This window comes from Pseudomonas sp. NPDC087185 (genome assembly GCF_044744955.1).
Classification (GTDB): domain Bacteria; phylum Pseudomonadota; class Gammaproteobacteria; order Pseudomonadales; family Pseudomonadaceae; genus Aquipseudomonas.
Genome location: NZ_JBIUZK010000001.1, coordinates 1 through 57,671, shown reverse-complemented (window position 1 = coordinate 57,671; position 57,671 = coordinate 1). Strand labels below are relative to the sequence as shown.

The 57,671-nt window shown below is 65.9% G+C and carries 41 protein-coding genes (1 of these 41 running past the window's edge); 17 read left to right on the top strand and 24 right to left on the bottom strand.

Annotated features, from left to right (window positions below; genetic code table 11):
- From dnaX to recR, 3 genes are all read left to right on the top strand, one after another.
- Positions 1-370, top strand: the end of a protein-coding gene (dnaX, locus tag ACIPIJ_RS00205; protein ID WP_401071617.1) for a DNA polymerase III subunit gamma/tau. 1,715 nt of this gene lie to the left of the window's left edge; only the last 370 of its 2,085 coding nucleotides appear in the window; the start codon falls outside the window, past its left edge; the stop codon is at positions 368-370.
- Between the two features lie 65 nt (positions 371-435).
- On the top strand, positions 436-771 hold the full coding sequence (locus tag ACIPIJ_RS00200; RefSeq protein WP_008093501.1) for a YbaB/EbfC family nucleoid-associated protein: 336 nt from the start codon (positions 436-438) through the stop codon (positions 769-771).
- An 88-nt stretch (positions 772-859) separates the two neighbouring features.
- A complete protein-coding gene (gene recR / locus ACIPIJ_RS00195; protein ID WP_401071615.1) occupies positions 860-1,462 on the top strand; it encodes a recombination mediator RecR in 603 nt (200 codons plus the stop codon).
- Between the two features lie 76 nt (positions 1,463-1,538).
- Here the strand turns inward: recR and ACIPIJ_RS00190 are convergent, their stop codons facing one another.
- The 16 genes from ACIPIJ_RS00190 to ccoN (ACIPIJ_RS00115) form a co-directional block, all read right to left on the bottom strand.
- On the bottom strand, positions 1,539-2,087 hold the full coding sequence (locus ACIPIJ_RS00190) for an adenine phosphoribosyltransferase (RefSeq protein ID WP_003254303.1): 549 nt from the start codon (positions 2,085-2,087) through the stop codon (positions 1,539-1,541).
- A gap of 56 nt (positions 2,088-2,143) precedes the next feature.
- Complete coding sequence (fnrA, locus tag ACIPIJ_RS00185; protein ID WP_054884113.1) at positions 2,144-2,878, bottom strand: Crp/Fnr family transcriptional regulator FnrA; 735 nt, start codon at positions 2,876-2,878, stop codon at positions 2,144-2,146.
- A gap of 185 nt (positions 2,879-3,063) precedes the next feature.
- On the bottom strand, positions 3,064-4,446 hold the full coding sequence (gene hemN, locus ACIPIJ_RS00180; protein ID WP_401071612.1) for an oxygen-independent coproporphyrinogen III oxidase: 1,383 nt from the start codon (positions 4,444-4,446) through the stop codon (positions 3,064-3,066).
- Positions 4,447-4,550: 104 nt separating this feature from the next.
- Entirely contained in the window at positions 4,551-5,234 is a 684-nt protein-coding gene (locus tag ACIPIJ_RS00175; protein WP_401071610.1) for a sulfite exporter TauE/SafE family protein, read from the bottom strand.
- Positions 5,227-5,439, bottom strand: a complete 213-nt coding sequence (gene ccoS, locus ACIPIJ_RS00170) for a cbb3-type cytochrome oxidase assembly protein CcoS (protein WP_401071609.1) — start codon at positions 5,437-5,439, stop codon at positions 5,227-5,229. Before ccoS ends, ACIPIJ_RS00175 begins: the two co-directional genes overlap by 8 nt.
- Positions 5,440-5,452: 13 nt before the next feature.
- The gene (locus ACIPIJ_RS00165; protein ID WP_401071607.1) at positions 5,453-7,897 is read right to left on the bottom strand and encodes a heavy metal translocating P-type ATPase; all 2,445 of its coding nucleotides are present in this window, start codon (positions 7,895-7,897) and stop codon (positions 5,453-5,455) included.
- 87 nt (positions 7,898-7,984) lie between these two features.
- The gene (locus ACIPIJ_RS00160; protein WP_401071605.1) at positions 7,985-8,515 is read right to left on the bottom strand and encodes a FixH family protein; all 531 of its coding nucleotides are present in this window, start codon (positions 8,513-8,515) and stop codon (positions 7,985-7,987) included.
- A gap of 15 nt (positions 8,516-8,530) precedes the next feature.
- Positions 8,531-9,946 (bottom strand): cytochrome c oxidase accessory protein CcoG, encoded by a 1,416-nt coding sequence (gene ccoG, locus ACIPIJ_RS00155; RefSeq protein WP_401071603.1) that lies wholly within the window; start codon positions 9,944-9,946, stop codon positions 8,531-8,533.
- A 311-nt stretch (positions 9,947-10,257) separates the two neighbouring features.
- Positions 10,258-11,238, bottom strand: a complete 981-nt coding sequence (gene ccoP / locus ACIPIJ_RS00150; protein WP_401071601.1) for a cytochrome-c oxidase, cbb3-type subunit III — start codon at positions 11,236-11,238, stop codon at positions 10,258-10,260.
- Positions 11,235-11,432: a cbb3-type cytochrome oxidase subunit 3 gene (locus ACIPIJ_RS00145; protein ID WP_401071599.1), complete on the bottom strand. Its 198-nt coding sequence runs from the start codon at positions 11,430-11,432 to the stop codon at positions 11,235-11,237. The genes ccoP (ACIPIJ_RS00150) and ACIPIJ_RS00145 overlap by 4 nt, the downstream gene beginning before the upstream one ends.
- A 5-nt stretch (positions 11,433-11,437) precedes the next feature.
- Positions 11,438-12,046, bottom strand: coding sequence for a cytochrome-c oxidase, cbb3-type subunit II (ccoO, locus tag ACIPIJ_RS00140; protein ID WP_401071597.1), 609 nt, complete (start codon positions 12,044-12,046; stop codon positions 11,438-11,440).
- Positions 12,046-13,488 carry a cytochrome-c oxidase, cbb3-type subunit I gene (gene ccoN / locus ACIPIJ_RS00135; protein WP_401071595.1) on the bottom strand — a complete coding sequence of 481 codons (1,443 nt, stop codon included), beginning with the start codon at positions 13,486-13,488 and terminating at the stop codon, positions 12,046-12,048. Before ccoN (ACIPIJ_RS00135) ends, ccoO (ACIPIJ_RS00140) begins: the two co-directional genes overlap by 1 nt.
- A 364-nt stretch (positions 13,489-13,852) precedes the next feature.
- On the bottom strand, positions 13,853-14,794 hold the full coding sequence (ccoP, locus tag ACIPIJ_RS00130) for a cytochrome-c oxidase, cbb3-type subunit III (RefSeq protein ID WP_401071593.1): 942 nt from the start codon (positions 14,792-14,794) through the stop codon (positions 13,853-13,855).
- The gene (locus ACIPIJ_RS00125; RefSeq protein ID WP_401071591.1) at positions 14,791-14,982 is read right to left on the bottom strand and encodes a cbb3-type cytochrome oxidase subunit 3; all 192 of its coding nucleotides are present in this window, start codon (positions 14,980-14,982) and stop codon (positions 14,791-14,793) included. The genes ccoP (ACIPIJ_RS00130) and ACIPIJ_RS00125 overlap by 4 nt, the downstream gene beginning before the upstream one ends.
- A 5-nt stretch (positions 14,983-14,987) precedes the next feature.
- A complete protein-coding gene (gene ccoO / locus ACIPIJ_RS00120; RefSeq protein WP_401071589.1) occupies positions 14,988-15,596 on the bottom strand; it encodes a cytochrome-c oxidase, cbb3-type subunit II in 609 nt (202 codons plus the stop codon).
- 13 nt (positions 15,597-15,609) lie between these two features.
- The gene (gene ccoN / locus ACIPIJ_RS00115) at positions 15,610-17,034 is read right to left on the bottom strand and encodes a cytochrome-c oxidase, cbb3-type subunit I (protein ID WP_401071587.1); all 1,425 of its coding nucleotides are present in this window, start codon (positions 17,032-17,034) and stop codon (positions 15,610-15,612) included.
- A 49-nt stretch (positions 17,035-17,083) separates the two neighbouring features.
- Here ccoN (ACIPIJ_RS00115) and ACIPIJ_RS00110 point away from each other — a divergent pair, with 49 nt between their 5' ends.
- Positions 17,084-17,776: an alpha/beta family hydrolase gene (locus ACIPIJ_RS00110; RefSeq protein WP_401071585.1), complete on the top strand. Its 693-nt coding sequence runs from the start codon at positions 17,084-17,086 to the stop codon at positions 17,774-17,776.
- A 52-nt stretch (positions 17,777-17,828) separates the two neighbouring features.
- Here ACIPIJ_RS00110 and ACIPIJ_RS00105 read toward each other — a convergent pair whose 3' ends face one another.
- Positions 17,829-18,113 carry a pyrimidine/purine nucleoside phosphorylase gene (locus tag ACIPIJ_RS00105; protein WP_401071583.1) on the bottom strand — a complete coding sequence of 95 codons (285 nt, stop codon included), beginning with the start codon at positions 18,111-18,113 and terminating at the stop codon, positions 17,829-17,831.
- A gap of 75 nt (positions 18,114-18,188) precedes the next feature.
- Entirely contained in the window at positions 18,189-18,740 is a 552-nt protein-coding gene (locus tag ACIPIJ_RS00100) for an exonuclease domain-containing protein (protein ID WP_401071581.1), read from the bottom strand.
- A gap of 164 nt (positions 18,741-18,904) precedes the next feature.
- Here ACIPIJ_RS00100 and ACIPIJ_RS00095 point away from each other — a divergent pair, with 164 nt between their 5' ends.
- Together ACIPIJ_RS00095 and ACIPIJ_RS00090 are read left to right on the top strand one after the other, a co-directional pair.
- Entirely contained in the window at positions 18,905-19,705 is an 801-nt protein-coding gene (locus ACIPIJ_RS00095) for a substrate-binding periplasmic protein (protein ID WP_401071579.1), read from the top strand.
- Between the two features lie 64 nt (positions 19,706-19,769).
- Positions 19,770-20,783 (top strand): GNAT family N-acetyltransferase, encoded by a 1,014-nt coding sequence (locus ACIPIJ_RS00090; protein WP_401071577.1) that lies wholly within the window; start codon positions 19,770-19,772, stop codon positions 20,781-20,783.
- A gap of 52 nt (positions 20,784-20,835) precedes the next feature.
- Here the strand turns inward: ACIPIJ_RS00090 and ACIPIJ_RS00085 are convergent, their stop codons facing one another.
- A complete protein-coding gene (locus ACIPIJ_RS00085) occupies positions 20,836-21,366 on the bottom strand; it encodes an RNA polymerase factor sigma-70 (protein ID WP_401071575.1) in 531 nt (176 codons plus the stop codon).
- Between the two features lie 306 nt (positions 21,367-21,672).
- Here ACIPIJ_RS00085 and ACIPIJ_RS00080 point away from each other — a divergent pair, with 306 nt between their 5' ends.
- Together ACIPIJ_RS00080 and ACIPIJ_RS00075 are read left to right on the top strand one after the other, a co-directional pair.
- Entirely contained in the window at positions 21,673-34,626 is a 12,954-nt protein-coding gene (locus ACIPIJ_RS00080) for a non-ribosomal peptide synthetase (RefSeq protein WP_401071573.1), read from the top strand.
- A gap of 178 nt (positions 34,627-34,804) precedes the next feature.
- Complete coding sequence (locus tag ACIPIJ_RS00075) at positions 34,805-36,766, top strand: hypothetical protein (RefSeq protein WP_401071571.1); 1,962 nt, start codon at positions 34,805-34,807, stop codon at positions 36,764-36,766.
- Positions 36,767-36,808: 42 nt separating this feature from the next.
- Here ACIPIJ_RS00075 and dsbG read toward each other — a convergent pair whose 3' ends face one another.
- From dsbG to dsbD, 3 genes are read right to left on the bottom strand one after another with little or no spacing between them, the layout of a single operon-like run.
- On the bottom strand, positions 36,809-37,567 hold the full coding sequence (gene dsbG, locus ACIPIJ_RS00070; RefSeq protein ID WP_401071569.1) for a thiol:disulfide interchange protein DsbG: 759 nt from the start codon (positions 37,565-37,567) through the stop codon (positions 36,809-36,811).
- A 1-nt stretch (position 37,568) separates the two neighbouring features.
- The gene (locus ACIPIJ_RS00065) at positions 37,569-38,405 is read right to left on the bottom strand and encodes a prolipoprotein diacylglyceryl transferase family protein (protein ID WP_401071567.1); all 837 of its coding nucleotides are present in this window, start codon (positions 38,403-38,405) and stop codon (positions 37,569-37,571) included.
- Positions 38,405-40,120, bottom strand: coding sequence for a protein-disulfide reductase DsbD (dsbD, locus tag ACIPIJ_RS00060; protein ID WP_401071565.1), 1,716 nt, complete (start codon positions 40,118-40,120; stop codon positions 38,405-38,407). The genes ACIPIJ_RS00065 and dsbD overlap by 1 nt, the downstream gene beginning before the upstream one ends.
- Before the next feature lie 281 nt (positions 40,121-40,401).
- Here dsbD and ACIPIJ_RS00055 point away from each other — a divergent pair, with 281 nt between their 5' ends.
- The 8 genes from ACIPIJ_RS00055 to ACIPIJ_RS00020 all read left to right on the top strand — a co-directional run bounded on the left by ACIPIJ_RS00055 (position 40,402) and on the right by ACIPIJ_RS00020 (position 50,186).
- Positions 40,402-43,233 (top strand): xanthine dehydrogenase family protein molybdopterin-binding subunit, encoded by a 2,832-nt coding sequence (locus ACIPIJ_RS00055; RefSeq protein WP_401071563.1) that lies wholly within the window; start codon positions 40,402-40,404, stop codon positions 43,231-43,233.
- The gene (locus tag ACIPIJ_RS00050; RefSeq protein WP_401071561.1) at positions 43,226-43,762 is read left to right on the top strand and encodes a (2Fe-2S)-binding protein; all 537 of its coding nucleotides are present in this window, start codon (positions 43,226-43,228) and stop codon (positions 43,760-43,762) included. The genes ACIPIJ_RS00055 and ACIPIJ_RS00050 overlap by 8 nt, the downstream gene beginning before the upstream one ends.
- A gap of 2 nt (positions 43,763-43,764) precedes the next feature.
- Complete coding sequence (locus ACIPIJ_RS00045; protein WP_401071559.1) at positions 43,765-44,976, top strand: cytochrome c; 1,212 nt, start codon at positions 43,765-43,767, stop codon at positions 44,974-44,976.
- A gap of 3 nt (positions 44,977-44,979) precedes the next feature.
- Positions 44,980-45,951 (top strand): XdhC family protein, encoded by a 972-nt coding sequence (locus ACIPIJ_RS00040; protein ID WP_401071557.1) that lies wholly within the window; start codon positions 44,980-44,982, stop codon positions 45,949-45,951.
- Positions 45,948-46,514 carry an NTP transferase domain-containing protein gene (locus ACIPIJ_RS00035; protein ID WP_401071555.1) on the top strand — a complete coding sequence of 189 codons (567 nt, stop codon included), beginning with the start codon at positions 45,948-45,950 and terminating at the stop codon, positions 46,512-46,514. Before ACIPIJ_RS00040 ends, ACIPIJ_RS00035 begins: the two co-directional genes overlap by 4 nt.
- 125 nt (positions 46,515-46,639) lie before the next feature.
- A complete protein-coding gene (locus ACIPIJ_RS00030; RefSeq protein ID WP_401071553.1) occupies positions 46,640-47,323 on the top strand; it encodes a response regulator in 684 nt (227 codons plus the stop codon).
- A complete protein-coding gene (locus tag ACIPIJ_RS00025) occupies positions 47,320-48,642 on the top strand; it encodes an ATP-binding protein (protein WP_401071551.1) in 1,323 nt (440 codons plus the stop codon). Before ACIPIJ_RS00030 ends, ACIPIJ_RS00025 begins: the two co-directional genes overlap by 4 nt.
- 152 nt (positions 48,643-48,794) lie before the next feature.
- On the top strand, positions 48,795-50,186 hold the full coding sequence (locus tag ACIPIJ_RS00020) for an aspartate aminotransferase family protein (protein WP_401071549.1): 1,392 nt from the start codon (positions 48,795-48,797) through the stop codon (positions 50,184-50,186).
- A gap of 42 nt (positions 50,187-50,228) precedes the next feature.
- On the opposite strand, the gene ACIPIJ_RS00015 is transcribed toward ACIPIJ_RS00020, so the two are convergent.
- Positions 50,229-51,197, bottom strand: coding sequence for a siderophore-interacting protein (locus ACIPIJ_RS00015; RefSeq protein WP_401071547.1), 969 nt, complete (start codon positions 51,195-51,197; stop codon positions 50,229-50,231).
- 72 nt (positions 51,198-51,269) lie between these two features.
- Positions 51,270-52,391: a cupin-like domain-containing protein gene (locus ACIPIJ_RS00010; RefSeq protein WP_401071545.1), complete on the bottom strand. Its 1,122-nt coding sequence runs from the start codon at positions 52,389-52,391 to the stop codon at positions 51,270-51,272.
- A 187-nt stretch (positions 52,392-52,578) separates the two neighbouring features.
- On the opposite strand from ACIPIJ_RS00010, the gene ACIPIJ_RS00005 reads away from it, so the two are divergent.
- Positions 52,579-57,671 (top strand): amino acid adenylation domain-containing protein (locus ACIPIJ_RS00005; protein WP_401071543.1); only part of this gene is annotated, 5,093 nt, incomplete at its 3' end.

The following is a 57,671-nucleotide window of genomic DNA, read 5'->3' as shown; positions in this document are numbered from 1 at the left end:
GTTGCCTGTGTCCGGGATGACAGGCAACATCGCCGCAAACTGTACGCTGATTGCTGCAGACGGTGACGACTGGCTGCTGCACCTGGACCCGGGCCAGGGGGCGCTGTTCAACGCCACCCAGCAACGCCGCCTGAACGACGCGCTCAACCAGCACCTGGGGCGCACGCTCAACCTGCGTATCGAGCTGATCCTGCCCGAGCAGGAAACCCCGGCCCAGGCGGGCGCGCGCAAGCGGGCCGAGCGCCAGCAGGATGCCGTGACCTCGATCGAGCAGGACCCGCTCATCCAGCAGATGATCAAGCAGTTCGGTGCCAAGGTGCGACAGGATACTATTGAGCCTGTAGAGGCCCTGGTCAGCCAGGGCCAGTAACGGATTAACATGCGGCCGGCTTTGAGCCAGGCCGCAACACATGACCCAAATCGAGGTATACCCCCATGATGAAAGGTGGCATGGCCGGCCTGATGAAGCAGGCCCAGCAGATGCAGGAAAAAATGGCCAAGATGCAGGAAGAACTGGCCAACGCCGAAGTGACCGGCCAATCCGGTGGCGGCCTGGTGAGCGTGGTGATGACCGGTCGTCATGACGTCAAGCGCGTCAGCATCGATCAGAGCCTGATGTCGACCGACGAAGACGACAAGGAAGTGCTCGAAGACCTGATCGCCGCCGCCCTGAACGACGCCGTGCGCAAGGTCGAGCAGAGCAGTCAGGAAAAAATGGGTGGCATGACCGCAGGCATGCAACTGCCGCCGGGCTTCAAGATGCCGTTCTGATCGCTTTCTGCTTCAAAATGGGGAGTAACGGCCATGCGGTCGTTGCTCCCTTGTTCATTCTGTTTCCTGAATTGGCAGGCCCGCATACATGAGCTTCAGCCCCCTGATCCGCCAACTGATCGATGCCCTGCGCATCTTGCCCGGCGTCGGCCAGAAAACCGCCCAGCGCATGGCCCTGCAGCTGCTGGAGCGCGACCGCAGCGGCGGCACGCGCCTGGCCCAGGCCCTGACCCAGGCCATGGACGGCGTTGGCCATTGCCGCCAGTGCCGCACCCTCACCGAGCAGGCGCTATGCCCGCAGTGCGCCGATCCGCGCCGTGACGACACCCAGCTGTGCGTGGTGGAAGGGCCGATGGACGTGTATGCGGTGGAGCAGACCGGCTATCGCGGCCGCTATTTCGTGCTCAAGGGGCACCTGTCGCCGCTGGATGGCCTGGGGCCTGAGGCGATCGGTGTGCCCCAGCTGATGGCGCGGATCGAAGAGCAGGGCACCTTTACCGAAGTGATCCTGGCGACCAACCCGACCGTGGAAGGGGAGGCGACAGCGCATTACATCGCTCAATTGCTGGCCGAGAAAGGGCTGGTGGCTTCGCGGATCGCCCATGGCGTGCCATTGGGCGGCGAACTGGAGCTGGTCGATGGCGGGACGCTGGCGCATGCCTTTGCGGGGCGCAGGCCGATCTCCCTTTGATTGAATTGGGGTCGCTATGCGACCCATTCGCGGGGCAAGCCCGCAAATGGGCGGCACAGCCGCCCTCAAAGACGACTCAGTATTCGCTCAGCGAAAACTCGGTCAGGCAGAAGGTCGGCACACCCGCCGCCTGCAGCCGGCGCGAACCGTCCAGCTCGGGCAAATCAATGATCGCCGCCGCCTCGAACACTTGCGCACCGGTGCGGCGCACCAGGTTGGCCGCAGCCAGCAGGGTACCGCCCGTGGCAATCAGGTCGTCGAAGATCAGCACCGAATCGCCTTCGCACAGGCTGTCGGCGTGCACTTCCAGAAAGGCTTCACCATATTCGGTCTGGTAACCCTCCGACAATACGTCGGCCGGCAGCTTGCCTTGCTTGCGGAACAGGATCAGTGGTTTGTTCAGCTGGTGGGCGATGATCGAGCCGATCAGAAAGCCCCGCGCGTCCATGGCGCCGATGTGGCTGAACTCAGCCTCCACGTAACGCTCGATGAACTGGTCGGCGACATAGCGCAGCCCGCGCGGCGACTGGAACAGCGGGGTGATGTCGCGAAAGATCACGCCCGGTTTGGGGAAGTCCACTACCGGGCGGATCAGGGCTTTGAGGTCGAAGGCTTCGCTGTGCATTGTTGCGGGTATCCTGGAAAAACGAATGCGCCAGTATACCTTTTTCAGCCAGGCTTTCAGGCCTCCATTGCGCCACCGGCCAGCGCGCACAGCTGGATCGGGTCGAGGATGTGCACTTCCTTGCCTTCGGCGCGGATCAGGCCGTTCTGCTGGAAGCGGGTGAACACCCGCGACACGGTTTCCACCGCCAGGCCCAGGTAGTTGCCGATCTCGTTGCGCGACATGCTCAAGCGGAACTGGTTGGCCGAATAGCCGCGGGCGCGGAAGCGCGCGGAGAGGTTGACCAGGAAGGTGGCAATGCGCTCGTCGGCGGTTTTTTTCGACAGCAGCAGCATCATCTGCTGGTCGTCGCGGATTTCGCGGCTCATCACCCGCATCAACTGGCGGCGCAGCTGTGGCAATTGCACCGAGAGCTCGTCAAGGCGCTCGAAGGGGATCTCGCACACCGAGGTGGTTTCCTGGGCCTGGGCTGAGACCGGGTAGGCTTCGGTATCCATGCCGGACAGCCCGACCAGCTCGCTGGGCAGGTGGAAGCCGGTGATCTGTTCTTCGCCGCTGTCGCTCAGGCTGAACGTCTTGAGGGCACCGGAGCGTACCGCGTAGACCGAGCCGAAATTGTCACCCTGGCGGAACAGGAACTCGCCTTTTTTCAGCGGTCGCCCGCGTTTGACGATTTCATCCAGTGCGTCCATGTCTTCCAGGTTGAGCGAAAGAGGCAGGCACAGGGGGGCCAGGCTGCAATCCTTGCAATGGGCCTGGTTGTGGGCGCGCAGTTTGACTGGCTCGGACATTTGAATCGATCCTTGTGGGAAAGCACACATAAGTCGTAAGGGTAACCTACGGCATAGGGTGTAGGCCAGTGTGCGCGATTGTGGTGCGCCCTGGCCGAACCCCAGCTGCATGATGCCGGGGGTCCGTTCGTGCCCATAGTGTGCCTGGCCTGGAGGCTTGTCCATGCGGTCAATCGACTCGCGTGCTAGATCACGCGCGAGAAGCGCTGGCGGTTGTGCATCGCCAGGTAGGCGTCGAACACCATGCACACCGAGCGGGCCAGCAGGCGCCCGGCCGGCAGGATGCGCAGGCCTTTGTCGTCCAGGCGGATCAGGCCGTCGCGTTGCATGGTCAGCAGCGCCGGCCACAGGTCGTTGAAGTAACCGCGAAAATCGATGGTGAAGGCCTCTTCGATCGGTTCGAAATCCAGCTCGAAATGGCAGATCAACTGTTGGATCACGGCCCGGCGCAAGCGGTCGTCGTGGTTGCACAGCAGCCCGCGCTGGGTGGCCAGCTGGGCGGTGGAGAGGGTGTCCTGGTAGGTGTTGAGGTCGCTGCTGTTCTGGCAGTACAGGTCGCCGATCTGGCTGATCGCCGACACCCCCAGGCCGATCAGGTCGCAGTGGCCGTGGGTGGTGTAGCCCTGGAAGTTGCGCTGCAGGGTGCCTTCTTCCTGGGCGACGGCCAGCTCGTCGTCGGGCAGGGCGAAGTGGTCCATGCCGATGTAGCGGTAACCGGCATCGGTGAGTTGTTCGATGGTGGCGTGGAGCATTTCCAGCTTGGCCGCCGGGGCCGGCAGGTCGTTGCTGTCGATGCGCCGTTGCGGCATGAAGCGCTCGGGCAGGTGGGCGTAGTTGAACACCGACAGGCGGTCGGGCTGCAGGCGGATCACCTCTTCGACGGTGCGCGCGAAGCCCTCCGGGGTCTGCTTGGGCAGGCCGTAGATGAGGTCCAGGTTGACCGAGCGGAACTGCAGGGTGCGCGCCGCCTCGATCAGGGTGCGGGTCTGCTCCAGGCTCTGCAGGCGGTTGACCGCACGCTGCACGGCCGGGTCCAGGTCCTGCACGCCGAGGCTGACACGGTTGAATCCCAGTTCGCGCAGCAGGCCCATGGTCGACCAGTCGGCTTCGCGTGGGTCGAGCTCGATGCCGTAATCGCCGGAATCGTCGTCCAGCAGGTTGAAATGCTGGCGCAAGGTGGCCATCAGCTGGCGCAGCTCTACATGGCTGAGGAAGGTCGGCGTGCCGCCGCCAAAATGCAGCTGTTCAACACGTTGCTTAGGGGCCAGGTGGCAGGCGATCAGCTGGATCTCCTGCTCCAGGCGCTGCAGGTAAGGCGCGGCGCGGCCCCGGTCCTTGGTGATGACCTTGTTGCAGGCGCAGTAGTAGCAGATGTTGGCGCAGAACGGCACGTGCACGTACAGCGACAGCGGGCGCACCGCTCGGCGGCTTTCGCGCAGGGCGTGGAGCAGGTCGAACGAGCCCACTTCGCTGTGCAGTTGCACGGCGGTGGGGTAGGAGGTGTAGCGCGGGCCGGCCAGATCGTAGCGGCGGATCAGGTCGGCATCCCAGCGTAGATCTTCGAGCATGTGGGCGGTCCCCGGAATGAGCAGCAGTGCCCCGGAGTCTAGGGTCGTCTGTAGGAATCTGTGTTGATTTGTATCAAGAGCTATTGGGCTGCGCTGCGCCGCTGTCAGTGCCCCATCAACCAGTGCTGATGCGGCCCAGGCAAGGTCCAGATGCCAAACAGGATCACCAGCAGGCCGCCCGCCATTCGCACGCTGCGTCGGCGCAACAGGCTGTTCACCCGCTCTGCTGCGAGCCCGGTGGCCAGCAGCACCGGCCATGTTCCCAGCCCGAACGCCAGCATTAGCGCCGCGCTATACCCCGCATTGCCCTGGCTGGCCGCCCACAGCAAGGTGCTGTACACCAGACCGCACGGCAGCCATCCCCACAGCGCCCCCAGTAACAGAGCCCGGGGCAGGCTGGAGACGGGCAGTAAGCGCGATGCCACAGGCTGGATATGCCGCCACAGCCCTCTGCCCAGCGCTTCGATCCGCGTCAGCCCACTCCACCAGCCAGCCAGGTACAGCCCCATGGCGATCAGCAGCAGTGCGGCCACCACGCGCAGCGCCAGGGCCGCCGGGCTGCTCGCCACGGCCCAGCCAGCCAGGCCCAGCAACAGGCCTGCGCAGGCGTAACTGAGGATGCGCCCAAGGTTGTACGCCAGCAGCAGGCGTGCACGCCTGCCGCGTTGTTCGGGTGGGATGGCCAGGGTCAGCGCGCCCATCAGGCCACCGCACATGCCCAGGCAGTGGCCGCCGCCCAGCAAGCCGAGCACCAGCGCCGAACCGAGCAGGGGGAGCAGGTCAGGCACGGGGCGGTTGGTCCTTGTCGTGCGGTTGCGTGTCTTCGGGCTTCACGGCCGCCTGGTGGCGTGGGTCCTGGTCATCGAACAGGATGCTGTGGGCGGGGCCGTCAAGGTCGTCGTACTGGCCGCTGTCCACGGCCCAGAAGAAGATGTACACGGCGACGCCGACGAGCAGCAGGGCGGCCGGGATCATGACATAAAGGGCTGGCATGGGCGGCTCCTGATCAGGCAATGGCAGGGTGTGCGGGGTTGCTGGCGGCCGGTACGCTCGGCAGTCGGGTCAGGCGCAGGGCGTTGAGGACCACGATCAGCGAGCTGACCGACATGCCGACGGCGGCCCACACCGGGGTGATCCAGCCGAGCGCGGCAAACGGCAACATGAGGCCATTATACAGGGTCGCCCAGAACAGGTTCTCGAGGATATTGCGGCGGGTGCGGCGTGCCAGGTCGAAGGCCTGCACCAGGGCCTGCAGGCGATTGCTCAGCAGCACCGCATCGGCGCTGGTTTTCGCAAGGTCGGTGGCGCTGCCCATGGCGATGCTGATGTCGGCAGCGGCCAGTACCGGCACATCGTTGACCCCGTCGCCGAGCATCAGCACCTTGCGCCCGGACGTCTGCAGTGCCTTCAGCCGGTCCAGCTTGTCATCCGGGCGCAGGCCGCCGATGGCCTGGTCGATGCCCAACTGGGCGGCCACTTCGGCGACCATCGGCGAGCTGTCGCCCGACAGCAGCAGGGTGCGCCAGCCACGTGCCTTGCAGGCTGCCAGCAGGGCTGGGGCATCGTCGCGCAGGCGGTCGTCCAGGCCGAACCAGGCCAGCGGGCCGTGGCGATCACCCAGCAACAGCCACTGGCCGCGAGGCTCTGGTACGGCGGGAATTTCGGTGCCGCTGAGGGCACAGACGAAGGTGGCCTGGCCGATGCGTAGGCGCTGGCCGTGCACCAGGCCCTCCAGGCCCAGGCCGGGCACCGTTTGCACGTCGTCAGCAGGCGCGGCATTGCGGCCGAAGGCCCGGGCGATGGGGTGTTCCGAGCGGTTTTCCAGGGCGGCGGCCAAGGCCAGGCAGCGGTCGGCGGCCGTTTTACCCAGTGGGCGGATGCTGCGCAGGGCCAGGCGGCCTTCGGTGAGTGTGCCGGTCTTGTCGAAAATGACCGTGTCGATCTGGTTCAGGCCTTCCAGCACGTGGCCGCGGGTGACCAGCAAGCCGAGTTTGTGCAGGGTGCCGGTGGCGGCCGTCAGGGCAGTGGGCGTGGCCAGCGACAGCGCGCACGGGCAGGTTGCTACCAGCATGGCCAGGACGATCCAGAAGGCCCGTGTCGGGTCCAGGTGCCACCACCACAGGCCGATCACGACGGCGGCCAGCAGGGTGAACAGCAGGAACCACTGCGAGGCGCGGTCGGCGATCTCGGCCAGGCGTGGTTTTTCGGTTTGCGCGCGTTCCAGCAAACGCACGATGGCCGACAGCCGTGAGTCGTGGCCGAGGGCTTCGACTTCGACGTTCAAGGTGCTCTCGACATTCAGGGTGCCGCCGGTGACCCGTTCGCCAACGCGCCGGGGTTGCGGCAGGTATTCACCGGTCAGCAGCGACTCGTCGACACTGGAGCGCCCTTCGATGATGCGACCATCTGCCGGGATCACCGCGCCGGGTAACACTTGCACGGTGTCGCCGCGCTGCAGTTCGCTGAGCAGGATGCGCTCGGCTCGGCCGATCGGGTCCAGGCGCAGGCACGACGCTGGCAACAAGTTGACCAGCTGTGCGGTGGCCGCTGCCGTGCGCTCGCGAGCACGGCGCTCCAGGTAGCGGCCAGTGAGCAGAAACAGCGCGAACATGCCCACGGTGTCGAAATACAGCTCGCCACTGCCGGTAATGGCGGTCCAGATCCCGGCGCCGAAGGCCAGCGCAATGGCCAGTGATACCGAAACGTCCATGGTCAGGTGGCGGGTACGCAGGTCGCGTGCAGCGCCCTTGAAGAACGGTGCGCAGCTGTAGAACACGATGGGAATGGTCAGAAACAGCGCCACCCAGCGCAGGATGGTGTGCAGCTGCGGAGATAGATCGATGTTGAATTCGGGCCAGGTGGCCATGGTCGCCATCATCGCCTGGAACCACAGCAGCCCGGCCACGCCCAGCCGGCGCAGGGCGCTGCGGTTTTCCCGGGCCAGCTGTTCGGCGGCCTGGTCGGGTTGGTATGGGTGCGCGGCATAGCCGATCTGGCGCAGCTCGGCCAGCAGCCGGGAGAGTGGCAATTGATGGTCTTGCCAGCTGAGCAGCAGGCGGTGGTTTGACAGGTTGAGCCGTGCCTCAATCACGCCGGGCACATTGCGCAGGTGTTTTTCGATCAGCCAGCCGCAGGCGGCGCAGCTGATGCCCTCGACCAGCAAGGTGGCTTCGGCCAGCTCGCCGGCGTGGTGGACGAAGCGTTGCTGCACGTCGCTGCGGTCGAACAGGGCCAGCTCGTCTGGCACTTGTTTGGGCAGGGCTTCGGGGTTGGCGCTGCTGTCGCTGCGGTGCTGGTAATAGTGCTCCAGGCCGCCGGCGACGATGGCTTCGGCCACCGCCTGGCAGCCAGGGCAGCAGAATTGTCGTGGCTCACCGAGCACCACGGCAGTGAAGCGGCTACCGGCAGGGACGGGCAGGGCGCAGTGGTAGCAGGGGGTGGGTTGGGTCATCGCGTTGTTGCCTTACACAAATGGCCGGCAGTAAACGGTACCTGTGGGGGCGGGCAAGCCCGCTCCCACAGGAAAATGTTCGAGTTTCTACTGGTGATGTTCAGCCCCTTGCAGCGCTTCATCGCCCAGCTGCAAGGTCACACCATGCTCGACCTTCTCTTCCTCGAACAACCGCCACACGTGCGCATCCTGGCTGCCCAGCAGCTCGACGAAGCGCCGACCGTCGACCTTGTCATCCAATTGGCCGACATAACGCCCTGGTTCGGCACGGCTCAGCAGCACCTTGCGGTCCTTGTCCGGCTGGGTCGGCGAGATCAGGTTCAGCTCCAGGCTTTGTGGGCCGCTGTTGCCGGTCAGGCGCACGTCCACTTCGCCGGTCAGTTCGTCGAGGTGTACGCTGGCCTTGAGGTTCAGGGTCTGCGCCAGCAGTTCACGGTCCAGCGAGCGGTTGATGCCCTTGCCGGCTTCGTAGTAGTTGTCGTTGACCAGGTTGTCCGGGTTGCGCACGGCGATGCTGACCATGGTCAGGCTCAGGCACACCGAGGTGGTCAGGATGGCGATGATGATCCAGGGCCAGAGGTGCTTGTACCAGGGGCTGATGGCGGTGGCGGCAGGCATTGTGCAAAGTCTCTCTCAGCGGATCTGTGGGCCGATGAAGCGGCTCTTGGCTTCGACCTCGGCAGCGCTGTCGTCAGCACTCTTGAGGATGAAGGTGATTTCGTTGGTGGTCGAGGGCAGTTTCTCAGGGGCGACCGACAATTGCACCGGCAGGCTGACGATGTCGCCGGCGGCCACGCGGATCTCGCGCTGGCCTTCCAGGCGCAGGTCCGGCAGGCCGGCGGCGTCGAGCACATACACGTGGTCGCGCTGGTCCTTGTTCATGACCTTGAGGCTGTACACGTTTTCGATCCGGCCCTGGGCGTTCTCGCGGTACAGCACGCGGTCCTTGCTGACGTCGAAGCCGACCAGCGAGCGGGTGGCGAAGGCGGTGGCCAGGGCGCCGATCATCACCAGCAGCACCAGCGCGTAACCGATCAGCCGTGGGCGCAGCATGTGGGTCTTCTGCCCCGACAGGTTGTGCTCGGTGGTGTAGCTGATCAGGCCTTTGGGGTAGTTCATCTTTTCCATGATGCTGTCGCAGGCGTCGATGCAGGCGGCGCAGCCGATGCACTCGATCTGCAGCCCATCGCGGATGTCGATGCCGGTGGGGCAGACCTGCACGCACATGGTGCAGTCGATGCAGTCGCCCAGGCCCTGGGCCTTGTAGTCCGTGTCCTTTTTACGCGGGCCACGGGTTTCGCCGCGGCGCGGGTCGTAGGAAACGATCAGGGTGTCCTTGTCGAACATCACGCTCTGGAAGCGCGCATAAGGGCACATGTACACGCACACCTGCTCGCGCAGCCAGCCGGCGTTGCCGTAGGTGGCGAGGGTGAAGAAGCCGACCCAGAAGTAGGCCCAGCCATCGGCCTGGCCTGTGAAGAATTCGATGGCCAGTTCGCGGATCGGCGAGAAGTAACCGACGAAAGTCATGCCGGTGACGAAGCCGATCAGCAGCCACAGGCTGTGCTTGGCGAACTTGCGCAGGAACTTGTTGCCGCTCATGGGCGCCCGGTCAAGCTTCATGCGCTGGTTGCGGTCACCCTCGGTGACTTTTTCGCACCACATGAAAATCCATGTCCACACGCTTTGCGGGCAGGTGTAGCCGCACCAGACGCGGCCGGCGTACACGGTGACGAAGAACAGGCCGAAGGCGGCGACGATGAGGATGCCCGAGAGCAGGATGAAGTCTTGTGGCCAGATAGTGGCGCCGAAGATGTAGAACTTGCGCTCCGGCAGGTTCCACCACACGGCCTGGTGGCCGCTCCAGTTCAGCCACACGGTGCCGAAGTACAGCAGGAACAATACCGCCCCGCCGACCATCCGCAGCCGGCGGAAGATGCCGGTGAAGGCGCGGGTGTAGATTTTTTCGCGAGAGGCGTAGAGGTCGACGGAATCCTTCCCTTTGCTGGCAGGCGGGGTGACATCATGTACCGGAATTTGCTTGCTCATCATCAAGTCCCACGGCAGTGGAAAAACGCCGCGGCCAGTGCATGCCGGCTGCGGTCTCGCGCATTCTGCTAGCGCTCTGCGGCCCATGATACGCCGGTGATAGCACTCTGGGGGCGCGCTGCGACCTTTAGTCGCGTTGGGTTCGTGGTGTGAATCGTGATATGGCGGGTGTCAATTGATCCAGGTCAGCAGGTGGTGCATTTGCCGGCCTCTTCGCGGGACAAGCCCGCTCCCACAAGTACTGCACAGGCCCTGAGGCAGAAGGAGAACCTGTGGGAGCGGGCTTGTCCCGCGAAGAGGGCTGGCCTGCCTTACTCGGCCTTTTCAGGCTCCTGCTCCTGATGCGACAGGCTGTACACATAAGCTGCCAGCAAGTGCACCTTGTCATTACCCTGCAGCTGCTCCTGCGCCGGCATCTGCCCTTGGCGACCGTAGCGGATGGTCTGCTGCAGCTGGGCAAAGCTCGACCCATAGATGAACGCCTGCGGGTGGGTCAGGTTTGGCGCACCCATGGCCGGCGTGCCCTTGCCCTCAGGGCCATGGCAGGCCACACAGTTGGCAGCGAAGATCTTCTGCCCGTTCTCGGCATCGGCCTTCACGCCTTCCGGCAGGGTGCGGCCATCAAGCTTGCTGACCACGAAGGCTGCTACATCGGCGACGCCTTGCTCGCCGATCACTTCCGACCAGGCCGGCATCACGCCATGGCGGCCGCCCATGATGGTGGTCTTGATGGTTTCCGGCTCGCCGCCCCAGCGCCAGTCGTTGTCGGTCAGGTTGGGGAAGCCGTAGGCGCCTTTGGCGTCGGAGCCGTGGCACACCGAGCAGTTGGAGGCGAACAGCCGTGCGCCCATCTTCAGCGCTTGCGGCTGCTTGGCCACCTCTTCGATGGGCATGGCCGCGTACTTGGCGAAGATCGGCCCGAAGCGGGCGTCGGCCTTGGCCATTTCCTTTTCCCACTCGTGCACCCCGGTCCAGCCCGGCTGGCCGTTGCTGAACTCGGTCTGCTTCTCGTTATCCAGGTACGAATAACCCGGCAGCACGCCTTTCCAGTTGCCCAGGCCCGGGTACAGCACCAGGTAGCCCAGGGCGAAGATGATGGTGCCGACGAACAGCCAGAACCACCACTTGGGCAGTGGGTTGTCGTATTCCTCGATGCCATCGAAGGCATGCCCGACGGTTTCGTCGGTGACCTCTTCGCGCTGGCCCTTGCGGGTGGACAGCAGCAGCCAGGTCAACGAGAAGATGGTGCCCAGGGTCAGGACGGTGACGTACAGACTCCAGAAGGTTGTCATTGTTGTTTGCTCCCAGAAGCTTTTGCTTGCGCTTGCTCGACGTGCGTTTTGGCCTCGGGGTCATCGGCGAACGGCAGTTGGGTCGCCTCGTCGAACGCCTGCTTGCGCCGTGGGCTGAACACCCACAGCGCCAGGCCCACGAAGGCCACCATCACCACCACGGTGCCCAGGCCGCGAATCATCCCGATATCCATCAGCGTCACCGTTTACTTTTGATGAGGGTGCCAAGACCTTGCAGGTACGCGACCAGGGCGTCCATTTCGGTCTTGCCCTTGACCGCGTCGCGGGCACCGGCGATGTCGGCGTCGGTGTACGGCGTGCCCAGGGTACGCAGCACTTCGAGCTTCTTCGCGGTGTCCTTGCCGTCGAGTTTGTTCTCGACCAACCACGGGTAGGACGGCATCTTCGACTCCGGCACCACGTTGCGCGGGTTGTACAGGTGCGCACGGTGCCAGTCGTCCGAGTAGCGCCCACCCACGCGGGCCAGGTCCGGGCCGGTACGCTTGGAACCCCACAGGAACGGGTGGTCCCACACGCTTTCACCGGCCACCGAGTAGTGGCCGTAGCGCTCGGTCTCGGCGCGGAACGGGCGGATCATCTGCGAGTGACAGCCCACGCAGCCTTCGCGGATGTAGATGTCGCGGCCTTCGACTTCCAGCGCGGTGCGCGGCTTCATGCCTTCGACGGGTTTGTTGGTGACGTCCTGGAAAAACAGCGGGACGATCTGGGTGAGGCCACCGACGCTCACGGCGATGACCATGAAGAAGGCCAGCAGGCCTATGTTCTTCTCGACAGCTTCATGCTTCATCAGTGCGCTCCCACGACGACGATCTTGGCCGCTTCATCCGCTTCTACCGGGTTGGCCGCGCGGACGGTGCGCAACACGTTGTACGCCATCAGCAGCATGCCGGAGGCGAAGAACGCACCGCCCAGTGCCCGCACGATGTAGCCCGGGTGGCTGGCCTGCAAGGCTTCGACGAAGGAGTAGGTGAGCGTGCCGTCATCGTTGATGGCGCGCCACATCAGGCCCTGGGTGATGCCGTTGACCCACATCGAGGCGATGTACAGCACGGTGCCGATGGTCGCCAGCCAGAAGTGCGCGTTGATCAGGCCGACGCTGTGCATCTGGGCCCGCCCATACAGCTTGGGAATCATGTGGTACACCGCGCCGATCGAGATCATCGCCACCCAGCCGAGCGCGCCGGCATGGACGTGGCCGATGGTCCAGTCGGTGTAGTGCGACAGCGAGTTCACCGTCTTGATGGCCATCATCGGGCCTTCGAAGGTGGACATGCCGTAGAACGCCAAGGACACGACCAGGAAGCGCAGGATCGGGTCGGTGCGCAGTTTGTGCCAAGCACCGGACAGGGTCATCATGCCGTTGATCATGCCGCCCCAGCTCGGTGCCAGGAGGATGATCGACATCACCATGCCCAGCGACTGCGCCCAGTCCGGCAGGGCGGTGTAGTGCAGGTGGTGGGGGCCGGCCCAGATGTACAGGGTGATCAGTGCCCAGAAGTGCACGATCGACAGGCGATACGAGTAGATCGGCCGCTCGGCCTGCTTGGGCACGAAGTAGTACATCATTCCCAGGAAGCCCGTGGTGAGGAAAAAGCCCACCGCGTTGTGGCCGTACCACCACTGGATCATCGCGTCGGTGGCACCGGCGTAGGCCGAGTACGACTTGAACAGGCTCACCGGCAGCGAGATGTGGTTGACGATGTGCAGCATCGCGGTGACCACGATGAAGGCGCCGTAGAACCAGTTGCCGACGTAGATGTGCTTGGTCTTGCGCTTGACGATGGTGCCGAAGAACACCAGCCCGTAAGTGACCCAGACGATGGCCAGGAGGATCGCCAGCGGCCATTCGAGCTCGGCGTATTCCTTGGTGGTGGTGTAGCCCATCGGCAAGGTGATCAGCGCGCCGACGATCACCGCCTGCCAACCCCAGAAGGTGAAGGCGGCCATGCTGTCGGAGATCAGCCGGGTCTGGCAGGTCCGCTGCACCACGTAGTAGCTGGTGCCGAACAGCGCACAGCCGCCAAAGGCGAAGATGACCAGGTTGGTGTGCAGCGGGCGCAGGCGGCCGAAACTGGTCCAGGGCAGGTCCAGGTTCAGTTGCGGCCACACCAGCTGCGAGGCGATGAAGACGCCGAGGCCCATGCCAAGGATCCCCCAGACCACCGTCATGATGGCGAACTGGCGGACGACCTTATAGTTATAAGCAGTCGGACTGATTGCTGTGCTCATTCTAAGGTTCCACGGTTTTGGTGTTCTTGTTGGTTGAAAAATCGGCGCCAGTATCGATAACCACCAGGGTTATGGCAACGCAAGGCGACCTGCGCCGACCCGTGTCCGGGCCCGTTTGCCGGTGTCCCGCGGCAATTGGGCTTGGGCGATTGTACACAAATAAATATTTGTAATGTGTACCGTTTTTCGCCTTTTTCTGATCGATCGGTCAAGCTTTTTTTGAGGGCGGCGTCAGGCGATGCGCCGCGTCTGCTCCGCTGGATTGGCAGCGAAGCCCACTGTGGCAACAAGCTTAGTTCCGTTCGGAGGGGGTGCAAGGGGAGGGGGGTGGTGAAGAGAGGGGCCGCAAAGCGGCCCCAGGGTATTACTTGGCAGTAACGGTTTCAGCTACATCACCCTGCGACAGGCTATACACATAAGCCGCCAGCAGGTGCACCTTGTCATTCCCTTGAATATCCACCTGGGCCGGCATCTGCCCCTGGCGGCCATAGCGAATGGTCTGTTGCAACTGGGCAAAGCTGGACCCATAGATGAACGCCTGCGGGTGGTTCAGGTTCGGCGCGCCCATGGCCGGTGTGCCATTGCCCTCAGGGCCGTGGCAGGCCACGCAGTTGGCCGCGAAGATTTCCTTGCCCTTGGCCACGTCGGCCGTAGCGCCTTCCGGCAGGCTGCGGCCATCGAGGTTGGTCAGCACGTAGGCGGCCACATCCGCCACGCCCTGTTCGCCGATTACTTCAGCCCAGGCCGGCATCACGCCGTGGCGGCCGTTCATGATCGAGGCCTTGATGGTCTCGGGCTCGCCGCCCCAGCGCCAGTCCTTGTCGGTCAGGTTGGGGAAACCATAGGCGCCCTTGGCATCCGAGCCGTGGCACACCGAGCAGTTGGAGGCGAACAGGCGGCCGCCCATTTTCAGCGCCTGCGGGTCCTTGGCCACTTCCTCGACGGGCATGGCGGCGTACTTGGCGAAGATGGGCCCGAACTTGGCGTCGGCCTTGTCCATTTCCTTCTGCCATTCGTTGACGCCGGTCCAGCCGTCCTGGTAGCCGGGCAGGATGCCTTTCCAGTTGCCCAGGCCCGGGTAGAGGATCAGGTAGCCTACCGCGAACACCAGGGTGCCGACGAACAGCCAGAACCACCACTTGGGCAATGGGTTGTCGTACTCCTCGATGCCGTCGAAGCTGTGGCCCATGGTCTGGTCGGTGGTGTTGCTGCTCTGGCCCTTGCGGGTCGACAGCAGCAGCCAGGTCAGGCCGATCAGGCTGCCGATGGTCAGTACGCAGATGTACGTACTCCAGAAGGTCGTCATTGGGGAGTACTCCTCATGGCTGTGTCCTGCCCGGCAGGGGGCAGGCGGTCGTCGACGAAGGGCAGCAGGCGTGCTTCGGCGAAATCACGGTCGCGGCGGCGGTTGAACACCCACAGCGAGAGGCCGATGAAGGCGATCATCACCACCAGGGTGCCCAGGCCGCGGATCATGCCAATGTCCATTTCCATCGCTGTCACCTCTTGTTCTTGATCGCAGTGCCGAGCACCTGCAGGTAGGCGACCAGGGCGTCCATCTCGGTCTTGCCCTTGACCGCATCACGCGCACCGGCGATGTCCGCGTCGGTGTAGGGCACGCCGAGGGTGCGCAAGGTGCGCATCTTGGTGTCGGTGTGGCTGTTGTCGACCTGCTCGGCGACCAGCCACGGGTAGGACGGCATCTTCGACTCCGGCACCACGTTGCGCGGGTTGTACAGGTGCGCACGGTGCCAGTCGTCCGAGTAGCGCCCACCCACGCGGGCCAGGTCCGGGCCGGTACGCTTGGAACCCCACAGGAACGGGTGGTCCCACACGCTTTCACCGGCCACCGAGTAGTGGCCGTAGCGCTCGGTCTCGGCGCGGAACGGGCGGATCATCTGCGAGTGGCAGCCCACGCAGCCTTCGCGGATGTAGATGTCGCGGCCTTCCAGCTGCAGCGCGGTATAAGGTTTCATGCCTTCGACCGGCTTGTTGGTGACGTCCTGGAAGAACAGCGGGACGATCTGGGTCAGCCCGCCGATGCTGACGGCGAACACCATCAGCAAGGCCATCAGGCCGACGTTTTTCTCGATCACTTCATGTTTCATCAGGCAGATCTCCTCAGGCCAGCTGGGCGTTGGCAGGGGCGGCCTCGGTGGCCGGTGCACGCACGGTGCGCCAGGTGTTCCAGGCCATCAGGAACATGCCACTGAGGAAGATCGCGCCACCGACGAAGCGCACGATGAAGCCCGGGTGGCTGGCCACCAGGGTTTCCACGAACGAGTAGGTGAGCGTGCCGTCGCTGTTGACCGCGCGCCACATCAGGCCCTGGGCGATGCCGTTGACCCACATCGAGGCGATGTACAGCACGGTGCCGATGGTCGCCAGCCAGAAGTGCGCGTTGATCAGGCCCAGGCTGTACATGCGCGGTTTGCCGAACACTTGCGGAATGGTGTGGTACAGCGCGCCGATCGAGATCATCGCCACCCAGCCGAGGGCGCCGGCATGCACGTGGCCGATGGTCCAGTCGGTGTAGTGGGACAGGGCGTTGACGGTCTTGATGGCCATCATCGGGCCTTCGAAGGTGGACATGCCGTAGAAGGCCAGCGACACGACCAGGAAGCGCAGGATGGGGTCGCTGCGCAATTTGTGCCAGGCACCCGATAGGGTCATCATGCCGTTGATCATGCCGCCCCAGCTTGGCGCCAGCAGGATCAGCGACATCACCATGCCCAGCGACTGCGCCCAGTCGGGCAGCGCGGTGTAGTGCAGGTGGTGGGGACCTGCCCAGATGTACAGGGTGATCAGCGCCCAGAAGTGGACGATCGACAGGCGATAGGAATACACCGGGCGTTCGGCCTGCTTGGGCACGTAGTAGTACATCATCCCGAGGAAGCCCGCGGTGAGGAAGAAGCCCACGGCGTTATGCCCGTACCACCACTGCACCATGGCATCGGTGGCACCGGCGTAGACCGAGTACGACTTGGTCAGGCTGACCGGCAGCTCCAGGTTGTTGACGATGTGCAGCAACGCCACGGTGAGGATGAAGGCACCGAAGAACCAGTTGCCCACGTAGATGTGCTTGGTGGTGCGCTTCATCAGCGTGCCGAAGAACACGATGGCGTAGCAGACCCAGACGATGGTGATCAGGATGTCGATCGGCCATTCCAGTTCGGCGTATTCCTTGGAGCTGGTGTAGCCCAGCGGCAGGCTGATGGCCGCGAGCAGGATCACCAGTTGCCAGCCCCAGAAGGTGAACGCGGCCAGCTTTGGCGAGAACAGGGTGGTCTGGCAGGTGCGTTGCACCGAATAATAGGAGGTGGCGAACAGTGCACAGCCGCCGAACGCGAAGATCACCGCATTGGTATGCAGTGGGCGCAGGCGGCCGAAGCTGGTCCAGGGGAGGTCGAAGTTGAGGGAAGGCCAGGCGAGCTGGGCGGCGATGAAGACGCCGAGCCCCATCCCGACGATTCCCCACACCACCGTCATGATGGCGAATTGGCGGACCACCTTGTAGTTATAGGCGGTACTGCTGGTTGTGTTCATGTATGGGTTCCCATCCACGGTTATTGGCAGGCTTTACAGCGAGGCAAGCATGAGTAATGGGCAAAGTGCCGGTATTGACGGGGATCAATGGGCGAAGATCGGAAATGTCCCAGGCTTGCGCTGCGATCCTCCACGGAATCAGGCAGATAGCCGCCCTGCGGCCTGCCTGATCCTGGCTCATGGCGCCGGCGCGCCGATGGACAGCGGGTTCATGGGCGACATGGCGCAAAGGCTGGCGGCGCTTGGGGTCGGCGTGGTCCGCTTCGAGTTCCCCTATATGGCCGAGCGCAGGGCCGGGGGTGGCAAGCGCCCGCCCAATCCGCAGAAGGTGCTGCTGGAATGCTGGCGCGAGGTGTACCGGCAGGTGCGACCTTTGGTCACGGGCAGGCTGGCGATGGGTGGCAAGTCGATGGGCGGGCGCATGGCCAGCCTGCTGGCGGACGAACTGGGGGCGGATGCGCTGGTGTGCCTGGGGTATCCGTTCTATGCGGTGGGCAAGCCGGAAAAACCACGGGTGGAGCATTTGGCCGGGTTGCACACGCCGACATTGATCGTGCAGGGCGAGCGCGATGCGCTGGGCAATAGTGAGGCAGTGGCGGGGTATGCGCTGTCACCGTCGATCGAGGTGAGCTGGCTGGTGGCGGGGGATCATGACCTGAAACCGCTGAAGGCTTCGGGGTTCAGCCATGATCAGCATCTGCAGGCAGCGGCTGAGAAGGTGGCGGGGTTTCTGTTGAGATAGTGCGGGATTCTTCGCGGGGCAAGCCCGCGAAGAGGCCGGGGCAGGCTACCGCTTAGTCGCGGTACTCGCACAGGTAAGCGGAATCCACTGCCACCTTCAACTGGAACTTGCTGTCGGCGGCCACATTGAACTTGTCACCGGCGTTGAACGTTTCCCAGTTGTCGCTACCCGGCAGCTTGACGGTCAGCGCACCCGACACCACGTGCATGATTTCGCGCTTGGCGGTACCGAACTCGTATTCGCCCGGTGCCATGACGCCGACGGTAGCCGGGCCTTCAGTGCCTTCGAAGGCGATCGACTTGACGGTACCATCGAAGTATTCGTTGACCTTGAACATGGGGCGACTCCTGAAAAAGGGGGATGAAAAAGGGCTGGCCAGTATGCCCAAGCCCATCCGCCTCGTCATCTGCTTTCAGGGGCCATTGGCGGGCAGGCTCAAGGGCAGCAGCCGTGCGGTATTGCGGGCATCTTCCAGCGCCCGGTGCTGCTGCCCGCAAAAGTGCATGCCGGCCAGCTGCAAGGCGCCGTTCAGCCCGGCCGGCCGCTGCAGGTGGCGGGCCTTGGCGAAACGCTGCTTGAGGTTGATGTGCGGCAGGTTGCGCAACAGGCTGTCGAGCTGATGCTGCTGCCATTCCTGCTGCAGCTGCTGGCGGTCGTAGTCGCCCCAACTGACCCACGCCTGCAACTGCCCGCGGTGGTGCCCCAGCCAGCGCTCGAAGCGCGCCCACACCTCCGGGAACGCCGCGGCGCTGTCGACATTGGCCTGGCTGATGTGCGTCAGCTCGCGGCAGAACGGCGTCAGCTGCGGCCGCCGCCGGGGGCGCACAAAGCGCTGGAAGTGGTCCACTTCGCGGCCGTCACGGGTCACCAGGCTGGCGCCGATCTCTATGATTTCCATCTCCGTCACCGGCCAGCCACCATCATCGGTGGTGGCTTCCAGGTCGATCACCAACCAGTGGCCCATACCAGGCTCCCTCGCCATACATGCTAGAGCAGCGTAGCCAATGTGCGGCCACACGGCATCCCCTGGCAAAATGCCGTCACTTTGGCATAACCAGCGGTTGTGCCAGGCCGGGAAAACGCCTAGCTTAAGGCGCATCCAGGTATGAACCGTGATGAGTGTCCGTCTTGACTCCAGCGCCCGGCCTGAAGGCTTTGTCCACCTTGTTGATGCTGGCTTCAGTAGTGCTGGCGGTGCCGGCCTGGGCAGCCGACGCCATCGATGTGAAGATCGGCGCCGCGCACTTTCCGCCTTACACCGTGCGCCCGGAGCAGGGGGCTGACACCGGCCTGCTGCCGCAACTGGTCGAGGCGTTGAATCACCTGCAGCAGGAGTACCGCTTCGTGCTGGTACCTACCTCGATCCAGCGGCGCTTTGGCGACTTCCAGCAGGGCCGCACCGACATGGCCATCTTCGAAAACCCTGAGTGGGGGTGGCAGCAGATCCCTCATCAGGCGGTGGACATGGGTCTGGAAGACGCCGAAGTGTTCGTTGCCAAGAAGCTCGACGGCCGTGACCAGCACTACTTCGACGACCTCGCCGGCAAGCGCCTGGCGCTGTTCAATGGTTACCACTATGCGTTCGCCGCTTTCAATTCCGCCCCCAACTACCTGCGCAAGACCTACAACGCCACGCTGACCTATTCCCACGACAGCAACCTGCTGATGGTCCAGGCCGGTCGCGCCGACATCGCCTTGGTGACCCGTTCCTACCTCAGCGATTTCCTGGTGCGCAACCCGGCCAGCCTCAGCCAGCTGATCCCGTCCACGCGCATCGACCAGGTCTACCACCACTACGCCCTGCTGCGCCCCGATGCCCGGATCAGTGCCCAGCAGTTCGCCGCGCTGTTGCGCCAGTTGCGCGAAGCCGGCGAGCTGACCCGCATCTTCCAGCCCTACCGGATCACCGTCGAAGCCCCTCGCGACTAAATTCCCGGCGTGCAGCCACGTTTTCAGCAGTGAGCCTTCCTTTCATTTTCTGTGAGCCCTGCCCATGCCGTTCGATGCCGCTTCGCAGCCCTTGTCACCCCCACGCTGGCGCAGCCTGAGTGCCGACGAGGGTGATTGCTGGTTGAGCCTGACCCTTGAGGGCCGGCCGTTGATCCAGGTGCGCCTGCAGCCTGGCGATAGCCTCGCGGTGCACCTCGAAAGCCTTTGCCCCGAGCGCCCGCAGCAAGCCCTTTGGGCGGCCTGCTACTGGCTGCTGTCGCGCGACCCGGCCCGCCAACGGCTGGCTTGGCACCTGCCGGAGGCGCTGCCCGAAGCGCTTGCCAGTGGCCTGTTGCTGGTCACCGAGCAGGCGGGCGTGTACGTGTGCGAACGCACCCTGTTCTGGCAGTTGCCCCAGCCCTGGCTCGGCCAGCCGGTTGGCGGCATTTACCCGCAACAGATGCAGATGAGCAACGGCAAGCGTCACCCGCGCCGTGCGCCCAAACCCCGTGGCGAGGTGTACCGGCGCTTCGACGCGCGCCTGGGCAGCTGGGTATCGCTGCGCACCCTGGAAATCGACCAGGACCTGGAGCGTTTCAACCGTTGGCAGAACAACCCGCGGGTGGAGCAGTTCTGGCAGGAGGGTGGGTCGCTGGAGCAGCACCGTGAGTACCTGGCCAAGCTCGAAGCCGACCCGCACACCGTGACCCTGATCGGCTGTTTTGACGATCAGCCGTTTGCCTACTTCGAAGCGTACTGGGCCAAGGAAGACCGCATCGCACCGTTCTACCAGGCCGACGACTATGATCGCGGCATACACATGCTGGTCGGCGAGGAGGCGCATCGCGGCCCGCACAAAGTCGCCAGCTGGCTGTCGGCGCTGGTGCACTACCTGTTCCTGGATGACCCGCGCACCCAGCGGGTGGTGGCCGAACCGCGTGCCGACAATGGCAAGATGATCGGCTACATGCACGACCAGTGCTTCCACTGCGACAAAGCGTTCGATTTCCCGCACAAGCGCGCGGCGCTGATGATCCTGGGGCGGGAGCGGTTCTTCGACCGCTGCAAGCTAGCCTGATACCGCGCCGCCTGTTTCGCGGGCTTGCCCGCGAAAAGGCCGGCGCGAACGGTCAGACCTGCCGGCTGGCGGTCTTGCGGCAATGCACCAGCGCATCGCGAATCATGAAGTTGACCAGTGTCGGCGACACCCCCAGTTCCTTGGCGATGTCCTTCTGTGGCACGCCGTGCAGGCGGTACATCTCGAAGGCGTAACGGGTGCGCTGGGGCAGCTCGTTGAGCGCCTCGGCAATGTGCTCGAGCGCCGCCAGGTTGATGTGCGTGGCTTCCGGCGAGGCATTAGGGATGACCACGTTCATGCCTTCCTCTTCAGTGCCCGAATACTTCAGCTCCATCGCCTGCTTGCGGTAATGGTCGATGGCCAGATTGCGTACGATCTGGAACAGGTAGCTGAGCTGGGCCTTGAAGGAGGAGGTGATCTGCGGGGCGGCGCTGAGCCGGAAGAAGGCGTCCTGGACCACGTCTTCGGCGCGCGAGCGGCAGCCGGTGATGCGGGCTGCGATCTTGACCAGGATGCTGCGGTTGTCAACGAATGCTTGGAGTAATGGTGAATCGCACTTACTTGTGGATAGTTGTTCCGCCATGGAAATCACCTTGTCTCGAAGGGGAATAGGAGCACCCCGGACAGGGAAGCCACCTACGACGTGCGACAAGCTATTCAGAATGATAATGATTGTCAAATACGAAAGTTAATGAGTATCCATTAGTTTCAGTTCTAAGCAAGTGCGCGTGACGCGGTTCACCTTTTGCGGGCTTCATGGCTGCGTCGTCCCGGTAATTTCTTCCCGTGCCCATCCGTTCCCCTCTGTACATCCGGCCGCCGAACGCTGCCCGCCACCCTCGCGCGGGGCAGCCGGCCCGACTTACCCAGACACTGGCAGGAACACCCCATGACGGACGCCTTCGAACTCCCGCTCTCGCTGGTCCAGGCCCTGGCGCAACGCGCTGCGCAGACCCCGGACCGCATCGCCCTGCGCTTTTTGGCCGATGCCCCCGGCGAGCAGGCCGTGCTCAGCTATCGCGACCTCGACCTGCGCGCGCGTACCATCGCCGCTGCCTTGCAGGCGCGTGCCGGGTTCGGTGACCGTGCCGTGCTGCTGTTCCCCAGCGGCCCGGACTACGTGGCGGCGTTCTTCGGCTGCCTCTATGCCGGTGTCATCGCCGTACCGGCCTATCCACCGGAGTCCTCGCGCCAGCATCACCAGCAGCGGTTGCTGTCGATCATTGATGACGCCGAGCCGCGCCTGCTGCTGACCGTGGCAGCGCTGCACGACAACCTCCAGGGCCTGGCAGCCCTGAGTGGCGAGAACGCCCCCGCACTGCTGGCGGTGGATGGCCTGGACCCGGCGCTGGCCAGCGCCTGGCAAGCACCTGCACTGGCCAGCGATGACATCGCCTTCCTCCAGTACACCTCGGGTTCCACCGCGTTGCCCAAAGGCGTGCAGGTCAGCCATGGCAACCTGGTGGCCAACGAGCAACTGATCCGTCACGGTTTCGGCATCGACCTCAACCCGGATGATGTAATCGTCAGCTGGCTGCCGCTGTACCACGACATGGGCCTGATCGGCGGGTTGCTACAGCCGATTTTCAGTGGCGTGCCTTGCGTGTTGATGTCGCCGGGCTATTTCCTTGCCCGGCCGCACCGCTGGCTGCAGGCAATCAGCGAGTACGGCGGCACCATCAGCGGCGGGCCTGACTTTGCCTACCGCCTGTGCAGCGAACGGGTGAGCGAAGCAGCCCTGGCCGGCCTCGACCTGAGCCGCTGGCGCGTGGCCTATTCCGGTTCCGAACCCATCCGCCAGGACAGCCTGGGCACCTTCGCCGAGAAGTTCGCCGCCTGCGGTTTCACGCCCAGCAGCTTCTTCGCCAGTTATGGCCTGGCCGAGGCGACCTTGTTCGTCAGCGGCAGCCGCCGTGGCCAGGGCATCGGGGCGCTGGAGCTGGATGCCGAGGCGTTCGCCGCCAACCGCGCCGAAGCCGGCAAGGGCAGTGTGGTGATGAGCTGCGGCTACCCACAGCCAGGCCACGCGGTGCGTATCGTCGAGCCACAGCGCCTGGAGCGGCTGGCGGATAACCAGGTCGGCGAGATCTGGGCAGGCGGCCCGAGTATCGCCCTGGGCTACTGGCGCAACCCTGAGGCCAGCGCGCGCACCTTTGTCGAAATGGACGGCCAGACCTGGCTGCGCACCGGTGACCTGGGCTTCATGCGTGAGGGCGAAGTGTTCGTCACCGGGCGCCTGAAGGACATGCTGATAGTGCGGGGCCAGAACCTGTACCCGCAGGACTTGGAAAAAACCCTCGAACGTGAAGTCGAGGGGCTGCGCAAAGGCCGTGTGGCGGTGTTCGCGGTCGACGATCAGGGTGAGGAGGGGATCGGCGTGGCGGTGGAAATCAGCCGCAACGTGCAGAAGGCCGTAGCGCCCGAAGCGCTGATCAAGGCCTTGCGTCAGGTCATCGCCGATGCCTGCCGCCAAGCGCCTGCCGTGGTCCTGCTGCTGAACCCCGGCGCACTGCCCAAGACCTCCAGCGGCAAGCTGCAACGTTCGGCGTGCCGCCTGCGCATGAACGATGGCAGCCTGGATTGCTATGCGCGCTTCCCGACGGTTGTCACCGTGCCCGAGGGCGCCGCAGCCGGCGAGGGCCTGCAGGCGCGCATCGCCGCGATCTGGCGTGAGATCCTCAAGGCCGATTCGGTCGCCGCCGACGACCACTTCCTGCTGCTGGGCGGCAACTCCATCGCCGCCACCCAGGCTACCGCGCGGCTGGCCGATGAGCTGGGTATCCAGCTGAGCCTGCGCACCTTGTTCGAAGCGCCGACCCTGGCCGAGTACAGCACCGCCGTGGCGCACATCATTGCCGAAGGCGGTTGCGAAACGGCGGCTATCGCGAGCCTGGGCCGTGGCCAGGCCCTGCCGCAGTCGTTGGCGCAAAACCGCCTGTGGTTGCTGTGGCAACTGCAGCCGCAATCGGCGGCCTACAACATTCCGGCTGGCCTGCAGTTGCGCGGCGAGCTGGACGACATTGCGCTGCAGGCCGCGTTCCAGGCGCTGGTGGCACGCCACGAAGCGCTGCGTACGGTGTTCAGCGAAGAAGACGGCCAGGCCCTGCAGCGCATCCTGCCCGAGCAGCCGTTCAACCTGCTTCGCCTCGACCTGCAAGGGCTGACTGACGCCGAAGTGGCCGAGCGCCGCGAAGCAGAAGCGCAGGAACCGTTCGACCTGATCCAGGGGCCGCTGCTTCGCGTGACCCTCGCTCAACTGGATGACGAAGACCATCAGCTGTGGGTGACCTTGCACCACATCGTCGCCGATGGCTGGTCGCTGAACATCCTGCTCGACGAGTTCGCCAAGCTTTATGCCGCCCGCTGCCAAGGCCAGGAGGCCTCGCTTGCGCCGCTGTCGCTGGGTTATGCCGACTATGGCAACTGGCAGCGCCGGTCGCTGGCCGAAGGCGAAAGCGCGCGCCAGCTGGAATACTGGAAGGCCCGCTTGGGTGACGCGCTGCCGGTGCTCGACCTGCACCCGGACCAACCCCGTTCCAGCCAGCACCACCACCGCGCTGCACGCTTGAACCTCAAAGTGCCCGCCAAGCTGACCGAAGCGCTCAAAGGCCTGGCCCGCGAGCAGCAGGCCAGCCTGTTCATGGTCTTGCTGGCGGCCTGGCAAGGCCTGCTGCACCGCTACACCGGCCAGGCCGACATCCGCGTCGGCGTGCCCAACGCCAACCGCCCTCGCCAGGAAACCCAAGGCATGGTCGGCTTCTTCATCAACACCCAGGTGCTGCGTGCGCAACTGGATGGCCGCCTGCCGTTCGCGCAGCTGCTGGCACAGGTGCGCCAGGCCACCCTCGACGCCCAGGCCCACCAGGACCTGCCCTTCGAACAACTGCTCGAAGCGCTGCCCGAGGCCCGTGAGCAAGGCCTGTTCCAGGTCATGTTCAACCATCAGCAACGCGACCTCTCGGCCTTGCGCCGCCTGCCGGGCCTACTCGCCGAAGAGCTGCCGTGGCACAGCCGCGAAGCCAAGTTCGACCTGCAATTGCACAGCGAAGAAGACCACCAGGGCCGCCTGAGCCTGGCCTTCGACTATGCCGCCGAGCTGTTCGCCGGCAGTACCGTCAAGCGCCTGTCCCAGCACTTGCTGGCGCTGCTCGAGCAGGTGTGCGCGCAACCGCAACTGGCTTTGGGCGATGTCGATTTGCTGGATGAGCAAGGCCGCCAGCAACTGCTGGCCTGGGGGCAGGCACTCGCGCCGGCACCGCAGCGTCTGGTGGTGGAGCAACTCAACGAACAGGCTCGCCAGACACCGGAGCGCACCGCTCTGGCCTGGGACGGCGGCAGCCTCGACTACGCCGAGCTGCACCAGCAGGCCAACCGCCTGGCGCATTACCTGCGCGACAAAGGCGTTGGCCCCGACACGTGCGTGGCCATCGCCGTCGAGCGCTCGCCGCAACTGCTGGTTGGCCTGCTGGCCATCCTCAAGGCGGGCGGCGCCTATGTGCCGCTGGACGTCGACTACCCGGCCGAGCGCCTGGCCTACATGCTGCGCGATTGCCAGGCCAGCCTGCTGCTGAGCAACAGTGGCATGCTCGCGCGCTTGCCCCAGGTCGACGGCGTCAGCGCCATCGCCCTCGACCAGCTGCACCTGGATAGCTGGCCAAGCCACGCGCCGGGCCTGCACCTGCACGGCGACAACCTGGCCTACGTGATCTACACCTCCGGTTCTACCGGCCAACCCAAAGGCGTGGGCAACACCCACGCAGCGTTGGCCGAGCGCCTGCAATGGATGCAAACCACCTACGCGCTGGGCGACAGCGACGTGCTGATGCAGAAGGCACCGATCAGCTTCGACGTGTCGGTGTGGGAATGCTTCTGGCCGCTGATCACCGGCTGCAAACTGGTGCTGGCCGGCCCCGGTGAGCACCGCGACCCGCAGCGTATCGCCGCGTTGGTGCAGCAGCATCAGGTGACCATGTTGCACTTCGTGCCGCCGCTGTTGCAGGTGTTCGTGCAAGAACCGCTGGCCGCAGGCTGCTCCAGCCTGCGTCGGCTGTTCTGCGGCGGTGAAGCGTTGTCGGCGAGCCTGCGCGACCGCGTGCTGCAGCGGCTGCCGCAGGTACAACTGCACAACCGCTATGGCCCGACCGAGACCGCCATCAACGTCACCCACTGGCACTGCCAGGCCGAGGACGGTGAGCGCTCGCCCATCGGCCGCCCGCTGGGCAATGTGGTCTGCCGCGTGCTCGATGCCGACCTGCAACTGGCCGCCCCGGGGGTGCCGGGTGAGCTGTACCTGGGCGGCGCGGGTCTGGCCCGTGGCTACCTGGGCCGCCCAGGCCTGACCGCCGAGCGCTTCGTGCCCCAGGCCGATGGCAACGGCGAGCGCTTGTATCGCAGTGGCGACCGTGCCCGCTGGCAGGTGCAGGCCGAGGCCCTGGAGTACCTGGGTCGTCTCGACCAGCAGGTGAAGGTGCGAGGCTTTCGCGTCGAACCCGAAGAAGTCCAGGCTTGCCTGCTTGCCCAGCCGGGTGTCGCGCAGGCACTGGTGCTGATCCACCAGGACGCCGTCGGCGCGCAGCTGGTCGGCTATTACAGCGGCCCCGCACAGGCGGATGCGTTGCTGGCCAACCTGGGCGAGCGCCTGCCGGCCTACATGGTGCCGGCGCAGTTGATCGCGCTGGAGCACATGCCGCTGGGCCCCAGCGGCAAAGTCGACCGCAAGGCCCTGCCGGCGCCGGTCTGGCAGCAACGTGAACATGTCGAACCGCAGAGCGCGCTGCAGCAGCAGGTCGCGGCCATCTGGCGCGAAGTGCTGAACCTGCCGCGCATCGGCCTGCACGACGACTTCTTCGCCCTGGGCGGCCACTCGCTGCTGGCCACCCAGATCGTCTCGCGCACCCGCCAGGCCTGTGATGTGGAGTTGCCGCTGAAGGTGCTGTTCGAAGCCAGCGAACTGGGCGCCTTCTGCGCCGAGATCGCACGCATCCGCGAAGCAGGCGAACACAACCTGCAAGGCGAAATCACCCGTGTCGACCGCCGCCAGGCCGTGCCGCTGTCCTACTCGCAACAGCGCATGTGGTTCCTCTGGCAGATGGAGCCGGACAGCCCGGCCTACAACGTCGGCGGCATGGCGCGCCTGCGCGGCACCTTGCATGTGGATGCCTTCGAGCGCGCGCTGCAGGCGTTGATCGTGCGCCACGAAACCCTGCGCACCACGTTCCCTGCCATCGACGGCGTAGCGTACCAGTGCGTGGCCGAGCACAGCGGCGTGAAGCTGGCCTGGCAAGACCTCAGCGCCTTGCCTGCCGCCACCCGCCAGCAGCGCCTGCAGCAACTGGCCGACGAGCAGGCGCACCAGCCCTTCGACCTGGAGCGCGGCCCGCTGCTGCGCGCCTGCCTGGTCAAGGCTGAAGAGCGCGAACACTACTTTGTGCTGACCCTGCACCACATCGTCACCGAAGGCTGGGCCATGGACATCTTCGCCCGCGAACTGGGCGAGCTGTACGAAGCCTTCGTCGACGAGCGCGAGTCGCCACTTGAACCGCTGCCGGTGCAGTACCTGGACTACAGCGTGTGGCAGCGGCAATGGCTGGAAAGCGGCGAGGGCGAGCGCCAGCTGGCCTACTGGAAAACCCGCCTGGGCGACGAGCACCCGGTGCTGGCGCTGCCGGCCGACCGCCCACGCCCGGCGGTGCAGAGCCATCGTGGCGAGCTGTACCGCTTCGCCCTCGACCCAGCGCTGGTCGCCCGCGTGCATGCGTTCAACAGCCAGCGCGGGCTGACCCTGTTCATGACCATGACCGCCACCCTGGCCGCCTTGCTGCACCGCTACAGCGGCCAGCGCGACCTGCGCATCGGCGCGCCGGTGGCCAACCGCATCCGCCCGGAAAGCGAAGGGCTGATCGGCGCCTTCCTCAACACCCAGGTGCTGCGTTGCGAGCTGGACGGGCAGATGACCGCCGCCGCGCTGCTCGACCAGGTGCGCCAGGCCGCCATCGAAGGCCAGTCGCACCAGGACCTGCCGTTCGACCAACTGGTCGAAGCCCTGCAGCCAGCGCGTAGCAGCGCCTACAACCCGCTATTCCAGGTGATGTGCAACGTGCAGCGCTGGGCCTTCCAGCAAAGCCGCACGCTGGCCGGCATGCAGGTGGATTACCTGGTCAACGATGCCAGCGCCACCAAGTTCGACCTGTACCTGGAGGTCACCGACCTGGATGGCCGCCTGGGCTGCTGCCTGACCTACAGCCGCGACCTGTTCGACGAGCCGCGCATCGCCCGCATGGCCGAGCACTGGCAGCAATTGCTGGTGGGCGTTCTGGACGACCCGCAACAGCGCCTGTGCGAACTGCCGATGCTGGCCGACGCCGAACAGCAGGCGATGATCGGCCAGTTGCAGGGTGAGCATCACTATGCCCTCGACCAGACGCTTCATGGCCTGTTCGCCGCCCAGGCTGCCCGCACGCCGCAAGCCGGCGCTTTGACCTTCGCCGGCCAGCACCTGACCTACGCCGAACTCGACCAGCAGGCCAATCGCCTGGCCCGTGCCCTGCGCGAGCGCGGTGTCGGCCCGCAGGTGCGCGTGGGCCTGGCGCTGGAGCGTTCGCTGGAGATGGTTGTCGGCCTGCTGGCCATCCTCAAGGCCGGCGGTGCCTATGTGCCGCTCGACCCGGAATACCCGCTCGACCGCCTGCGCTACATGATCGAGGACAGCCGCATCGGCCTGCTGTTGAGCCAGCGTGCGCTGCTCGAAACCCTTGGCGAATTGCCTGACGGCGTGGCGCGCTGGAGCCTGGAGGACGACGCTGCCAGCCTGTCCGCCTACAGCGACGCGCCGCTGGACAACCTCAACCTGCCGCAGCATCAGGCCTACCTGATCTACACCTCCGGCTCTACCGGCAAGCCGAAGGGCGTGGTGGTCAGCCACGGTGAAATCGCCATGCACTGCCAGGCGGTGATCGACGCCTTCGGCATGCGCAGCGACGACTGCGAGCTGCACTTCTATTCGATCAACTTCGACGCCGCCAGCGAACGCCTGCTGGTGCCGCTGTTGTGCGGCGCCCGCGTGGTGCTGCGGGCCCAGGGCCAATGGGGCGCCGAGGAGATCTGCCAGCTGGTGCGCGAGCAGCAGGTGAGCATCCTCGGCTTCACCCCAAGCTACGGCAGCCAGCTGGCCCAGTACCTGGCCGGGCAGGGCGAGCAACTGCCAGTGCGCCTGGTGATCACCGGCGGTGAAGCGCTGACTGGCGAGCACCTGGCGCGCATTCGCCAGGCCTTTGCCCCGCAGCAGTTCGTCAACGCCTATGGCCCCACCGAAACCGTGGTCATGCCGCTCGCCTGTCTGGCGCCAGACACGCTGCCCGCCGATGCCGGCAGCGTCCCGATCGGCCGGGTGATCGGCGCGCGCAGCGCCTACATCCTCGATGAAGACCTGGCGTTGCTGCCGCAAGGTGGCATCGGTGAGCTGTACGTCGGCGGTGCCGGCCTGGCCCAGGGTTACCACGACCGCCCGGGGCTCAGCGCCGAGCGCTTTGTCGCCGACCCGTTCAGCCAGGACGGTGGGCGCCTGTATCGCACCGGCGACCTGGTGCGCCTGCGCGCCGACGGGTTGGTGGAATACGTCGGTCGAGCCGACCAGCAAGTGAAGATTCGCGGTTTCCGCATCGAACTTGGGGAAATCGAAAGCCGCCTGCAGGAGCATGCCGATGTCGACGAGGCCGTGGTCCTGGCCCTCGACGTGCCGGGTGGCAAACAACTGGTGGGCTACCTGGTGTGCAAGCAGGCCGGGGCCGACAGCGAGGCCCAGGCCCAGCTGCGCGAAGCGGTCAAGGCCGATGCGCGCCAGCACCTGCCGGACTACATGGTGCCAGCGCACCTGGTGCTGCTGGGCAGCCTGCCGCTGATGGGCAACGGCAAGCTCGACCGCCGCGCCTTGCCGCTGCCCGACCTTGCGCAAGCGCGCCAGCAGTATCAGGCGCCGGCCAATGAGCTCGAAGGGCAACTGGCGCAAATCTGGCGCGAGGTGCTCAACGTCACCCGCGTGGGCGTGCAGGACAACTTCTTCGAACTGGGCGGCGACTCGATCCTGTCCATCCAGGTGGTCAGCCGCGCCCGCCAGCTGGGCCTGCAGTTCACCCCGCGCGACCTGTTCCAGCACCAGACCATCCAAACCCTCGCCGCCGTGGTCAGCCGCAGCGAAGCGCCGAGCAGCATCGAGCAGGGGCTGCGCCAGGGCCGCAGCGGCCTGACGCCGATCCAGCACTGGTTCTTCGACAGTGATGTGGCCCAGCCGCAGCACTGGAACCAGGCGGTGTTGCTGGAGGCCCGTCAGCCCCTGGACAGCGCCACCCTGGAACGTGCGCTGGCCGCGCTGGTGGAACACCACGACAGCCTGCGCCTGCGCTTCACCCAGGCCAACGGCCGCTGGCACGGTGAATACGCCGCGTGCACCGGCGAGCAACTGCTGTGGACTGCCACGGTGGCCGACTTCAACGACTGCCAGGCGCTCTACACCGACGTGCAACGCAGCCTGGACCTGGCACAGGGGCCGCTGCTGCGGGCCTTGCTGGTGAGCGACGGGCAGGGCGACCAACGCCTGCTGCTGGCGATCCATCACCTGGTGGTCGACGGTGTGTCCTGGCGTGTGCTGCTCGAAGACCTGCAGGCGCTGTACCGTGGCCAGCCGCTGGCGGCCAAGACCCACGCCATGGCTGACTGGGCCGCGCGCCTGGCCAGCTATGCCGGCAGCGATTCGCTGCGCGACGAACTCGCCTGGTGGCAAGGCCAGCTGGGCGATGTGCGCCAAGAGCTGCCCTGCGATCACCCGCAGGGCGGCAACCTGCACCGGCATGCCAGCACCCTGGCCATCGGCCTGGACGTGGAGCAGACCCGCCAATTGCTGCAACAGGCACCGGCGGCTTATCACACCCAGGTCAATGACCTGCTGCTGACCGCCCTGGCGCGCACGTTGTGCCGCTGGGCCGGCGGCGACGAGGTACTGGTGCAGCTCGAAGGCCACGGCCGCGACGGCCTGTTCGAGGACATGGACCTGACCCGCAGCGTCGGCTGGTTCACCAACGCCTACCCGCTGCGCCTGAACCCGCAGGCCGGTGAGGGTGACAGCGCCCGCGCCACTTCGATCAAGCGCATCAAGGAGCAACTGCGCGAGGTGCCGCACAAAGGCCAGGGCTACGGCGTGCTGCGCTACCTGGCCGACGACGTCGGGCGCGAAAGCATGGCCGCGCTGCCACAGGCACGCATCACCTTCAACTACCTGGGCCAGTTCGACCAGCAGTTCGATGCCGCAGCACTGTTCCAGCCGCTGGATGCGCCAGCAGGCCTGGCCCACGACCTGGACGCGCCGCTGCCCAACTGGCTCAGCGTCGACGGCCAGGTCTACGGCGGTGCCCTGCAACTGCGCTGGACCTACAGCCGCGAGCGTTACGACGAACAGACCATCGCCCACTTGGCCGAGGCCTATCGCCAGGAGTTGCTGGCCCTGGTCGGCCACTGCCTGGCCGAAGGCAACGGCAGCTTCACGCCCTCGGACTTCCCGCTGGCACACCTGACCCAGGAGCAGATCGACGCGCTGCCGATCCCGGCCGCGCACATCGAGGATGTCTACCCGCTGACCCCGATGCAAGAAGGCCTGCTGCTGCATACCCTGCTGGAACCGGGCACCGGCATCTACTACATGCAGGACCGCTACCGCATCAACAGCGCGCTCGACCCGCAGCGCTTCACCCAGGCCTGGCAGGCGGTGGTGGCGCGCCATGAGGCCCTGCGCGCGTCGTTCAGCTGGAATGCCGGCGAAGCGATGCTGCAGATCATCCACAAACCAGGCAGCACGCCGGTGGACTATCAGGACTGGCGTGGCCTCGACGAAGACGCCCAGGAGCAGCGCCTGCAAGCCCTGCACAAGCAGGAGCGCGAGGCCGGTTTCGAACTGCTGCGCGAAGCACCGTTCCACCTGCGCCTGGTACGCGTGGACGACGAGCGCTACTGGTTCATGATGAGCAACCACCACATCCTCATCGATGCCTGGTGCCGCTCGCTGCTGATGAACGACTTCTTCGAGCTTTACCAGGCCCTCGGCGAAGGCCGCCAGGCCCAGCTGCCAGTGCCGCCGCGCTACCGCGACTACATCGGCTGGCTGCAACGCCAGGACCTCGATGACGCGCGTGGCTGGTGGCAGGCCAACCTCGCAGGCTTCGAACGCGCCACGGCGCTGCCCAGCGACCGCCCGCTGCGCAACGACCATGCCGGTGACGGCATGGTGGTGGGCGACTGCTATACCCGCCTGGAAATGAGCGATGGCGTGCGCCTGCGTGAACTGGCCCAGGCCCACCAACTGACCATCAACACCTTCGCCCAGGCGGCCTGGGCGCTGGTGCTGGCCCGCTACAGCGGCGAACGCGACGTGGCCTTTGGCGTGACCGTGGCCGGGCGCCCGGTGAGCATGCCGCAGATGCAGCGCACTGTCGGGCTGTTCATCAACAGTATCGCCCTGCGCGTGCAACTGCCCGAACCTGGCCAGCGCCGCAGCGTGCGCCAGTGGCTGCAAGGCCTGCTGGAGCGCAACATGGAGCTGCGCGAGTACGAATACCTGCCGTTGGTGACGATCCAGGAATGCAGCGAGCTGCCCAAGGGCCAGCCGCTGTTCAACAGCCTGTTCGTGTTCGAGAACGCCCCGGTGGAAACCGCAGTGCTCGACCATGCCCAGCACCTGAACGCCAGCTCCGACTCGGGCCGCACCCACACCAACTTCCCGTTGACGGCGGTGTGCTACCCAGGCGACGACCTGGGCCTGCACCTGTCGTTCGACCAGCGTTACTTCGACCACGCCACCGTCGAGCGCCTGCTGGCTGAGTTCAAGCGCCTGCTGCTGGCGCTGGTGCAAGGGTTTGAAGGGGAGGTCAGCGAGCTGCCGTTGCTGGGTGAGGACGAACAGCGCTTCCTGCTCGACGACTGCAACCGCACCGCACACGCCTATGCCTTGGAGCAGAGCTACGTTGCGCAGTTTGAGGCGCAGGTCGCCGCGCACCCCGAGCGCACGGTGGCCCGTTGCCTGGAGGCAAGCTATGACTATGCCGGGCTGAACCTGGCGGCCAACCGCCTGGGCCATGCCCTGGTCGCCGCGGGTGTGGCCGTCGATCAGCCGGTCGCGCTGCTGGCCGAACGTGGCCTGCCGCTGTTGGGCATGATCGTCGGCAGCTTCAAGGCCGGTGCCGGCTACCTGCCGCTGGACCCCGGCCTGCCGTCGGCGCGCCTGCAGCGCATCGTCGAGCTCAGCCGCACGCCGGTGCTGGTGTGCAGCGCCGCCTGCGCCGGGCAGGCACGCTTGCTGCTGGACGAGCTGGCCGGCGTGGCTCGCCCGCAGTTGCTGGTGTGGGAAGACGTGCAGGCGAGCGCCATCGCCAGCCACAACCCAGGTATTCACAGTGGGCCGGACAACCTTGCCTATGTGATCTACACCTCAGGCTCCACCGGCTTGCCGAAAGGCGTGATGGTCGAGCAGCGTGGCATGCTCAACAACCAGCTGAGCAAAGTGCCGTACCTGGCGCTGAGCGAGCACGACGTGATCGCCCAGACCGCCTCGCAGAGCTTCGACATCTCGGTCTGGCAGTTCCTCGCCGCACCGCTGTTCGGGGCCAAGGTCGAGATCGTGCCGAACGCCATCGCCCACGATCCGCAGGGCCTGCTGGCCCATGTGCAGGCCACCGGCATCACCGTGCTGGAAAGCGTGCCCTCGCTGATCCAGGGCATGCTGGCCAACGATCACCAGGCGCTGGATGGCCTGCGCTGGATGCTGCCGACCGGCGAAGCGATGCCGCCGGAGCTGGCCGCGCAATGGCTGCAGCGCTATCCGGGCATCGGCCTGGTCAATGCCTACGGCCCGGCGGAGTGTTCGGATGACGTGGCGTTCTTCCGCGTCGACCTGGCTTCGACCCGTGGCAGCTACCTGCCAATCGGCACGCCGACCGACAACAACCGCCTGTACCTGTATGGCGAGGACCAGGCACTGGTGCCGCTGGGCGCGGTGGGTGAGTTGTGCGTGGCCGGTACCGGCGTGGGCCGTGGCTATGTCGGCGACCCGGTGCGCACCGCCCTGGCGTTCATCCCGCACCCGCACGGTGCGCCGGGTGAGCGCCTGTACCGCACCGGTGACCTGGCGCGGCAGCGCCAGGACGGTGTGCTCGAGTATGTCGGGCGCATCGACCACCAGGTGAAGATCCGCGGCTACCGCATCGAGCTCGGCGAAATCGAAGCCCGCCTGCACGAACAGGCCGAGGTCCGCGACGCCGCCGTCGGCGTGCAGGATGGCGTCAACGGCAAGTACCTGGTCGGCTACCTGGTGGCCCATCAGGGCGTCACACCCGATGCCACGCTGCTGGAGCAGGTCAAGCAACGCCTGCGCGCCGAATTGCCGGAGTACATGGTGCCGCTGCACTGGGGCTGGTTCGACCGCCTGCCGCACAACGCCAACGGCAAGCTCGACCGCAAGGCCCTGCCGGCCATCGACATCGGCGGCCAGCACAGCCAGGCCTACCAGGCACCGCGTGACGCGCTGGAAGAGGTGCTCGCCGGCATCTGGGCCGATGTGCTCAAGGCCGAGCGGGTGGGGGTGCACGACAACTTCTTCGAGCTGGGTGGGCATTCGCTGCTGGCGACACAGATCGCATCAAGGGTGCAGAAACAGTTGCAGCTCAATGTGCCTTTGCGGGCGATGTTCGAGTGCAGCACGGTCGAGGAGCTGGCAGCGTATGTGCGCGGGCTGCAGGACAGTGCGCTGGATGAGGACAAGGTGGACCGGTTGAGTGATCTGATGGCGGAGTTGGAGGGGCTTTGATGGTTTGAGCCCTGTGAGCCCCGATCAACGGTTTGCCGATGATCGGGGCATCACTACGCAAAGCTTCCAGGATGAAAGGGAGTATTCGCGCTCATGTCAGTATGCCACTATCTGGCGGCTTGAGATGTCTGCAGTGCGACGTACCGATATCCATTAACCGATTGAAGGTAGGGAAGCAATGAAGCTGATCGTTGACGGAGTGACTGCCGCGACCGACCTGGACGTGGCGGAAAAGACCTTTGCCCAGTTGCGCAAGGAGATCAGTACGCTGGGCCCCCTCAAGGGCAAGACATGGCAGTTCGTGATCGAGGGCGATGCGATGAACGAAAGCGTCGAGCCCGACATCGAGGTCGATGCGGTGGTGACCGAAGGCAAGCTGCATGTGGCCCTCAAGCCGGCAGCGCAAGCCGCGGCCAAGGCGGGCGATGACGGCAAGGGCAAGCCTGCCATTCAGCCCGAGAGCAAACCTGCAGCCAAGCCTGAAGCCAAGACGGACGCCAGCGCTGGCAAGAAGCAGGACGAGATCGCCAAGAACCTCGAGAAGCTGTTCAAGGCCCTCGCGGCCGAGCCGCGACAGGACCTCAAAGGGGTTGTATCCAAGCTTGGCCTCACCGACATCGCCCTGCCGGATGTCACCAGTAAACCCACCACCGACAAGCAGACGCTCAAGATCCTGCAACTCATCGACCAGACACTGCTCAGCGGCAAACTGCCGATGGCGGTGACGCTGGACGCCGGAAACATCGGCGCGCGCGAGGACATGGCCAGGTTCCCGGACGCTTTCAGCCGCCTGGACGACGCCTCGCGGCAGTGGGTGTGCAACTACTTCCTGCAAAGCCAGCTGGTGACCACGGTCAGCACGGCCAATACCTCGGTTCGCGCCCTGGAGGATCAAGCGTTGTCCTCGGCGCACCAGTCCAACGCCATGCACCTGGTGTTCGGCTCCTCCGGCAAGGCCGAGCTGGAAGTGGCTGACGTGGAGGCCGCCGGCAAGGCGGAATTCACCCGTAGCACGCAGCAGGGCAGCGCCCTGCAGACGCGGGCATTGCATGTTTCGATGGTGCGTGAAGTTCCCGCAGCCTGGATCAAGATCCCGCGCGAGCTGATCGAGATTCCGCAGGATGTGCAGATCGAGTTCGACAATGCGCTCAGGGCCTTCGAGCGCGAGATCGTCGGGGTCAGCGACGAGGAGCGCGAAGCCCGTCGCGTCGAGCTGGTGCGTGAGTTGCAGGGTAAAGGCCTGCTGATCCCGCAGCGCTACCTGATTGGCGGGCGCTTGAGTTCATACGAACACTCCAGCAGCGATAAGGCCATCAGTGTGGTCGAGGAAGCGGCCGGCACGCGCTTTGCCAATGTGCAGAAAGCCGATATCAAAGGGATCGCGTCGGGCGGCAGTGAGTTCGGTGCGGGGAATTCATCCACCTCGTACACCAGCAATGACAGTGCCCGCCAGGATGTGGTCAAGCGCTGGACAGTGCTCGGCGGTGACGCGGCCCTGGCAGGCCAGCCGCAAGAATGGCTGCGGTCGGTGATGGCGGACTATTCGTCGATGGCGGTGATTGGCTGGGATGTGCTGGTGCCCATCTGGGACTTCTTCGCCCCAGACCTGCGTGAGCGTTTCGCCAGGCACCTGTCACTCGACTACCTGACCCGCTTCTTCAAGGCCTCGGTGAAGGAGGGCAAGGCGCAGAACAAGCGTATCCACAGCCTGCTCTCGGAAACACGCGCGCTGGCCGCGCAGGATTTTCGCGAGAAAGATTTCCCGCCATCGCGGGTTTCGCTGCCATTTGGCCTCACGGCCGAAGAGCTTCCCGGCTCCCTGCCGGTGGAAAGCAAGCATGTGGCCAAAGACTACGCCCTGGTGGGCGTGCGTTCGGATACGCCGGAAATCAAGGCCGCCCCCAATCATGTGCTGACCTACTTCGCCATGAGCACCAGCTACGACCCGCCAGGGAAGTGGAAGGTCATCAACGGCGGCCTGCTGACCGACAAAGTGGAAGTGGAGGTGGAGGCTGCCGCGTTGCGTGGTTATGCCTGGACAATCAAGGCATGCCAGATAGAGGCAAGCAAGCTGGACAGGCCGGTCAACCTGCTGGCGGACTACCTTTGCCTGAAAGCGATGTCCAACACCAGCAGTTGATTCACACCAGGCGGCCCTGTTGGCAGGGCCGCCTTCCTGCACTTAACGCTTGCCGAGAATCTTGCCGAGCAGTTCCGGCCGTGGAGCCCCTTGCTGGCTCTGCAGGTTGCCCTGTTCATCTTGATAGAAAATGGCCGGGGTTGCCTGCAGGCCCATTTCTTCCATCAAGGCCAGGTTGCCGTCCAGCTTTTGCTGCACCGCCTCCGGCACCTTGTCCAGCGCCTTCAGCGTACTGGCCTTACCGGCTTTCTCATGTTGCGCCAGCGCTTTGGCCGGGTCTTTGGCCGCCAGCAGCGCCGCCGACTTGCCGGGGCTGTCCTCGCGGATGATACCGACCATGATATGGCGTAGCTGCACCTTGCCCGACTCCACCCATGGCCGTGCCTGTTGCCAGAACATATTGCAGTAGGGGCAGTTCGGGTCGCTGAACAGGTACACCGTGCGCGGCGCGTCGGCCTTGCCGTCGGCGATCCAGCTGGTCTTTTCCAGCTTGGCCCAGATGGCCTTGGACATGGGCCCGTACACCAGCTTTTCCAGGGGCTCGGCACTCAGGTCCTGGCCCTGTTCGTCGAACAGGCTGCCGACCAGCACATGCTTGCCGTCGGGCGTCAGGTACAGGGCAATGCCGTTGTTCTGGTATTCGGCGGCATAGCCGCGCAGGCCGTTGGGCGCATCGAAACTGCCCTTGATCACGGCGCCCTTGGCTTGCAGTTGCTGGACCGCCTTGGGCAGCTCTTCGGCTTGCACCAGTGGGGCGGCCAGCAGGGCCAGGGACAGGGGCAGCAGAGCAGTCAGTCGCATGTCAGTTTCCTTGTGCGGCAGGTGCGGGCGCGGCAGCCCGCTCGAAAGGTTCCAGGGCATGGCGCAGGCTGGCCCGGGACAACTCGCCCAGGTGGCTGCCGACCAGCCGCCCGTTGGCGTCGTAGAACAGCGTGGTGGGCAGAGCCATCGAGCCGACCCGCTGGGCCAGCAGGCCAGTGCCGTCGAACAGCACATGAGTCAGGCTCAGCCCGGTGGTGGCGAGGAAGGTACTGACGTTTTCCGGCGTCTCGCCCTGGTTGACGAACAGGAAGGTCACGTGGGGGTATTCGCCCTGGGCCTGCTGCAGCACTGGCATCTCGCGTCGGCACGGCGGGCACCAGGTGGCCCAGATGTTGATGACCAGCGGTTTGCCGCGGTAGCTGTGCAGCGCGATCGATTGCCCGCCGGCATTGCGCAGGCTCAGCTCCGGCAGCTCGGTGCCCTTGCTGTACAGGTGGCTGCCCAGACTGGCCAGGCCCCAGAACAGCGCGCCACTGAACAACGCCCAGCCCAGCGGCCGGCGCAGCCCAGGGTGGCGCCAACCCTGCCAGAGGGTGGCGAGGACGATGCCGATCAGCCCCGACCAGAGCAGGAAACCGCCATCGCGGATGTCGATGACCTGCAGCAGGTCGTCACGGTACATCGGCCAGTAAACCAGAACGAAACCTGCGCGGGCGCACAACAGGCCGATCAGGAACAGGTTGAACAGCGCTGATTCCGGGCTTTCGCCGCCGCGCCGTGCGACCCACCAGCCGACCAGGCTGGCGATGCCCAGTGCAGCAAGCATCAACAGGTGGTTGAGGGCCATGGTCAGTGGCCCAAGCGTTACCGTCAGCATCAACCTTGGCTCCTGGTCTGCGTCCAGTGTTGCAGGAGCGCGGGCGCATCCACCTCACCGGTGATGCGCCGCGCACGGCGTTCTTCGCCTTCCGGGCCGAGCCAGAGGATGCTAGGCGGCCCAGGTACCTGATAGCGCTGCAACAGTGCGCGGCTGGCCGGGGAATCGGCGGTCACGTCCAGGCGCAGCAGGTGCACGCCGGCAAGGCTCGCCTGCACATCGGCACGGGCGAACACCTGCTTTTCCATGACCTTGCACGACACGCACCAGTCGGCATAGTAGTCGAGCATCACCCATTGGCCACGGGCCTTGGCCGCATCCAGTTCCCGTTGCAGGTCTTCGGCACGGCTGACGGTAACGAGGCGGTCTTCGCCATGCTGCTGTGTGACTGCAGGCGCGGCGGCGCCTGCGAATGGGCGCAGCGGTTGCCAGAGGTCATCGCCCCCGGCAGCGGCGCCGACGAGCAGCAGGCCACCCCACAGGGCGCCCAGCAGTGGCACTGCGCGCAGTGCCGGCAAACGCTGCAGGGCCGGCCACATGGCCCAGCCCAGGGCAATCAGCCAGGCGCCGCTCAAGGCCAGCAGCAAGGGGGCGGCCAGCAGACTACGCACGGTGTACAGGGCCATGGCCAGGAACACGAAGCCGAACACGCCCTTGACCCGGTTCATCCAGGCGCCAGGGCGCGGCAGATACCGGTTGCCCAGGGTCACCAGCAACAGCAGCGGCACGCCCATGCCCAGGCCGAGGCTGAACAGCACCAGTGCACCTTGCAGCACATCGCCGCTCTGCGCGATGAACAGCAGCGCGCCGGCCAGGGGCGCGGTCATGCACGGGCCGAGCAGCAGGCCGGACAGCGCGCCCAACAGCGCTGCGCCGTACAGGTTGCCACCCCGAGTGCCTTGGCCGGCACGGTCCAGGCGATCCCGCAGGCCCGCCGGCAGTTGCAGTTCGAAGGCGCCGAACATGGGCAAGGCCAGCAAGACGAACAACGCGGCCAGGCTGCCCAGCAACCAGGGTTGCTGCAGCCAGGCCTGCAGGCTGGCGCCCAACAGCGCGGCGACCACGCCCAGCCCCGCATACACCAGCGCCATGCTCAGCACGTAGACCCCGGCCAGTACCCAGCCCCGCCGCGCGCTGGCGCCGTTGCCCAGCACCAGGCCGGCAAGGATCGGCAGCATCGGCAGCGAGCACGGCGTGAAAGCCAGCAGCAGGCCAAGGCCGAAGAAGGCCAGGAGGCTCCAGCCCAGGCTGGCGCTTTGCAAGCCGCTGGCCAGGGCCTGGTCGCTGGCCTGGTCGGCGGCCGGCGCGGCGCTGCCGCCCAGGTCGATCACGGTGGTCTGCGGCGGGTAGCACAGGCCGGCATCGGCGCAGCCTTGCCAGCCCAGGCGCAGTTGCCCCTGGGCGTTGGCCGGCAGCAACAGCTCGAGCTGGTCGCGGTACACCGCGCTGTCGCCGAAGAATTCGTCGTGGTGGTTCAGGGCAGGGGGCAGTTGCGGGTGCTGGTCGGCGGGCACCCCGTCGAACTTCAGGCGCTTCTGGTACAGGTAATAGCCCGGCTTGATCTGGAAGAACAGGCGCATCTGCCCGTCGCCCTGACGGTCGTGGGTCAGGACGAAAGCCTGGTTGACCGGCAGAAAGTCAGGTTTGACGTCGAACGGGTTGGCCTGCAACGGGCCGGCCAGCAGCAATGTCAGGAAGAGCAGGAGGACGCGCATGTCTTCGCCTTGGCAGATGTGAACACGGCCATGCTGGCGTGAGTCGATTAACCCAAGGTTAACCTTTTCCTACATTGGCGGTGCCGTCACACCGAGTGCGACCTAGACACACCGCGACATACTGTCAGGTTGACTTTGCCAAAACCCATCTCATTGCTGTAAAGTTGACGTGAAAGTCAGTTTTTTTGTGGGCGGCCTCGCCAGGCCGTTCACCACCCTCCGCGTTTCCCTGCACAAGAATCAAAAGATGGGCAGAAACCGTTCTGCCCAGAGGATCAAGCATGTCCAACCGTGATATTTCCCGGCGCTCCTTCCTGCAAGGTGGCCTGATCGCCGGTGTCGGCGTGACCATGGCGCCGCTCGGCAGCCAGGCCTTCGCCGCGCTGATGGAGGACCGTGTCACCACGTCGCCACAGAAGTGGATGAACCATGACGGCAAGGCGCGTTTCCGTAACGACGCCTTGTCCAAGGTCTGCGGCAACAAGGTGTTCGCCCGCGACATCCGCGCCAAAGACATGCCAGGCTGGCCTGCGCAGCAGGGCCACGCCATGCTGCTCAAGGCCACCAAGGCCGACCGTCTTTACACCGGCTACGACCTCGACTGGCTGGGCGCCGAGTTGCAGCCAGACCGCATCGTCACCGCCGCCGACCTGGAAAAGGACGGCATCGCCTGGCCCGAAGCTCACTCACCAGACCCACTGTTGCCGCCCGGCAAGGTGCCGATGTTCATCGGCCACCCGGTGGCGATCCTGATCTGGAACGATTTCGAGCGTTTCCGCCAGGCCAAGCGCAAGCTGCAGTTCAACGACAAGGCGATCCGCTACGGCGCCCAGGCCCCGTTGTACCAGCGCGACCCATACGGCAGCTTCCGTTTCGTGCGCGTGGGCGGTGCCACGCCGTTCGACGAGGACGAGTTTTCCAGCCTGAAGAACACCATGCTGTTCCCGACCATCCTCAACCGCAAACCGGTGTGGTCCAAACAGCCCAACCAGCACGGCGACCTGACCGAGCAAGGCCTGTTCTACGCCAAGCGCATCGGTGAGCAACTGGACAACCCGCCCGAAGACTGGCTGGTGTTCGACGAGCGCTACAAGACGCCGTCCATCGAGCCGGCCGCGCTGGAGCCGGACAACGGCAACGGCTGGTACGACACCGCAACCGGTACGTTGCACTTCGTGGTCGCCACCCAGTGCCCGTTCGAAGTGGCGCAGGAATGCGTGCACATGATCAAGCCGTCGCGCTTCGCCCTGAAGCACCTCAACGTGCACCCGGGCTACACCGTGGGTTACGGCTCCAAGGACAACAACATCTTCGTGTTCTACGCTGCGGTGGCCGCGCTGTATGGCGCCGGTGTGCCGATCCGCCTGGCCAACGACCGCTACGAGCAGTTCCAGAGCGGCATCAAGCGCCATGCCTTCGACATCCGCTACCAGCTGGCCGTGGACAAGAAGGACAACAGCTTCAAGATCTTCCGCGCCGACATGAGCTGCGACGGCGGCGGCCGCATCAACTACAGCCCGTCGGTGGCTGCGGTGGGTGCCACGGCAGCGCAGTCGATCTACTACATGCCGCAGAACGACCTGTCCGTCACCGCCTACCACTCGCGTGGCGTCGAGGCCGGTTCCATGCGTGGCTACGGCACCCTGCAGACCATGGCCGCGACCGAGATGATGGTCGACGAAGTGGCCGGGCGCTTGGGCGTCGATGCCATCGACCTGCGCCGCGCCAACGCGCTGAAGTCGGGCATGAAGAACACCCAAGGTGCGGTGCCGGCGGGTGCCCTGCGCCTGCACGAGATACTCGACAAGGCCGCCGCCCATGAGTGGTGGCGCAACCGTGACGCGCGCAAGCGCGAGATGGACGCCAAGGACCAGGACCATTGGTACGGCGTCGGTTTCGCCATTTGCCAGAAGGACTTCGGCACCGGTTCCGAAGCGCCGATGGCCAGCATCGAGTTCACCGCCGATGGCCGTATCAGCCTGCGCCATATCGGCACCGAGCTGGGTACCGGCATGTCCACCTCCCAGGCCCTGGTGGTCAGCGACTTCCTGGGCCGCTCGGCCGATGAGGTGAAAACCGCTGCCACCGAATGGCCGGAACTGCAGCTGACCACCAGCGGCAACCCGTACCTGATCAGCCAGGCCGAGCAGGACACCGCGCTGCGCGACCCGCGCTGGGTCGGCAAGCTGGCGTCGCCGTCGTCGGCGACCAACTCGGCCTTCTACTTCAGCCACGCTACCCGCGAAGCGGCGCGCGTGCTGTTCAACCACGGCCTGTGGCCAGCCGCCATGGCCCTGTGGCGCCAAGGCCCGTTCGGTGGCCAGGCCAACCCGTTGGTGGTGCGCCGCGAAAACGCGGTATGGGTCAACGGTGAGCTGACCGGCAACGGCCTGGCACCGATCCCGTTCGCCGAACTTGCAAAAAAAGCCCACGAAATGGGGCTGGTTACCGGCGTCAGCGTGCACGGTTTCAACCGCTGGAGCTGGGCCGAGGCCGACTTCGTCATCGACGGCGTGCGCGAGCGCTTCCCGCTCGATGCCGTGGCCGTGAAATATGGCGACGGTGCACCGAACGCCAAGAAAGCGCAGATGACCAGCAACGGCTTCCACCTGCTCGATCGGCAGAACGCAGCCTACCCGGCCACCCAACTGAACAACGCCATGGTCACCTACTACAGCCCGGTAGCGACCATCGTCGAAGTGAAAGTCAACAAGGGCACCCGGGAAGTCCAGGTGCTCAACCACCACAGCTGGGTCGAGTGCGGTCGTGTACTGGTGCCGGAACTGGTCAAGGGCCAGCTCGAAGGCGGTATCGCCATGGGCATCGGCCATGCACTGACCGAAGAGATGCCATTGCACGAAGGCGGCCCGGGGGAGGGCGACTGGAACTTCAACCGCTATCGCCTGCCGCATGCCAAAGATGTGGCCGTGTGGAAGCAGACGTCCGAGATCCTCCCGCCGCTGTCGCCGACCGACCCGTCCAAGGGCATCGCCGAGGTGGTGATGATCCCGGTGGTCGGCGCCATCGGCAACGCCGTGGCCCATGCCATTGGCAAGCGCGTGCGCGACCTTCCGATTACTCCAGCCCGCATCAAGGAGGCCCTCAATGGCTAACCGTCCGCTTCAACTGACCCTCAACGGTCAACCTGTCGGTCCGGTCGAGGTCCCCGATGACCTGGCGATGATCGACTACCTGCACGAACACCAGAACCTCACCGGCTCGCGCCTGGGCTGCGGCCAGGGCATCTGCCACGCCTGCGTGGTGATCGTCGACAACCCCGACGGCACCAGTGAAGAGGTTCGCACCTGCATCACCGGTGCCCATTACTTTGCCGGCAAGCAGGTCCGTACCATCGAAAGCCACGCCAAGCAGGATGAGGCCGGCAACTACACGCTGAACCCGATCCAGCAGAAGTTCGTCGACCTGTTCGCTTTCCAGTGCAGCTACTGCGCACCGGGCTTCGTCAACGCGGCCACCGTGCTGGTGGAAAACGCCCAGCGCCAGCCGGTGAAGAAGAGCGAGCTGGAGGACCGCATCGAGGAGAGCCTGGGGCACCACATCTGCCGCTGCACCGGCTACGTGCGTTACTACGACGCCACCCGCACGGTCCTCAACGACCTCGGCCTGGTCAAGGAGGGTTGAGCATGGCGTTCGTTCGTTCCGGTCTCGCGCTGGCGCTTGGCCTCGCCGTTTCGCTGTGTGCCCAGGCCGATGACCCGGCGCAGGTCAAGCGCGGGGAATACCTGGCCCGCGCCGCCGACTGCATGGCCTGCCACACCGCCGAAGGCGGCGCGCCGTATGCCGGCGGCCTGCCGATCCATTCGCCGTTCGGCACCATCTACGGCAGCAACATCACCCCGGACAAGCAGTACGGCATCGGCAACTACACGGCCGACGAGTTCTTCGCCGCGGTCACCGAGGGCAAGCGCAAGGACGGCGCCAACCTCTACCCGGCCATGCCCTACACCTCTTACCACCTGATCAGCCGGGAAGATTCGGACGCGATCCTGGCGTACCTGATGACCGTGCCGCCGATCAACCGCCCGGCGCCGGAGACCAAGCTGAGCTTCCCGTTCAATGTGCGCATGGGCCTGGCCGGCTGGAACATGCTGTACGGCAAGAGCGTGCAACTGCAGCCCACCGAGGGCAAGAGCCCGGCCTGGCAGCGCGGGCAATACATGGTCGAAGTCATGGGCCACTGCGGTGAATGCCATACCCCGCGCAACCCGATTGGCGCGCTGCAGCAGGACCAGCGCCTGACCGGCGGCCTGCTCAACGGCTACCTGGCGCCGAGCCTGCTGGCCCAGGACCTGGCCGAGCGTGGCTGGACCCAACCGGACCTGACCACCTTCCTCAAGCACGGCATCAGTGCCCAGGGCAGCATGTTCAACGAGATGTTCCCGGTGGTGCACCACAGCACCCAGCACCTGGAAGACGCCGACCTGACCGCCATGGCCACCTACCTGCTGGGCGACCAGCCGCCAGCGGCCAAGGTCATAAAAGAGGTGCCACTGGACCAACTCACCGACAGCGCCAAGCGCGGCCGCCAGCAGTACCTCAACGTCTGCGCCGGTTGCCACGGTGTTGACGGCGAGGGCAAGCCGCACATCGCCGTGGCCATGCAAGGCAATACCGTGCTGCGCCAGGGCGACTCGCGCAACCTGGTCAAGGCCATTGTCGACGGTATCCGTGAACAGCAGTTCACCGGTTTCGAGCGTATGCAGCCAATGCCTGGTTTCGCCGAAAAGCTCAGCGATGAGCAGGTCACGGACATGGTCAACTACCTGCGTCAGGCCTGGGGCGGATTGCCCGGTGACCTGAGCGTGCAGCAGCTCGCCGAGCTGAAGGCGGAGTGATACGTGCAACATCTTGATCTGCAGGTCGTGCGCCAGGCGTTGCGGTGGTCTTGCAACGGCCAGCGGGTGTGGTTGTGCACGGTGCTTGCCACCTACGGCTCGGCGCCTCGTGCGCCGGGCTCGTTGCTGGCGGTGAACGACGGTGGGCAGTGGGTGGGCTCGCTGTCGGGCGGCTGCGTCGAGGATGATTTCCTCGAGCGCGTGGCCTTGGGCGAGTTTCCCGAGCCGGTGGCGATCGTGCGTTATGGCGATGGCAGCGACCGGCGCTCGAGCATTCGCCTGCCCTGTGGCGGCGTGCTCGAGGTGCTGGTGGAAAACCTGCCGGCCGATTGCGACGTGCAGGGCCACCTGCGCGAGCTGCAAAGTGCGCTGCAGGGGCAGCGCCGCCTGCTGCGCGAAGTGAGCCTGCCGCATGGGGTTCGCCAGCTCAGCAACGATAGCGTCCAGGGCCCGCGCGTCGAGCGTGAAAGCAACCGCGTGTGCCTTCGAGTCGGCGCTGCCCAACGCCTGCTGCTGGCGGGGTATTCCAGCGTCGCGCATTACTGCGCCGAATTCGGCAAAGGGATGGGCTTTGAAGTCATCCTCTGCGACCCGCGTGACGAGGTGCTCGAAGGCGTGGTGCTGGACGGCATCGAAGTGCGCCGCGAGCTGCCATCGGAATTTATCGCCAACGGCGGTTGCCATGCCGACACGGCAGTGGTTGCATTGACCCACGACCCGAAAATCGATGACCTGGCCATGCTTGAAGCGGTGCGTACTGAAGCGTTCTACATAGGTGTGATGGGCTCCAAAGCCACCTCGGACAAGCGTCGCGAACGCCTGCACCGTATTGGCGGCCTGGGTTACGACGAGCTGGCGCGCATCCACGCGCCGATCGGCCTCAACCTGGGCAGCAAGACCCCGGCAGAGATCGCCCTGGCGGTGCTGGCCGATATTTTGCGGATGCGTAACGGCATCACCCGGGCGGCGCTTTGAAGGTCGTCGCGCTGGTGCTGGCGGCGGGTCGCAGCGTGCGCTTTGGTGGCGACAAGCGCCGTGCCACACTGGCCGACGGTCGTAGCCTGCTGGCGCATAGCGTAGAGCGGGCCTGCTCGGTGTTCAGCGACGTTCGCGTGGTGCTGCGCGAAGGCGAGCGGGCAGAGGACCTCGGGCTGCCCGCGGGTTGCCGGATCGTCGCCAGCCCGGATGCGGCCTCGGGCATGGGCCACAGCCTGGCAGCCGGCGCTGCGTCGTTGGCCGACAGCGAGGCGCAGGCGGTCGCCATTTTGCTTGGCGACATGCCCTGGATCGAACCGTCGACGCTACGCCAGCTGGTGGCAGCGGCCACAGCCTCGACCATCGTGCTGCCACGCCAGGCTGGGCAGCAGGGGCACCCGGTGCTGTTCGGTCGCGACTTTTGGCCGGGGCTGACGCAACTGACCGGTGATGAAGGGGCGCGTTCGCTGGTGAAGGCTCACCGGGATTGCTGTGTTGTGCTGGAGCTGGACGATACGGGTGTGTTGCTGGATGTCGACACGCCTGAGGGGGCATTGAGGTAGCGGGTGCACGGCTGAGGTTTTTGCCGCCCTTGGCCCTACCTGCCATTCCCCTGAAAAAAGCCCATAATCCCCCCTTAATCCCCCCATAGTGCAATGCCAGCCACACCACTTCGGGAGCCCCACCCATGCACGTTCTGCTCTGCGAGGACGACGACCTGATCGCCAGCGGCATCTGCGCCGGCCTCACTGCCCAGGGCCTGACCGTCGACCGCGTGGCCAACGCCGCCAGCGCGCGGGCCATGCTTCAGGCCGCGCAGTTCGACGTGATGATCCTCGACCTGGGCCTGCCCGACGAAGACGGCCTCAAGCTGCTGCGCCGCCTGCGCCAGCAGGGCGTGGACCTGCCGGTGCTGGTGCTGACCGCGCGCGATGCGGTCACCGACCGGGTGGATGGCCTGCAAGCCGGCGCCGACGACTACCTGCTCAAACCCTTCGACCTGCGCGAACTGGCCGCGCGCCTGCACACCCTGCTGCGCCGGGTAGCCGGGCGCGCGGTGAACGTGATCGAACACGGCCCGCTGCGCTACGACCCGAGCAGCTGCGAGGCGACCCTGGCCGGCCAGCCCGTCGACCTGTCGCGGCGTGAGCAGGCCTTGCTCCAGGCCTTGCTGCAGAACCCGGGCCGGGTGCTGTCCAGCGAGCAGCTCAAGGACTGCGTGTACGGCTTCAGCGACGAAGTCGAAAGCAACGCCCTCAACGTGCATATCCACCACCTGCGGCGCAAGCTTGGCAACAGTATCGTCGAGACCGTGCGCGGCCTGGGTTACCGCCTTGGCCCGGCGCAGGCACCCGAGGAAGCCGCATCATGAGCCTGCGGGTGCGCCTTAGCCTGATCCTTGGCAGTGCCTTCATCATCATCTGGGTGCTGGCCGCCGCCTGGATGCTACGCGACCTGCGCCAGCAGATGATGTTCTCCCTCGACCAGCGGCTGGTGGCCTCGGCGCGCATGGTCGCCGGGCTGATCGACCAGTTGCCGCAGCCGCTGGCCGCCAAGGGCGAGGATGCGCACTTTTCCGCCGACCAGTTCAGCGTGCCCGACGGCATGGCCTGCCAGGTGAGTTCGCTGCGCGGCGAGATCCTTGCCAGCAACCATAAGCACGATGGCGCCATGGACGACGAGCGCAGCGGCTTTCGTGATCAGACCATCGACGGTGCGTCGTGGCGCACCTTCACCTACAACCATGGCGATGTGCGCATCACCACTGCCGACCGCCACATGGAGCGTGAGGCGCTGAACCAGTCGATCCTGCTGGCCGCCTCGGCACCGGTGCTGATGGCCTTGCTGGGCAGCCTGGGGTTGGTGTGGATCGGCCTGGGCAAAGGCCTGGAGCCGCTCAACCGCATGCGCGATGCCCTGCGCAGGCGGCGTGCCGACAGCGTCGAGCCGTTGCAGGTGGCGGGCCTGCCCAGTGAGCTGCAACCACTGCTCGACACCCAGAACCAACTGTTCCTGCGCATCGCCCAGACCCTCGAGCGCGAGCGGCGCCTGACCGACGACGCCGCCCACGAACTGCGCAGCCCGCTGACCGCGATCAAGACCCACCTGCAGGTGGCCCGGATGACCGACGGCGCGGTGCGCGAGCAGGCCCTGGAACATGCCGAGCAGGGCACCGACCGCATGCACCGCACCCTGGAACAGCTGCTGCTGCTGGCGCGGGTGGAAGGCAGCCTGTCGTTCGAAGACGGCGTGCAGTGCAGCGCCGAACAGGTCGCCCGCCAGGCCGTGCAGGATGCTGGCGGCGGTGACAACCGGCGTATCGTCCTGCACTTGCCCGAGGAAGCCACGCGCATCTACCTGGGCATGCCTGCACCACTGGCCGTGGCCGCGTTGCGCAACCTGCTGGACAACGCCCTGCGCCATGGCGGTGACGCCGAGGTAGAGCTTCAGGTGCAGATGGCCGATGGGCAGGTGGGCTTCATGGTCCGAGACCATGGGCCGGGCATTGCCGCAAATGACCTGCAGCACTTGACCGAGCGCTTCTGGCGCAATGGCCAGAGCGGTGGCTGCGGGCTGGGCCTGGCGATCGTCCAGGCGATCGTGCAGCGCTGTGCCGGCAGCTTGCGCTTTGACAGCCAAAGCGATGGTTTGCGCGTGTTGCTGCAGGTGCCGGCGCGCGCGGCGGGCTGATTTTCATCACCTGTGCCGGCCCCTTCGCGGGCACGCCCGCGAAGGGGCCGGCACAGGTAAAGCAAAATCCAGTAACAACCGCTAAATCCTCCCCGCACTCAAGCGTTTCCAAAGCGATAACTGCCCATTCGCTTGCTTGCGAGGATTCACCCATGTCCACCGCTTCCAGCCTTGCCCAGGTCCCGCCGGCCAGCGCGCCGCAGCCGCTGTACGAATTCACCGACTCGCCCTTGCTGCAACGCCAGCAGCAGCAGGAATCCAACGCCCGCAGCTACCCGCGGCGTATCCCGCTGGCGCTCAAGCGCGCCCGTGGCATTCATGTCGAGGACGTCGAAGGCCGCCAGTTCATCGACTGCCTGGCCGGTGCCGGCACCCTGGCGCTGGGCCATAACCACCCGGTGGTGATCGAGGCGATCCAGCGCGTGCTGGCCGATGAGATACCGCTGCACACCCTCGACCTGACCACACCGGTCAAGGACCGCTTCGTTCAGGACCTGTTCGGCATCTTGCCTGAAGCGCTGCGCCGCGAGGCCAAGGTGCAGTTCTGCGGCCCGACCGGTACCGACGCCGTGGAGGCCGCGCTCAAGCTGGTACGCAGCGCCACAGGGCGCAGCACCGTGCTGGCCTTCCAGGGCGCTTATCATGGCATGAGCCAGGGCGCGCTGAGCCTGATGGGCAGCCATGGGCCCAAGCAGCCGCTGGGTGCGTTGCTCGGTAATGGCGTGCAGTTCATGCCGTACCCCTACGATTACCGTTGCCCGTTCGGCCTGGGTGGCGCAGCTGGGGTCAAGGCGGGCCTGCATTATCTGGAAAACCTGCTGCTCGACCCGGAAAGCGGCGTGCCGCTGCCCGCGGCCGTGATCCTGGAAGTGGTGCAGGGCGAGGGCGGGGTGGTGCCGGCCGACATCGAATGGCTGAAGGGCGTGCGGCGCATCACCGAGCTGGCAGGTGTGGCGCTGATCGTCGACGAGATCCAGAGCGGTTTTGCCCGCACCGGGCGGATGTTTGCCTTCGAACATGCCGGCATCGTGCCGGATGTGGTCACCCTGTCCAAGGCCATCGGCGGCAGCCTGCCGCTGGCGGTGGTGGTCTACCGCGACTGGCTCGACACCTGGAAGCCGGGCGCCCATGCCGGCACCTTCCGCGGCAACCAGATGGCCATGGCCGCGGGCTCTGCGGTGATCAACTACCTGGTCGAGCACCGCCTGGCCGAGCATGCCGAGGCCATGGGCGAGCGACTGCGAGGGCACCTGCAATGGCTGCAGAAGGACTATCCGCAGCTGGGTGATATCCGCGGTCGTGGCCTGATGCTCGGGGTGGAACTGGTCGACCCGCAGGGCCCGCGCGACGTGCTGGGGCACCCACCGGCCAACCGCGAGCTGGCGCCCAAGGTGCAGCGTGAATGCCTCAAGCGCGGCCTGATCCTCGAACTGGGCGGCCGCCATGGTGCGGTGGTGCGCTTCCTGCCGCCGCTGATCATCAGCGCGCAGCAGGTCGATGAAGTGGCGCAGCGTTTTGCCGAGGCGTTGGCGGCAGCCGTCTGAGGTGTGCCGGGGGTGCGCCAAGCGGCCCCCGGGCATTGCCGCTCAGTCGAACGTGCGCCCGGCCCGCCAATAGCCCATCAGCGTCAGGCACTCGCGCGGCAGCCCGCGTTCCTTGATCAGGTAACGGCGGATATCCATCACCGTTGCCGATTCGCCCGCCACCCAGGCATGGAACACGCTGTGCTGCGTGCTGGCCTGCTCCCAGAGAATGCGGCTGTCGATATCCACCTCCTCCAGCTTGACCCCGGCGGCCACGCTGCCCTGCGCGAGTGTGGCCAGCTCACGCACGGCATGGCGCATGGCCTGGCCATGCTCGCCGTGCAGCGCCTCGCGGGGCAGCCAGTGCACGCGCGTCGCAGCGCTGTGGCGCAGGGGCAGGCAGTCGGCTCGCAATGGCACCTCGATGAAGGCCTCTACCGCAAGGTCGGGCTGCTGCTCGGCCAGCTGTTCGAGAATACCGGCAATTGCCGGCAGCGCGGTTTCATCACCCACCAGCAGTACACTGCGCACGCCGTGCGGCGGTTTCCACTCGTATCCCCCGGGGTCACCTTCATAGGCCAGGTTCGGCGCGACCATCTGCAGGCCGTCGCCGACCTGGGCGTGGGTGGCCCAGGCCGAAGCGGGGCCATTGACGCCATGCAGGACGAAATCCACGTCCACCTCCAGTGCCTCGCGGCGCAGGGCGCGAATGGTATAGGTACGCATGGGCGGGCGCTGCTCGGCTGGCAGCGCGCTGTGCGCCGCCTTCCAGTGTTGGTCGGTGGGCAGCCGGGGGAGTGAACCGTCGGCGGCAGGGAAGAACAGCTTCACCCGCTGGTCGGGCGCGAGGGTGTTCATGTCGGCGATGTCGGGGCCGGTGAATACCAGGCGCGTGAGGGATGGGCTCAGGCTGATGCGGCGGCTGAGCACCAGGTCGAACACGCGGTAGCCAGTGACGGCCGAGGTGCGGCCGCCGATCAGGCGGCGCAGGCCTTGCTGGAGCGTTTGGGTCATGCGGGCGGGGCTGGGCATGCGGGCGTTCTCTTGCAGGCGACTTTCCCTATGAACGAGCCGACACCCCTGCAAATTAACGCCTGCCCGGCATCACCAGCCGCGCCCGGAATTCACCCAGAAGTTCACTGACAGCGAGGTGGATACCGACTCGACCTGGTGGAACCAGCCCTCAGGCAGGAACAGCAGGTCGCCGGCCTGCAGCACCACCCGCAGGAACGGCACATCGCGGGCAGCGGGGAAGCGCTGGTAATCGGCAGCGTCGGGGTTGAAATCGCAGCCGTCCAGGCCGCCCTTGGGGCTGGTCGACCAGGTGCCCAGTGCTGGGCGATGGTGGGGCGCTGCGAGAATGAACGACTTCTGCCCCCAGACTTGGGCGAACAGGTTATCGGTGTCGTCGCGGTGCAGCGGTGTCAGTGTGCCCTTGGGGCCGATCCAGATGCGCGGGGCGATGAAACGCGAACGCTCGAAGTAGTCCGGGAAGCGGATCAGCGTCAGGAGTTTTTCCGGCACGATGTTGTTGCCCATGTAGGCAGGGGTATCGCCTGGCTTGGCCGGTGTGTCCAGCGAAGCGATGAACTCGGCCATGGAGGTCGAGCGGAAGTCGCGGTCGGTGGAAAAGGTCTTTTTCACGTAGTCGCCATGCCGGGTGATGCCCTGCAGTTCGGCGAAGTGCTCAAGCGACGCCTCGCGGCCCATGGTGAACAGTGGCCAGTCCTGCAGGGCGTCGCTCAGCACCACCGGCATGCCGTGTGGCAGGTAGTCGCGGCGAAAGCGATCGACGGGCATTGCTGCCCGGCTGATGCGTGGCACCTCACGCAGGACCGGCTGGGTGGCAGAGAGCCGCTCGCTGATGCGTGCGGGGGTGGGGTAGCGCTGGTTCATCGCCACCTTGCTGGCCGCCGCCCCTTGCCGCGCACTGTTGATGATCTGCGGCAGCAGGGTGGCCAGGCCCATGTTGCCGGTGATCTTCAGGCGGGCGCTGGCGAACAGTTCCTCGACGTTGGCCGTGCCGCCCATGATGCCGAGGAAGTCGCGCTCGGCGACTTCGATGGTGACGTCCGGGGCGTCATGGCGGCCCGCGCCCGTGCGGCTGTGCTCGCGGACCTCGGACCAGAACGCCCGGTCCTGGCCGAAGACGAACTGGTACACGCCTTCGATGCCCACGGCGTGGGCGTTGGCGAACAGTTTGCTGAGGATGCTCTGAAGGTCCACGGTAAACCCCTGTCGGTCTTTCGTTGTGCAGGGATAACGAGCACCGCCACCGCCGATTTAGCCGTTGCGCCATGAAATGGGCCGCCGCCAGCGCTGGCGCGTGCTCGGCTAATTTTTTCGCGCCCTCTTACGTCCCGTAGGGATAGCCGAGCCAACGCTCGATACCCAACTGTATGGAAGATCGCAGATGAATGCCGAGAAGTCCCTGAAGCTTGCCCGCCGTTTCATTGAGCTGCCAGTGGAAAAGCGCCGCCTGTTCCTGGATGGCTTGCGCGCTGAACGCATCGACTTCTCCCAGTTCCCCATCGCTGCCGACGTCGAGGTCGACGACCGCCATGCGCTTTCCTATGCCCAGCAGCGCATGTGGTTCCTGTGGCAACTGGATCGTCACAGCGGCGCCTACAACCTGCCCAGCGCCGTGCGTCTGAGCGGGCCGCTGGATGTGCCAGCTCTGGAGCGTGCCTTCGCCAGCCTGGTGGCGCGCCACCAGACCCTGCGCACGGTATTCGCGGAGGATGGCGAAGGGCAGGTGCGGCAGGTGCCTGCCAGGCAGGCGCTGCAGGTCGAGCAGGTCGACCTGGCGGCGTTGAGCGACGATGCCCAGGGCGCCCGCGTGCGCCAGCTGGCCGAACAGGAGGCACTGCGCCCGTTCGACCTGGCCAATGGCCCGCTGCTGCGCGTCACGTTGCTGGTGCTCGGCCCCCAAGCGCATGTGCTGCTGCTGACCCTGCATCACATCGTCGCCGATGGTTGGTCGATGAACGTGCTGATCGATGAGTTCGTGCAGGCCTATCAGGCCTTTGCCCAAGGCCATGAAGCGCAACTGCGGGCCTTGCCCATCCAGTACCTGGACTATGCCCTGTGGCAGCGCAAGTGGCTGGAGGCCGGCGAGCAGGAGCGCCAGCTCGGCTACTGGCGCGAACAGCTGGGCGATGAGCACCCGTTGCTCGAACTGGCCACCGATTTCCCGCGCCCGGCAGTGGCCAGCCAGCGTGGCCAGCGCCATGAACTGGTCATCGACGAAGCTCTGGCAGACCAACTGCGGGCGCTGGCTCGCCAGCATAACGTCACCTTGTTCATGGTGCTGCTGGCGGCATTCAACGTGCTGCTGTACCGCCACACTGGCCAGGCCGACCTGCGCGTCGGTGTACCGATCGCCAACCGCAACCGTGCCGAGGTGGAAGGGCTGATCGGCTTCTTCGTCAACACCCAGGTGCTGCGCACCCGCCTGCATGGCCAGCAATCGGTGGCCAGCCTGCTGGCCGCGGTCAAGCAGACTGCCACCGGTGCCCAGGCGCACCAGGACCTGCCGTTCGAGCAGCTGGTCGAGGCCCTCGATCTGGACCGTAGCCTGAGCCACAACCCGCTGTTCCAGGTGATGTACAACCACTTGCCGAATGTCGCCGACATCGAAGTGATGACGGTCGCTGAGGGCCTGGAGCTGCGCCCGCTGGAGTGGAACAGCCGCTCGACCCCGTTCGATCTGACCCTGACTACCTTCGAGCGCGGCGGCAAGCTGCACGCATCGCTGACCTACGCCTGCGAGCTGTTCGAGAGCGCCACCATCGCGCGCATGGCCGGCCACTGGCAGCAACTGCTGCGGGGCATGGTCGGCGAGGGCGATCAGTTGCTCGACCAGTTGCCGATGCTCGACGAGCAGCAGGCCGAGCAGCTGCTGCAACAGGCCAATGGCCGCCTTGCAGCGCCGGCGCCGACCGCCCTGGAGCAGTTCGAGGCCCAGGTGCAGCGCGTGCCGGAGGCCCAGGCACTGGTGTTCGCCGGGCACAGCCTGAGCTACCGCGAACTCGACGCCCGCGCCAATGCCCTGGCCCAGCAGCTGGTGGAGCAGGGCGTGGGCGCAGAGGTGTGCGTGGGCCTGGCGGTCGAGCGTTCACTGGAAATGGTGATCGGCCTGCTGGCGGTGTGGAAGGCCGGCGGTGCCTATGTGCCGCTGGATCCGGCATTTCCTGCCAAGCGCGTGGCGTACATGATCGAAGACAGCCGCATCGGCGTGCTGCTGACCCAGCAGGCGCTGCTGGCCAGCCTGCCGCAGGTGCCTGGGGTGACCACGCTGCTGCTCGACCCCGCACGCACCGAGCGCAGCGCGCAGGGCCCGCAGCGCCAAGTGGATGGCCGCCAGCTGGCCTACGTGATCTACACCTCCGGCTCCACCGGCACCGCCAAAGGCGTGGCCGTCAGCCATGCGTCCTTGGGCAACTACCTGCAAGGCATCGCGCAGACCCTGCCGCTGGAGGGCGCGAGCAGCATGGCGGTGGTTTCCACCCTGGCGGCGGACCTCGGCCATACCGTGCTGTTCGGCGCACTGTGCTCCGGGCGGGTGCTGCACATCATCGACCAGGACGTCGCCCTCGACCCGCTGCGCTTCGGTGACTACGTCCAGGGCCACGGCATCGACGTGCTGAAGATCGTGCCCTCGCACCTCGAGGCGCTGCTCGGCGGCGAGCGCCCGGAGCAGGTACTGCCAGGGCGTTGCCTGGTGGTCGGTGGCGAGGCCTGTTCCCAGGCGTTGGTCGAACGTGTACGCGCGCTGGGGCATTGCGACATCGTCAACCATTACGGCCCGACCGAAACCACCGTGGGCGTGCTGACCCACAACCTGACCGCAGCCGGGAGCCCGATCGTGCTGGGCCGGCCTTTGCCCAACCTCAGCACCCATGTACTGGACGCCGGTTTGCAGCTGCAGGCACCCGGCAGCCATGGCGAGCTGTACATCGGTGGCGCCGGCCTGGCCCGCGGCTACCATGGGCGCCCCGGCATGACCGCCGAGCGCTTCGTGCCCGACCCGTTCGGTGCGCCGGGTGCGCGCCTGTACCGCAGTGGTGACCGCGTGCGCCGCCAGGCCGGCGGTGAGCTGGCCTTCCTTGGCCGGGTCGATCGGCAGGTCAAGCTGCGCGGCTACCGCATCGACCTGGAAGAAGTGAAGGTGGTGCTGCGTGAGGCCCCGCACGTGCGCGATGCCGCGGTGCTGCTGGTGGGCGAGGCCGGCGAGGCGCAACTGGTGGCTTACGTGGTGTTCGCCGACGGCAACGGCGCGGCGCAGCAGGATGAGCTGAAGGCCTGGCTGGCCACGCGCCTGCCGGACTACATGGTGCCCAGCTGCTATCAGACGCTGCAGGCCATGCCGTTGACCGCCAATGGCAAGCTCGACAGCCGCGCGCTGCCGCTGCCGACCCTGGCGCGCACGGCGCATGCCCATGTGGCCCCGGTGACGGCGCAGCAGCAAGCGTTGGCCGGCATCTGGGAACAAGTGCTCAAGGTGCCGACGGTGGGGCTGCTGGACAACTTCTTCAGCCTGGGCGGCCATTCGCTGCTGGCTGTGCAGATCGTCTCGCGGGTACGTCGCCAGCTGGGCCTGGACCTGCCGCTGCGGGCCATCTTCGACAGCGCCAACCTGGGCGAACTGGCCGAGGCGTTGGCGCACTGCGCGCGTTACCGCGAGCAGGGGGCGATCCCTGCATTGCCGCGCAGCGAGCGCCTGCCCGCGTCCTTCGCCCAGCAGCGCCAGTGGATGTTCTGGACCCTGCAACCGCACAGCACGGCCTACCACACGCCGTTGGCCGTGCGCCTGCAGGGCAACCTCGACCGCCAGGCCCTGCAGCAGGCCGTGGATGCCTTGCTGGCCCGGCACGAGTCGCTGCGCACCACCTTCGTTCAGCACGAGGGCCAGCTCTATCAGCAGGTCCAGCCGGCCAGCACCGTCGACTTGCAATGGGCCGCCTTGCCCGATGCCAGCCAGCCGCAACTGGAGCTGGCGGTGCGCGCAGAGATCACTCGCCTGTTCGACCTGCACCAGGGGCCGCTGATGCGGGTCAAGGTGATCGAGCGCACGGCCGAGGAGTGGGTACTGGTGCTGACCCTGCACCACATCACGTCCGATGGCTGGTCGATGAGCCTGCTGGTGCACGAGTTCGTCGAGCTCTACAGCGCCTTCAACGCCGGTCGTGAACCGGCCCTGCAGGCGCTGGCGGTGCAGTACGCCGACTACGCCCACTGGCAGCGCCAGTGGCTGGAACACGGCGAGATGCAGCGCCAGCAGGATTACTGGGTAGAGCGCCTGGGGGGCGAGCAGGTGGTGCTGGAGCTGCCCACCGACCACCCGCGCCACATCCACGCCAGCGACCGGGGTGGGCGCCTTGACCTGCGCCTGCCGCCGGACCTGGAGCGGCAGGTGCGCGAACTGGCCCAGGCCCAGGGCGTCACGCTGTTCCAGCTGTTCCTCGGCGCGTTCGCCCTGCTGTTGCAGCGCCACAGCGGCCAGCACGACCTGCGCATCGGCGTGCCGGTGAACAACCGCAACAGCCAGGAGCTGGAGGGCGTGGTCGGCTTCTTCGTCAATACCCTGGTGATGCGCCTGTGCCCGCAGCCGGAGCTGGCCGTCGGCCAGTGGCTGCAAGCGGTCAAGGAGGTGACCCTGGGCGCCCAGGCCAACCAGGACCTGCCGTTCGACCGCCTGGTGGAAGTGCTCAACCCGCAGCGCGCACTGAACCAGAACCCGCTGTTCCAGGTGATGTACAACCACCTCAGCACCCTCGGTGCCACCGCCACCGGCAGCAGCCTGCCGCAGTTGCAGGCCCGCGAGTTGCTGCTCGATGGCGGCGGCGCGCAGTTCGAGCTGTCGTTGGAAACCCTGGAGACCCCGCAGGGCATCGCGGTAGCCCTGGTGTATGCCGCCGACCTGTTCGAGGCCTCCAGCATCGAACGTCTGGCCAGCCACTGGCAGGCCCTGCTGCGGGGCATGGTCGCCGATGCCGGGCAGGCGATCGGCGAGCTGCCGATGCTCGACACCAGCGCCCAGCACACCCTGCACACCTGGAACCACACCGCGCAGCGCTACCCGGACGAATGCCGTGTGCAGCGCCTGATCGAGCAGCAGGTCGAGCGCAGCCCCGAAGCCACCGCCCTGGTGTTCGGCGCCCGCTCGCTCAGCTACCGCCAACTGAACAACGCTGCCAACACCCTGGCCCATGAACTGATTGCCCGTGGCGTCGGCCCGGATGTGCTGGTGGGCATCGCCGCCGAGCGTTCGCTGGAGATGGTCATCGGCCTGCTGGCGATCCTCAAGGCCGGCGGTGCCTACCTGCCGCTGGACCCGGAATACCCCGAAGAACGCCTGGCCTACATGATCGACGACAGTCGCATGGCCCTGTTGCTGCAACAGCGCGGTGTGCACCTGCCAGTCCCGGCCGAGCTGCCGACGCTGCTGCTGGACGCGCCCGCAGCTGAGCTTGCCGAGTGCGCCAACCCGCAGGTCGAACTGGC

Bases quoted from the DNA above. Each gene is read 5' to 3' on its own strand.
- ACIPIJ_RS00200 (WP_008093501.1), top strand. From the start codon at position 436: ATGATGAAAGGTGGCATGGCCGGCCTGATGAAGCAGGCCCAGCAGATG.
- recR (WP_401071615.1), top strand. From the start codon at position 860: ATGAGCTTCAGCCCCCTGATCCGCCAACTGATCGATGCCCTGCGCATC.
- ACIPIJ_RS00190 (WP_003254303.1), bottom strand. From the start codon at position 2,087: ATGCACAGCGAAGCCTTCGACCTCAAAGCCCTGATCCGCCCGGTAGTG.
- fnrA (WP_054884113.1), bottom strand. From the start codon at position 2,878: ATGTCCGAGCCAGTCAAACTGCGCGCCCACAACCAGGCCCATTGCAAG.
- hemN (WP_401071612.1), bottom strand. From the start codon at position 4,446: ATGCTCGAAGATCTACGCTGGGATGCCGACCTGATCCGCCGCTACGAT.
- ccoS (WP_401071609.1), bottom strand. From the start codon at position 5,439: ATGCCAGCCCTTTATGTCATGATCCCGGCCGCCCTGCTGCTCGTCGGC.
- ACIPIJ_RS00165 (WP_401071607.1), bottom strand. From the start codon at position 7,897: ATGACCCAACCCACCCCCTGCTACCACTGCGCCCTGCCCGTCCCTGCC.
- ACIPIJ_RS00160 (WP_401071605.1), bottom strand. From the start codon at position 8,515: ATGCCTGCCGCCACCGCCATCAGCCCCTGGTACAAGCACCTCTGGCCC.
- ccoG (WP_401071603.1), bottom strand. From the start codon at position 9,946: ATGAGCAAGCAAATTCCGGTACATGATGTCACCCCGCCTGCCAGCAAA.
- ccoP (WP_401071601.1), bottom strand. From the start codon at position 11,238: ATGACAACCTTCTGGAGTCTGTACGTCACCGTCCTGACCCTGGGCACC.
- ACIPIJ_RS00145 (WP_401071599.1), bottom strand. From the start codon at position 11,432: ATGGATATCGGGATGATTCGCGGCCTGGGCACCGTGGTGGTGATGGTG.
- ccoO (WP_401071597.1), bottom strand. From the start codon at position 12,046: ATGAAGCATGAAGCTGTCGAGAAGAACATAGGCCTGCTGGCCTTCTTC.
- ccoN (WP_401071595.1), bottom strand. From the start codon at position 13,488: ATGAGCACAGCAATCAGTCCGACTGCTTATAACTATAAGGTCGTCCGC.
- ccoP (WP_401071593.1), bottom strand. From the start codon at position 14,794: ATGACGACCTTCTGGAGTACGTACATCTGCGTACTGACCATCGGCAGC.
- ACIPIJ_RS00125 (WP_401071591.1), bottom strand. From the start codon at position 14,982: ATGGAAATGGACATTGGCATGATCCGCGGCCTGGGCACCCTGGTGGTG.
- ccoO (WP_401071589.1), bottom strand. From the start codon at position 15,596: ATGAAACATGAAGTGATCGAGAAAAACGTCGGCCTGATGGCCTTGCTG.
- ccoN (WP_401071587.1), bottom strand. From the start codon at position 17,034: ATGAACACAACCAGCAGTACCGCCTATAACTACAAGGTGGTCCGCCAA.
- ACIPIJ_RS00110 (WP_401071585.1), top strand. From the start codon at position 17,084: ATGAGTAATGGGCAAAGTGCCGGTATTGACGGGGATCAATGGGCGAAG.
- ACIPIJ_RS00105 (WP_401071583.1), bottom strand. From the start codon at position 18,113: ATGTTCAAGGTCAACGAATACTTCGATGGTACCGTCAAGTCGATCGCC.
- ACIPIJ_RS00100 (WP_401071581.1), bottom strand. From the start codon at position 18,740: ATGGGCCACTGGTTGGTGATCGACCTGGAAGCCACCACCGATGATGGT.
- ACIPIJ_RS00090 (WP_401071577.1), top strand. From the start codon at position 19,770: ATGCCGTTCGATGCCGCTTCGCAGCCCTTGTCACCCCCACGCTGGCGC.
- ACIPIJ_RS00085 (WP_401071575.1), bottom strand. From the start codon at position 21,366: ATGGCGGAACAACTATCCACAAGTAAGTGCGATTCACCATTACTCCAA.
- ACIPIJ_RS00080 (WP_401071573.1), top strand. From the start codon at position 21,673: ATGACGGACGCCTTCGAACTCCCGCTCTCGCTGGTCCAGGCCCTGGCG.
- ACIPIJ_RS00075 (WP_401071571.1), top strand. From the start codon at position 34,805: ATGAAGCTGATCGTTGACGGAGTGACTGCCGCGACCGACCTGGACGTG.
- dsbG (WP_401071569.1), bottom strand. From the start codon at position 37,567: ATGCGACTGACTGCTCTGCTGCCCCTGTCCCTGGCCCTGCTGGCCGCC.
- ACIPIJ_RS00065 (WP_401071567.1), bottom strand. From the start codon at position 38,405: ATGCTGACGGTAACGCTTGGGCCACTGACCATGGCCCTCAACCACCTG.
- dsbD (WP_401071565.1), bottom strand. From the start codon at position 40,120: ATGCGCGTCCTCCTGCTCTTCCTGACATTGCTGCTGGCCGGCCCGTTG.
- ACIPIJ_RS00055 (WP_401071563.1), top strand. From the start codon at position 40,402: ATGTCCAACCGTGATATTTCCCGGCGCTCCTTCCTGCAAGGTGGCCTG.
- ACIPIJ_RS00050 (WP_401071561.1), top strand. From the start codon at position 43,226: ATGGCTAACCGTCCGCTTCAACTGACCCTCAACGGTCAACCTGTCGGT.
- ACIPIJ_RS00045 (WP_401071559.1), top strand. From the start codon at position 43,765: ATGGCGTTCGTTCGTTCCGGTCTCGCGCTGGCGCTTGGCCTCGCCGTT.
- ACIPIJ_RS00030 (WP_401071553.1), top strand. From the start codon at position 46,640: ATGCACGTTCTGCTCTGCGAGGACGACGACCTGATCGCCAGCGGCATC.
- ACIPIJ_RS00025 (WP_401071551.1), top strand. From the start codon at position 47,320: ATGAGCCTGCGGGTGCGCCTTAGCCTGATCCTTGGCAGTGCCTTCATC.
- ACIPIJ_RS00020 (WP_401071549.1), top strand. From the start codon at position 48,795: ATGTCCACCGCTTCCAGCCTTGCCCAGGTCCCGCCGGCCAGCGCGCCG.
- ACIPIJ_RS00015 (WP_401071547.1), bottom strand. From the start codon at position 51,197: ATGCCCAGCCCCGCCCGCATGACCCAAACGCTCCAGCAAGGCCTGCGC.